The 57,671-nt window shown below is 56.8% G+C and carries 51 protein-coding genes, 1 tRNA gene and 3 pseudogenes (2 of these 55 only partly in view); 29 read left to right on the top strand and 26 right to left on the bottom strand.

All coding sequences use genetic code 11. The annotated features are described in order from the left end of the window. Positions 1–137, top strand: the final stretch of a protein-coding gene (locus KO492_RS05415) for an Lrp/AsnC family transcriptional regulator (protein WP_216044009.1). The gene continues 295 nt to the left of window position 1, outside the view; the window shows 137 of its 432 coding nt (coding positions 296–432); its start codon lies beyond the left edge, outside the window; it ends in the stop codon at positions 135–137. 225 nt (positions 138–362) lie between these two features. Beyond that, positions 363–3,500, top strand: a complete 3,138-nt coding sequence (locus KO492_RS05410; protein WP_216044008.1) for a valine--tRNA ligase — start codon at positions 363–365, stop codon at positions 3,498–3,500. Positions 3,501–3,593: 93 nt separating this feature from the next. Here the strand turns inward: KO492_RS05410 and KO492_RS05405 are convergent, their stop codons facing one another. Next, positions 3,594–4,379, bottom strand: a complete 786-nt coding sequence (locus KO492_RS05405) for a crotonase/enoyl-CoA hydratase family protein (protein ID WP_436835696.1) — start codon at positions 4,377–4,379, stop codon at positions 3,594–3,596. A gap of 99 nt (positions 4,380–4,478) precedes the next feature. Here KO492_RS05405 and KO492_RS05400 point away from each other — a divergent pair, with 99 nt between their 5' ends. Next, a complete protein-coding gene (locus KO492_RS05400; protein WP_216044006.1) occupies positions 4,479–5,582 on the top strand; it encodes a pyridoxal phosphate-dependent aminotransferase in 1,104 nt (367 codons plus the stop codon). Between the two features lie 230 nt (positions 5,583–5,812). On the opposite strand, the gene KO492_RS05395 is transcribed toward KO492_RS05400, so the two are convergent. Then, entirely contained in the window at positions 5,813–7,012 is a 1,200-nt protein-coding gene (locus tag KO492_RS05395) for a pyridoxal-phosphate-dependent aminotransferase family protein (RefSeq protein ID WP_216044005.1), read from the bottom strand. 175 nt (positions 7,013–7,187) lie between these two features. On the opposite strand from KO492_RS05395, the gene KO492_RS05390 reads away from it, so the two are divergent. Both KO492_RS05390 and KO492_RS05385 read left to right on the top strand, forming a co-directional pair. Beyond that, positions 7,188–7,877: a tyrosine-protein phosphatase gene (locus KO492_RS05390; protein ID WP_216044004.1), complete on the top strand. Its 690-nt coding sequence runs from the start codon at positions 7,188–7,190 to the stop codon at positions 7,875–7,877. Continuing rightward, positions 7,874–9,844, top strand: coding sequence for an ABC transporter ATP-binding protein (locus KO492_RS05385; protein ID WP_216044003.1), 1,971 nt, complete (start codon positions 7,874–7,876; stop codon positions 9,842–9,844). The genes KO492_RS05390 and KO492_RS05385 overlap by 4 nt, the downstream gene beginning before the upstream one ends. 232 nt (positions 9,845–10,076) lie before the next feature. On the opposite strand, the pseudogene KO492_RS18930 reads toward KO492_RS05385, so the two are convergent. Next, positions 10,077–10,388, bottom strand: a pseudogene (locus KO492_RS18930) (glycosyltransferase); the annotation flags it as partial. A gap of 79 nt (positions 10,389–10,467) precedes the next feature. On the opposite strand from KO492_RS18930, the gene ygfZ reads away from it, so the two are divergent. After that, on the top strand, positions 10,468–11,211 hold the full coding sequence (gene ygfZ / locus KO492_RS05375; RefSeq protein WP_216044002.1) for a CAF17-like 4Fe-4S cluster assembly/insertion protein YgfZ: 744 nt from the start codon (positions 10,468–10,470) through the stop codon (positions 11,209–11,211). A 67-nt stretch (positions 11,212–11,278) separates the two neighbouring features. On the opposite strand, the gene efp is transcribed toward ygfZ, so the two are convergent. Beyond that, on the bottom strand, positions 11,279–11,842 hold the full coding sequence (gene efp, locus KO492_RS05370; protein WP_066603028.1) for an elongation factor P: 564 nt from the start codon (positions 11,840–11,842) through the stop codon (positions 11,279–11,281). Between the two features lie 225 nt (positions 11,843–12,067). Between efp and KO492_RS05365 the strand changes: the two genes are divergently transcribed. The 3 genes from KO492_RS05365 (at position 12,068) to KO492_RS05355 (ending at position 14,552) form a co-directional block, all read left to right on the top strand. After that, positions 12,068–12,388: a DUF6280 family protein gene (locus KO492_RS05365; protein ID WP_066603020.1), complete on the top strand. Its 321-nt coding sequence runs from the start codon at positions 12,068–12,070 to the stop codon at positions 12,386–12,388. 108 nt (positions 12,389–12,496) lie between these two features. Next, on the top strand, positions 12,497–12,988 hold the full coding sequence (locus KO492_RS05360; protein ID WP_216044001.1) for a cupin domain-containing protein: 492 nt from the start codon (positions 12,497–12,499) through the stop codon (positions 12,986–12,988). 88 nt (positions 12,989–13,076) lie between these two features. Next, the gene (locus KO492_RS05355; protein ID WP_216044000.1) at positions 13,077–14,552 is read left to right on the top strand and encodes a cobyric acid synthase; all 1,476 of its coding nucleotides are present in this window, start codon (positions 13,077–13,079) and stop codon (positions 14,550–14,552) included. On the opposite strand, the gene KO492_RS05350 is transcribed toward KO492_RS05355, so the two are convergent. From KO492_RS05350 to KO492_RS05340, 3 genes are all read right to left on the bottom strand, one after another. After that, positions 14,553–15,704 (bottom strand): hypothetical protein, encoded by a 1,152-nt coding sequence (locus KO492_RS05350; RefSeq protein ID WP_216043999.1) that lies wholly within the window; start codon positions 15,702–15,704, stop codon positions 14,553–14,555. It abuts the gene before it with no gap. Between the two features lie 247 nt (positions 15,705–15,951). Continuing rightward, positions 15,952–17,346 (bottom strand): TolC family outer membrane protein, encoded by a 1,395-nt coding sequence (locus KO492_RS05345; protein ID WP_216043998.1) that lies wholly within the window; start codon positions 17,344–17,346, stop codon positions 15,952–15,954. A gap of 66 nt (positions 17,347–17,412) precedes the next feature. Continuing rightward, entirely contained in the window at positions 17,413–18,066 is a 654-nt protein-coding gene (locus KO492_RS05340; RefSeq protein WP_216043997.1) for a protein-L-isoaspartate O-methyltransferase family protein, read from the bottom strand. A gap of 148 nt (positions 18,067–18,214) precedes the next feature. Between KO492_RS05340 and KO492_RS05335 the strand changes: the two genes are divergently transcribed. Next, positions 18,215–18,288, top strand: a tRNA-Cys gene (locus KO492_RS05335). Positions 18,289–18,359: 71 nt separating this feature from the next. Here the strand turns inward: KO492_RS05335 and KO492_RS05330 are convergent. Further along, on the bottom strand, positions 18,360–19,448 hold the full coding sequence (locus tag KO492_RS05330; protein ID WP_216043996.1) for a tyrosine-type recombinase/integrase: 1,089 nt from the start codon (positions 19,446–19,448) through the stop codon (positions 18,360–18,362). A 544-nt stretch (positions 19,449–19,992) separates the two neighbouring features. Between KO492_RS05330 and KO492_RS05325 the strand changes: the two genes are divergently transcribed. Both KO492_RS05325 and KO492_RS05320 read left to right on the top strand, forming a co-directional pair. Continuing rightward, complete coding sequence (locus tag KO492_RS05325; RefSeq protein ID WP_216043995.1) at positions 19,993–20,424, top strand: helix-turn-helix domain-containing protein; 432 nt, start codon at positions 19,993–19,995, stop codon at positions 20,422–20,424. Further along, the gene (locus KO492_RS05320; protein WP_216043994.1) at positions 20,424–20,690 is read left to right on the top strand and encodes a hypothetical protein; all 267 of its coding nucleotides are present in this window, start codon (positions 20,424–20,426) and stop codon (positions 20,688–20,690) included. The genes KO492_RS05325 and KO492_RS05320 overlap by 1 nt, the downstream gene beginning before the upstream one ends. 476 nt (positions 20,691–21,166) lie before the next feature. Here KO492_RS05320 and KO492_RS05315 read toward each other — a convergent pair whose 3' ends face one another. The 8 genes from KO492_RS05315 to KO492_RS05280 all read right to left on the bottom strand — a co-directional run bounded on the left by KO492_RS05315 (position 21,167) and on the right by KO492_RS05280 (position 29,843). Further along, positions 21,167–21,664 carry a nucleoside deaminase gene (locus KO492_RS05315; protein ID WP_216043993.1) on the bottom strand — a complete coding sequence of 166 codons (498 nt, stop codon included), beginning with the start codon at positions 21,662–21,664 and terminating at the stop codon, positions 21,167–21,169. Continuing rightward, positions 21,657–22,628, bottom strand: coding sequence for an ABC transporter ATP-binding protein (locus tag KO492_RS05310; RefSeq protein ID WP_216043992.1), 972 nt, complete (start codon positions 22,626–22,628; stop codon positions 21,657–21,659). The genes KO492_RS05315 and KO492_RS05310 overlap by 8 nt, the downstream gene beginning before the upstream one ends. Then, positions 22,625–23,617 (bottom strand): ABC transporter ATP-binding protein, encoded by a 993-nt coding sequence (locus KO492_RS05305; protein ID WP_216043991.1) that lies wholly within the window; start codon positions 23,615–23,617, stop codon positions 22,625–22,627. The genes KO492_RS05310 and KO492_RS05305 overlap by 4 nt, the downstream gene beginning before the upstream one ends. Beyond that, on the bottom strand, positions 23,614–25,053 hold the full coding sequence (locus KO492_RS05300) for a chlorohydrolase family protein (protein WP_216043990.1): 1,440 nt from the start codon (positions 25,051–25,053) through the stop codon (positions 23,614–23,616). The genes KO492_RS05305 and KO492_RS05300 overlap by 4 nt, the downstream gene beginning before the upstream one ends. Continuing rightward, on the bottom strand, positions 25,050–26,231 hold the full coding sequence (locus KO492_RS05295; protein WP_216043989.1) for an amidohydrolase family protein: 1,182 nt from the start codon (positions 26,229–26,231) through the stop codon (positions 25,050–25,052). Before KO492_RS05295 ends, KO492_RS05300 begins: the two co-directional genes overlap by 4 nt. Positions 26,232–26,236: 5 nt before the next feature. Continuing rightward, positions 26,237–27,193, bottom strand: a complete 957-nt coding sequence (locus tag KO492_RS05290; RefSeq protein WP_216043988.1) for an ABC transporter permease — start codon at positions 27,191–27,193, stop codon at positions 26,237–26,239. A 13-nt stretch (positions 27,194–27,206) separates the two neighbouring features. Then, the gene (locus tag KO492_RS05285) at positions 27,207–28,190 is read right to left on the bottom strand and encodes an ABC transporter permease (protein ID WP_216043987.1); all 984 of its coding nucleotides are present in this window, start codon (positions 28,188–28,190) and stop codon (positions 27,207–27,209) included. 75 nt (positions 28,191–28,265) lie between these two features. Further along, complete coding sequence (locus KO492_RS05280) at positions 28,266–29,843, bottom strand: ABC transporter substrate-binding protein (RefSeq protein WP_216043986.1); 1,578 nt, start codon at positions 29,841–29,843, stop codon at positions 28,266–28,268. A 164-nt stretch (positions 29,844–30,007) separates the two neighbouring features. Here KO492_RS05280 and KO492_RS05275 point away from each other — a divergent pair, with 164 nt between their 5' ends. After that, positions 30,008–30,697, top strand: coding sequence for a GntR family transcriptional regulator (locus KO492_RS05275; RefSeq protein WP_216043985.1), 690 nt, complete (start codon positions 30,008–30,010; stop codon positions 30,695–30,697). Next, the gene (locus tag KO492_RS05270; RefSeq protein WP_216043984.1) at positions 30,694–31,347 is read left to right on the top strand and encodes a flavin reductase family protein; all 654 of its coding nucleotides are present in this window, start codon (positions 30,694–30,696) and stop codon (positions 31,345–31,347) included. The genes KO492_RS05275 and KO492_RS05270 overlap by 4 nt, the downstream gene beginning before the upstream one ends. A gap of 1,124 nt (positions 31,348–32,471) precedes the next feature. On the opposite strand, the gene mobC is transcribed toward KO492_RS05270, so the two are convergent. Continuing rightward, positions 32,472–33,038, bottom strand: a complete 567-nt coding sequence (gene mobC, locus KO492_RS05265; RefSeq protein WP_216043983.1) for a plasmid mobilization relaxosome protein MobC — start codon at positions 33,036–33,038, stop codon at positions 32,472–32,474. Positions 33,039–34,789: 1,751 nt separating this feature from the next. Here mobC and KO492_RS05260 point away from each other — a divergent pair. The 5 genes and pseudogenes from KO492_RS05260 to KO492_RS05240 form a co-directional block, all read left to right on the top strand. Further along, positions 34,790–35,185 (top strand): MerR family transcriptional regulator, encoded by a 396-nt coding sequence (locus KO492_RS05260; protein ID WP_216043982.1) that lies wholly within the window; start codon positions 34,790–34,792, stop codon positions 35,183–35,185. Further along, positions 35,154–35,564, top strand: a complete 411-nt coding sequence (locus tag KO492_RS05255; protein WP_252735301.1) for a carboxymuconolactone decarboxylase family protein — start codon at positions 35,154–35,156, stop codon at positions 35,562–35,564. Before KO492_RS05260 ends, KO492_RS05255 begins: the two co-directional genes overlap by 32 nt. Then, on the top strand, positions 35,561–36,361 hold the full coding sequence (locus KO492_RS05250; RefSeq protein WP_216043981.1) for a hypothetical protein: 801 nt from the start codon (positions 35,561–35,563) through the stop codon (positions 36,359–36,361). The genes KO492_RS05255 and KO492_RS05250 overlap by 4 nt, the downstream gene beginning before the upstream one ends. A 305-nt stretch (positions 36,362–36,666) precedes the next feature. Then, positions 36,667–37,287 carry a LysE family translocator gene (locus KO492_RS05245; RefSeq protein ID WP_143076332.1) on the top strand — a complete coding sequence of 207 codons (621 nt, stop codon included), beginning with the start codon at positions 36,667–36,669 and terminating at the stop codon, positions 37,285–37,287. 280 nt (positions 37,288–37,567) lie between these two features. After that, positions 37,568–37,942: pseudogene (locus tag KO492_RS05240) on the top strand (DDE-type integrase/transposase/recombinase); the annotation flags it as partial. Here the strand turns inward: KO492_RS05240 and KO492_RS05235 are convergent. After that, positions 37,936–38,931, bottom strand: coding sequence for an HIT family protein (locus KO492_RS05235; protein WP_216043980.1), 996 nt, complete (start codon positions 38,929–38,931; stop codon positions 37,936–37,938). The pseudogene KO492_RS05240 and the gene KO492_RS05235 sit on opposite strands and share 7 nt — an antisense overlap. Before the next feature lie 619 nt (positions 38,932–39,550). Next, positions 39,551–39,742, bottom strand: coding sequence for a transposase (locus KO492_RS18870; protein ID WP_216043979.1), 192 nt, complete (start codon positions 39,740–39,742; stop codon positions 39,551–39,553). A 146-nt stretch (positions 39,743–39,888) separates the two neighbouring features. Here KO492_RS18870 and KO492_RS05225 point away from each other — a divergent pair, with 146 nt between their 5' ends. After that, positions 39,889–40,956: an HNH endonuclease gene (locus tag KO492_RS05225; protein ID WP_216043978.1), complete on the top strand. Its 1,068-nt coding sequence runs from the start codon at positions 39,889–39,891 to the stop codon at positions 40,954–40,956. 7 nt (positions 40,957–40,963) lie between these two features. Continuing rightward, positions 40,964–41,478 (top strand): annotated as a pseudogene (locus tag KO492_RS18925) (alpha/beta family hydrolase). A gap of 68 nt (positions 41,479–41,546) precedes the next feature. Here the strand turns inward: KO492_RS18925 and KO492_RS05220 are convergent. Next, a complete protein-coding gene (locus KO492_RS05220) occupies positions 41,547–42,617 on the bottom strand; it encodes a LacI family DNA-binding transcriptional regulator (RefSeq protein ID WP_216043977.1) in 1,071 nt (356 codons plus the stop codon). Between the two features lie 204 nt (positions 42,618–42,821). Between KO492_RS05220 and KO492_RS05215 the strand changes: the two genes are divergently transcribed. The 4 genes from KO492_RS05215 (at position 42,822) to KO492_RS05200 (ending at position 47,445) form a co-directional block, all read left to right on the top strand. Beyond that, entirely contained in the window at positions 42,822–43,643 is an 822-nt protein-coding gene (locus KO492_RS05215) for an ABC transporter substrate-binding protein (RefSeq protein ID WP_216043976.1), read from the top strand. Between the two features lie 98 nt (positions 43,644–43,741). Continuing rightward, complete coding sequence (locus KO492_RS18765) at positions 43,742–45,256, top strand: amino acid ABC transporter permease/ATP-binding protein (RefSeq protein ID WP_216043975.1); 1,515 nt, start codon at positions 43,742–43,744, stop codon at positions 45,254–45,256. 3 nt (positions 45,257–45,259) lie between these two features. Then, positions 45,260–46,312 (top strand): Gfo/Idh/MocA family protein, encoded by a 1,053-nt coding sequence (locus tag KO492_RS05205; RefSeq protein WP_216043974.1) that lies wholly within the window; start codon positions 45,260–45,262, stop codon positions 46,310–46,312. A gap of 2 nt (positions 46,313–46,314) precedes the next feature. Next, the gene (locus KO492_RS05200; RefSeq protein ID WP_216043973.1) at positions 46,315–47,445 is read left to right on the top strand and encodes an NAD(P)/FAD-dependent oxidoreductase; all 1,131 of its coding nucleotides are present in this window, start codon (positions 46,315–46,317) and stop codon (positions 47,443–47,445) included. 639 nt (positions 47,446–48,084) lie between these two features. Here KO492_RS05200 and KO492_RS05195 read toward each other — a convergent pair. From KO492_RS05195 to KO492_RS05180, 4 genes are all read right to left on the bottom strand, one after another. After that, positions 48,085–48,987: a type IV secretion system protein gene (locus KO492_RS05195; protein ID WP_216043972.1), complete on the bottom strand. Its 903-nt coding sequence runs from the start codon at positions 48,985–48,987 to the stop codon at positions 48,085–48,087. Between the two features lie 2 nt (positions 48,988–48,989). Continuing rightward, positions 48,990–49,250: an EexN family lipoprotein gene (locus tag KO492_RS05190; protein WP_216043971.1), complete on the bottom strand. Its 261-nt coding sequence runs from the start codon at positions 49,248–49,250 to the stop codon at positions 48,990–48,992. A gap of 3 nt (positions 49,251–49,253) precedes the next feature. Continuing rightward, on the bottom strand, positions 49,254–49,964 hold the full coding sequence (locus KO492_RS05185; protein WP_216043970.1) for a type IV secretion system protein: 711 nt from the start codon (positions 49,962–49,964) through the stop codon (positions 49,254–49,256). A gap of 644 nt (positions 49,965–50,608) precedes the next feature. Further along, a complete protein-coding gene (locus KO492_RS05180; RefSeq protein WP_216043969.1) occupies positions 50,609–51,478 on the bottom strand; it encodes a hypothetical protein in 870 nt (289 codons plus the stop codon). A gap of 541 nt (positions 51,479–52,019) precedes the next feature. Between KO492_RS05180 and KO492_RS05175 the strand changes: the two genes are divergently transcribed. The 4 genes from KO492_RS05175 (at position 52,020) to KO492_RS05160 (ending at position 55,674) form a co-directional block, all read left to right on the top strand. Beyond that, positions 52,020–52,919 carry a metal ABC transporter substrate-binding protein gene (locus tag KO492_RS05175; RefSeq protein ID WP_216043968.1) on the top strand — a complete coding sequence of 300 codons (900 nt, stop codon included), beginning with the start codon at positions 52,020–52,022 and terminating at the stop codon, positions 52,917–52,919. 123 nt (positions 52,920–53,042) lie between these two features. Continuing rightward, positions 53,043–53,984 (top strand): manganese/iron ABC transporter ATP-binding protein, encoded by a 942-nt coding sequence (locus KO492_RS05170; protein ID WP_252735300.1) that lies wholly within the window; start codon positions 53,043–53,045, stop codon positions 53,982–53,984. Then, positions 53,981–54,844, top strand: coding sequence for a metal ABC transporter permease (locus tag KO492_RS05165; protein ID WP_216043967.1), 864 nt, complete (start codon positions 53,981–53,983; stop codon positions 54,842–54,844). The genes KO492_RS05170 and KO492_RS05165 overlap by 4 nt, the downstream gene beginning before the upstream one ends. Further along, on the top strand, positions 54,841–55,674 hold the full coding sequence (locus KO492_RS05160) for a metal ABC transporter permease (RefSeq protein WP_066602916.1): 834 nt from the start codon (positions 54,841–54,843) through the stop codon (positions 55,672–55,674). Before KO492_RS05165 ends, KO492_RS05160 begins: the two co-directional genes overlap by 4 nt. Before the next feature lie 57 nt (positions 55,675–55,731). Here KO492_RS05160 and KO492_RS05155 read toward each other — a convergent pair whose 3' ends face one another. Next, positions 55,732–57,132 carry a TRAP transporter large permease gene (locus tag KO492_RS05155; RefSeq protein ID WP_216043966.1) on the bottom strand — a complete coding sequence of 467 codons (1,401 nt, stop codon included), beginning with the start codon at positions 57,130–57,132 and terminating at the stop codon, positions 55,732–55,734. A 10-nt stretch (positions 57,133–57,142) separates the two neighbouring features. Next, positions 57,143–57,671: the 3' portion of a TRAP transporter small permease subunit gene (locus KO492_RS05150; protein WP_216043965.1), read on the bottom strand. It continues 104 nt past the right edge of the window; 529 of the gene's 633 nt are visible here — the last part of the coding sequence; the start codon falls outside the window, past its right edge — the gene reads right to left on this strand; it ends in the stop codon at positions 57,143–57,145.

Here is a 57,671-nt window from a genome sequence, read left to right as displayed (position 1 = left end):
TGGACCTGATTGCGCAGATTGCTTGTGAAACCACCGAAGAGATCGACCGGACGCTGGACCAGATCAATGCAATCACGGGCGTGCAGGACATCGAGAGCCTGATCCACCTCTCGACCAAGTTCGACCGCGCGATCTAGCCGCGTATCCCCCGGCCCGACACAGAACGCGGCAGGCCATGCGCTCGCCTCAATCCCCTGTCGCCATTCGCTTTTTGACAGGCGGAGCGTGAAAGCTGCGCCATGTCGCAAGCTCCGCCTCGCGCGGATCGAAAAACAGTGCTCCGGCTTTCTCCAGAAACGCTTTAACTCGCGCCCTGCACAGGCTACACAAGTCCAAACCGAAAAAAGCGACCGAGACACAAGATGGCTATGGAAAAGACTTTCGACGCAACTGAGGCGGAAGCGCGGATTTACGCGGCTTGGGAAAAGGCGGGGGCTTTCAAAGCCGGGGCCAACAAGCGCCGTGATGAGACCTTCACCATCATGATCCCGCCGCCCAACGTGACCGGCGCTTTGCATGTGGGCCACGCCTTCAACAATACGATTCAGGACATTCTGGTGCGCTGGCACCGGATGCGCGGCTTTGACACGCTCTGGCAGCCGGGTCAGGACCATGCGGGCATTGCCACGCAGCTAATGGTCGAAAAGGAACTGGCCAAGACCGGCCAGCCGTCGCGCGCCGAACTGGGCCGCGAGGCGTTTATCGAGAAGGTCTGGGAATGGAAGGGCAAATACGGCGCCACCATCATCAACCAGCTCAAGCGCCTCGGCTCCTCCTGCGACTGGTCGCGCAATGCCTTCACCATGGCCGGCGCACCGGGAGACCCGCGCATCGGCCACGAGAACAGCCCGAATTTCCATGATGCGGTGATCAAGGTCTTTGTCGATATGTATGACAAGGGTCTGATCTATCGCGGCAAGCGGCTTGTGAACTGGGACCCGCATTTCGAAACCGCGATCTCGGATCTCGAAGTGGAGAATATCGAAGTCGCGGGCCATATGTGGCATTTCAAATACCCGCTGGCCGGTGGCGAGACCTACACCTATGTCGAGAAAGACGAGGACGGGAATGTCGTGTTCGAAGAGGAACGCGATTACATCTCCATCGCCACCACGCGGCCTGAAACCATGCTAGGCGACGGGGCTGTGGCGGTTCATCCCGATGACGAACGCTATGCGCCGATCGTTGGCAAGCTCTGTGAAATCCCTGTCGGACCGAAAGAGCATCGCCGGTTGATCCCGATCATCACGGATGAATATCCGGATATGAACTTCGGCTCCGGTGCGGTGAAGATCACTGGCGCGCATGATTTCAACGACTATCAGGTTGCCAAACGTGCGGGCCTGCCGATGTACCGGTTGATGGACACCAAAGGCGCGATGCGCAGCGACGGGTTGTCCTATGAAGACAGCGCGCTTCTGGCCGCTGAAATTCTCGCGGGCAAGCCCTTTACCGAACAGGAAGTCGACACGATCAACCTCGTGCCGGATCACCTGCGCGGGCTGGACCGTTTCGTGGCCCGCAAAGCCGTGATCGACGAGATCAACGCCGAAGGTCTCGCCGTCATGACCACCGTGACGCGTAAGGTCAAAGACGAGGACGGCAACGAGTCCGACGTGACCGAGACCGTGCCCTATGTCGAAGACAAGCCGATCATGCAGCCCTTTGGCGACCGCTCCAAAGTCGTGATCGAGCCTATGCTGACCGACCAGTGGTATGTGGATGCCGAAAAAGTCGTCGGCCCTGCGCTCGACGCTGTGCGCTCCGGCAAGACCAAGATCATGCCGGAATCGGGCGAGAAGACCTATTACCACTGGCTTGAAAACATCGAACCGTGGTGCATCTCGCGTCAGCTTTGGTGGGGGCACCAGATCCCCGTGTGGTATGGCCTTGACCTCTCCGCGCCGAATTTCAAGGACGACGAGGGCGATGGCGCACTCGACGAGGTGGAGCTGATCCGGCTTCTGACCGAAGGCGGAATGCTGCACGCCGGCTCCGTGCATCACTGCGCGGCGGATTTCGACGCGGTGCATGACAAGTTCTTTGCCGAAATGGCCGACCTGCCCACCCCGCTCAACCATTGCCGCGTGATCGAAGTGGCCGACCGTCAGGCCGGTATCGAAGCCTTTGCCGAAGGGCTTGCCCAATATAACGTCACGCAAGACCCGACCAAACTGGTCTATCCGGTCTGGCGCGACCCCGATGTGCTCGACACTTGGTTCTCCTCGGGCCTGTGGCCGATCGGCACGCTGGGCTGGCCCAACTGGGATGAAAGCACGTCGAAATACTTCCCGACCGATGTTCTGGTCACAGGGTTCGACATCCTGTTCTTCTGGGTCGCACGCATGATGATGATGCAACTTGCGGTCGTGAATGAAGTGCCCTTCCACACCATCTACCTGCACCAGCTCGTCCGCGACGAGAAGGGCAAGAAGATGTCGAAAACCACGGGCAATGTGATCGACCCGCTGGAAATCATCGACGAATACGGTGCCGACGCGCTGCGGTTTACCAATGCCTCGATGGCCTCTATTGGCGGTGTGCTCAAACTCTCTGTGGATCGCATCAAGGGCTACCGGAACTTCACCACGAAAATCTGGAACGCCGCGCGCTTTGCCGAGATGAACGAAGTGTTCGATGCCTATGAGCCCGGTGTGATCCCGACGCCCACGGCGACGGTGAACAAATGGATCGTGGGGGAAACCGTGAAGGTGCTCAAAGAGGTCGATACGGCCTTTGAGGAATACCGGTTCAACGACGCGGCCAATGCACTTTACGCCTTTGTCTGGGGCAAGTTCTGCGACTGGTATGTGGAACTGTCGAAGCCGCTGTTCTACGACGGCGACGATGCGGCCAAGGCCGAGACCCGTCAGACGATGGGCTGGGTTCTGGATCAGGCGCTGGTCATGCTGCACCCGATCATGCCCTTCATCACCGAAGAGCTTTGGGGCACGATCAAACCGGGACGCGGGCTTCTGGCGCTGGCCGACTGGCCGGAGCTTTCCGACGATCTCATCGACCCTGCTGCCGATGCGGAAATGAACTGGGTGATCGACCTGATCGAAGCCATCCGTTCCTCGCGCGCCGAGGTGCATGTGCCTGCGGGGCTGAAAATCCCGATGGTGCAGGTCGAACTGGACGAAGCGGGCAAGACCGCTTGGGCCAATAACGAGGCGATGATCATGAAACTCGCGCGGCTCGACAGCCTCTCCGAGGGTCCGATGCCCAAAGGCGCGATCACGATTTCGGTTGCAGGCGGCACCTTTGCCCTGCCGCTCGAAGGTGTGATCGACATTGCCGAGGAAAAGGCCCGTCTGGAGAAAGCCCTTGGCAAGCTGGCGAAAGAGTTGGGCGGTTTGCGTGGCCGGTTGAACAACCCGAAATTCGTGGCCTCCGCGCCCGAAGAGGTTGTGGCCGAGGCACAGGAAAACCTTGCCGCCCGCGAAGAGGAAGAAGGCAAACTCAAGGCCGCGCTTGCGCGTCTGGCCGAGATCGCCTGAGTTCTCTCCGCCCGTTTGGAGACAGATTGAAAAGGCCCGCAGAGATGCGGGCCTTTTGCTTTGAGTATTTATGGCAGCAAAGGAAACCCGCGCTCAGTCATACACCGCGGCGCGTTTCTGCATCCGTGCCATGACGGTTTCCATCTGGTCCTTTGTGCCAATCAGCGCCCGCTGTTCGCGGCTTTCCGCCATCAGGATATCCGCACGCTCCGTTGTGCTTTCAACCGTTCCGATCAACCGTTTCGCGGCACGGACGGCAGAGGGGGACTTGCCCGCAATATCGGTGGCGATTTCCAGCGCGCGGGCATGGGCGTCTTCGGCCAGTTCCGTGGCCAGACCATAGCCCAGCGCCTTGTCCGCCGGCACAACCTCATGGGTATAGGTGAGATAGCGCAGCACGTCGGAGCGCAGCACGCGCGGGAAAAGCACCATACCGCCCATATCGGGAATGAGGCCCCATTTCATCTCCATGATCGAGAATTGCGCCTCGGGCCCTGCCACCCGAATATCGGCGGCGATGGCCAGTTGCATCCCAGCGCCGAAACATGGCCCCTGAATTGCGGCCACCACTGGCACGGGCAGGTCATGTAGCGCGAGTGAGAAGGCCTGAAACGCATTGCAGTCGCCATGGGTGCGGGTCATCACAAGCTCGTCGAGGTCTTCGCTCAGGAAACGCTGAAAATTCGACGTATCCAGACCGGAGCAAAAGGCCTTGCCCGCGCCGGACAGAAGCACGACGCGCGCCTTGGAAGCAGCGATCTGTTCGACTGCGGCCAGAACATCGGCCAGCAGGGCTTCGGACACGGCGTTCATCTTGTCGGGGCGGTTCAGTGTCAGATGGGCAATGTGGTCTTTGATCTCTAAAGTAACGGTCATAATGGCTCCTCCTGCACCCACCCTATCAGCGCAGGTGCAAATCGGTCATGTCTGACGTTACGGCGCTTGCGCAGGGCGAAAACTTGGGGCAGGAAGCGTCCCATGACAGACCAACGCCAAACCCCGCTCGCCCAGTCCCTTCCCGCCACCGTGCCCTTTGTGGCTCCGGAACGGATGGAAGAGATACGCAGCGCGGCGTTTGAGGCGCGTCTGGGCGCCAACGAACTGTCCTTTGGCCCCTCGCCCAAGGCGCTGGCCGCGATGGCCGACAGTCTTGGCGGCATCTGGAAATATGGCGAGCCGGAAAACCGCGATTTGCGACAGGCTCTGGCGGCGCTTCACGGCATCCAGGCGGAGGAGATCACCGTCGGAGAGGGCATTGACGGGCTGCTTGGCGTTCTGGTGCGGCTTTATGTGAATCCGGGCGATGCGGTTGTGACCTCGGCAGGGTCTTATCCGACATTCAACTACCATGTCGCGGGCTTTGGCGGCGTGTTGCATACGGTGCCCTACAAGACTGACCGCGAAGACCCCGAGGCCCTGATTGCCAAGGCGAAAGAGGTCGGTGCCAAGCTCGTCTATTTGTCCAATCCGAACAATCCGATGGGGACGGTCCATTCGGCAAAGACCGTTCAGTCCATGATTGAGGCCGTGCCCGAAGGCTGTTTGATGGTGCTTGATGAGGCCTATACTGAGTTTGCCCCTGACGAGACCCGCCCGCAGCTCGACACTTCGGACAAGCGCGTGATCCGTTTCCGCACATTTTCAAAGGCTTACGGCATGGCGGGCGCGCGTATCGGCTACGGCATCGCGCATCGGGAGATTGCAACGGGATTTAACAAGATCCGCAACCATTTCGGCGTCAACCGCGTGGCGCAGGCCGGTGCTCTGGCCGCGCTCAAGGATCAGGACTACCTGACGGAAACCTTGTCGAAAGTCGCGGCAGGGCGTGCGCGGCTTGCACAAATCGCACAAGAGGCGGGGTTAACGCCTCTGCCGTCCTCTGCCAATTTCGTGACGATGGATTGTGGCCGTGACGGGGACTATGCCCGCGCACTTGTGAAGGCACTCGACAAACATGGCATCTTTGTCCGGATGCCCGGCGTCGCGCCGCTGGACCGCTGTATCCGCGTCTCCGTCGGCCTCCCCGAAGAGATCGAAATCTTCGCGGAACGGTTGCCGCTGGCTTTGGCGGAACTGGGCTGAACACTCGCTTGCCGGTCCGTTTTCTGCGGGGATCTGGCGCATATGCACGGCGTTAAGGTTGATCTGATTAAGGTTAACGCGAGGGGAAGATGAACCCTTGGGCGGCCCGACCCATCCTCCGCTGACTCAGCGCGGTCATTTCATCCCAGCCATTTCGTCAGGCGCAAAAAAAGGGGGCCGAAAGCCCCCTCTCTGTTTTTTGTGCTCGTCTCTTGCAGACGCCTGCTGTCTTACACGCGGCAGGCCAAAAGTTTCGCCGCCGCGACAGAGCCGCCTTCGCCATGCGGAATATCCAGCGCGGCAAATGCCGTCTCCATCGCTCCGATGATCCCCAGAACCATATGCGCATTGATGTGGCCCATGTGACCGATACGGAAATAATTGTCTGCCTCAACCGAACCGATTGCGCCGAAGCCCAAGGAAATGCCCAAGGTGATTCCCATATGTTCGGTGAGCCAGTTGCGCAGACGCGTTCCGTCGCCCTCGCCGAGACTCAGGGTTGTAACCGCATGAGAACGATGCGCCGGATCGGCAATGTTGAAGCTCAGCTTGCCGCCCTGCCCCCATGCCTCCACCGCCGCCCAATAGGCGCGCGCGAGAGTTTCGTGACGGGCCCAGACATTTTCAAGCCCCTCGTCGAGAATCATCGAGACCGCCTGACGCAGCCCGTAGAGATGGTGCGTCGGCGGGGTGCCGTCGAAATATTCATAGAGATGCACAGGATTGGCGCGGGTTTCCCAATCCCAATAGGGCGTGCGCATGTCATTGCCCTGCCCCGCCTGACGGGCCTTTTCCGAGAACCAGACAAAGCCCATGCCCGGCGGTGTCATCAGACCTTTTTGCGACGCGGCGATCATCACATCGACGCCCCATTTGTCCATTTCAAACCGGTCACAACCCAGAGAGGCAATGCAATCAACCGCAAACACCGCAGGGTGCTCCGCCGCATCAATCGCCTTGCGCATGGCCGCAATGTCATTGCGCACGGAGGTGGCGGTATCCACATGCACGCTCAGAACGGCCTTGATCTCGTGGGACTGATCCGCTTTGAGCGCCGCTTCGAGGCGTTCAGGATCGACCGGAGATTGCTTGCCGAAATCGAGAATCTCGACATTCGCGCCAAGACGGGTGGCGACATCGGCCCAGCCATGGCCGAAATTGCCCGTCACACAGACAAGCACCTTGTCGCCGCGCGAGATCATATTGGTGAGAGAGGCTTCCCAAAGCCCGTGCCCGTTGGTGATATAGAGCGCGACATGACCGGAAGTGCCCGCGATGGTTTTCAGATCGGGGACAAGCGCATGGGTCAGGTCCACCAGTTCACCGGTATAGATATTCGGTGCGGGGCGGTGCATGGCCTGCAACACGGGATCGGGGATCACGGACGGACCGGGAATGGCTAGGTAATGACGACCGTTGGCAAGTGACATGGGAGACCTCAAAATTCATAAGCCCCTTGGATTAACGCCGGTGCATCCCTAGGTCAATTCCTCGCGCTCTCACATCGGACTTGCGCAGATGCGGGGCTAGCGTGCTCTCCCGCCTCGCTTGCCCCGTATTGTAAAGAGGGCTAAAGAGACGCGATCATCCTTGGGAATGGACCATATGTTCAAGCTGCTGAAAAAAGGGTTCAAGAAACTTGAACGCGCAGAGGTCGGCCAATTCGGCAATGACGTCTCGACCCGGCGCACCCGGCATCTGGCCATGTGGCATTTCCACCTGTTCGACCATGCCTTCTTGCGCGGGCTCTGGACCAATCTCTACGAGATCGCCCCCGGTGTCTGGCGCTCGAACCAGCCCTCTCCGAAACGGATTGAACGCTACGCAAACATGGGGATCAAGACAATCCTCTCCCTGCGCGGTGACAAGGACGTGTCCTTTACCCTATTGGAGCGGCAGGCCTGTGAAGCGCATGGCATCAAACTGGTCACGACCAAGAAAGCCGCCGCACGCGGGGCGTTGAGTGGGAAGGATTATGTCGCGCTGATCGACATTCTGGCCTCACTTGAAAAGCCTTTCCTCATCCATTGCAAATCCGGCGCGGACAGGGCGGGGCTGGCCTCCGCGCTCTATCTTCTGCATTGCGAAGGGGCCTCGGTCAAAGAGGCCAAGAAGATGCTCTCGTGGCGTTTCATGCATCTCAAAAGCACGAAGACCGGTATTCTCGACTATATCCTGCGGCTCTATGAACAGGATATCGAGGCCCACGGCCCGATTCCGATCCGCGAGTGGTTCGAGACCCAATATGATCAGAAGCGCGCAAGTCAGTTCAAAAAATTCCGGTCGTTCCCATGACAAACTCAAATCCGCAGAAAGACGCCAAAGGCAAAGGCGACAGTTCAGCCCCCGTCGCAGGCAGGCTACAGGTGATCCCCGACACCCAGTCGCGCGTGCTGATCCGCTGGCTCTGGCGCGACTACCTGCGGGCGCATCTGGGCTATGTCATCATCGCGCTTGTTCTGATGTCACTCGAAGGCGCAATGCTGGGGGCGCTGTCCTATCTCATCAAGCCGATGTTCGACAAGGTTCTGGTTGCGGGACACTCCGATGCGCTCATGTGGGTGGCTCTGGCCGTCTTCGGGGTGTTTTCGCTTCGCGCCATCGCGTCTTTCGGGCAAAGGGTGATCATGTCCCGCGTCGGGCAAAAGGTCTCCGCCAAGCTGCAAGGCGATCTGGTTGCCCATATGCTCACACTGGACGGACGTTTTTTTCAGGACAACCCGCCGGGCACATTGATCGAACGCACACGCGGCGACAGCAGTGCCGCCGCCACGGTCTGGGCCACAGTGCTCTCTGTGGCCGCGCGCGATATGGTTTCGCTGGTCTCGCTTCTGGTCGTGGCCATTTCCGTGGACTGGCGCTGGACCCTGATCGCAGTGGCAGGGGCGCCGCTTCTGGCCTTGCCGATCCATGTGTTGCAAAACATCGTCCGGCGCACATCACGACGGGCGCGCGCAGCCTCGGCCCGCGTCTCCACCCGTCTCGACGAGATCTTCCACGGTGCCACGACGATCAAACTTTCGGGCACGGAACGCCGCGAAGCGGACCGGTTCGAGGGGGAAATCAACGAGTTTGTCGACGAACAGATCAAATCGGTCGCCGGTCAGGCCGGTATTCCGGCGCTTATGGACCTTGTGGCCGGTCTCGGCTTCTTCGGTGTGCTGCTCTATGGCGGCCAACAGATTATCGAGGGCACGAAGACCGTCGGGGAGTTCATGTCGTTCTTCACCGCGATGGCGCTTGTGTTTGAACCGCTGCGCCGCCTCGGCAACGTCTCCGGCGCATGGCAGGCAGCGCGGGCCTCTCTGGAACGGCTCTACGCCATCTTCGCAGAACGTCCCGCCATCACCAGCCCCGCCAAGCCCGCTCCGCTCCCCGTGCCTGCGGCCTCCGCCGACATCCGGTTCGAGAATGTCGAGTTCGCCTATGCGGATGCGCCGGTTCTGCGTGGCACGAGTTTCACCGCAGAAGCCGGCAAGACCACAGCTCTGGTCGGGGCCTCCGGCGCGGGTAAGTCGACGCTGTTTCACCTGATGACCCGACTGGCCGATCCCGTCAAAGGACAGATCACAATCGGCGGTCTGGCCACGACCCGACTGGCGCTCGCCGAGTTGCGCGGCCTCTACTCCGTGGTCTCGCAAGATGCGCTTTTGTTCGACGAAAGCCTGCGCGACAACGTCCTGATGGGGGCCGAAGTGGACGAGGCCCAACTCAAGGCCGCGCTCAAGGCCGCCCATGTCGAGGACTTTATCTCCACGCTTGATCACGGGATGGACACCCCTGTCGGCCCGCGTGGCTCCGGCCTTTCGGGTGGACAGCGCCAACGTGTGGCCATTGCCCGCGCCGTGCTGCGCAACCGTCCGATCCTGTTGCTGGACGAGGCGACCTCCGCCCTTGATGCGCAGTCGGAAAAGATCGTGCAAAACGCGCTGGAATCCCTGTCCAAAGGTCGCACGACACTGGTCATCGCCCACCGGCTCTCGACCATCCGCAACGCCGACAAGATCGTGGTGATGGACAAAGGCCGCGTAGTGGACGAAGGCACCCATGACGAATTGCTGGCCCGTGGCGGTCTCTATGCCGATCTCTACAGGCTCCAGTATTCGGACGGACGCACGGTTATAGACGGGAGTCTTTCGAAATCCGGGCCGCGCCACCCCCAAGGCGAAAGCGGAGAAGATGCCAAAGAGACCGGCCTGCTTGCCGCCACCAGCCGGATGTTTGGAAACATGCTGGGTCTGTTCGGACGCACAAAGGACTAAGGTCAATCCGGCCCCTGAGCCGCCGCGCGATCTCGACATCCTCCATTACGGGCATGTCGGGAAAGCCCCCGATCCTGTCATAAAGCTCGCGCGAGATGAGCAAGGCCTGATTGCCGTAGGGCAGGCCGAACAGCTTCGTGCGCAGGTTGGCCCAGCCCGCGAAGATTTTCGGCGCAATCCCCTTGGCCTCACGGAAGGACAGCGAATAGACCAGAGCACGCTCATAGGACTGCGCGAGATGCTGCACCGTCTCTTCGGCCCATCCCTCCGGCATCCATGTGTCGGCATGAAGAAACAACAGCCAGTCGCCCTGTGCCACCTCTGCCCCGCGCACAAGCTGCCCGCCACGTCCGGCCGGACCGGTGACAAGCTCGGCCCCCACGAAATCCGCCATCTTTTCCACCCCGTCGGTGGAGCCGCCGTCGCTGAGGATCAACTCGCGCACAAGCCCCGCATCCAGCCCCTCCATGAGCGACAGCATCGTGTCGCGCAGCAAAGGCGTCGTGTTCAGCGTCGGTATGATGACGGAAATAGGCGCGCGCATAGGGGCTCCGGCAGGTTTACAGCTTCTCTTGGCTCCTCACCTTCCTATATGAAGGGGGACAAAAGGGGAAAGGGTTCAGATGACCTATGATGCGCGCAAAGTGATCGAAATCTCCGGTGAAGACCGGATGCAGTTCCTGCAAGGGTTGATCACCAATGATGTCAAAGGGCTGGAGACGGGCGCGGTCTATGCCGCGCTTCTGACGCCGCAGGGCAAGTTCATGGTCGATTTCTTTCTCGTCCCCGAGGGGGATGTGATCCTGATGGACCTGCCCGCCTCTCAGGCCGAAACGCTCCTCAAACGCCTCACCATGTATAAGCTGCGCTCGAAAGTCACGCTGGCGCTGACGGAGCGCACGGTCTCGCGCGGACCCGGCCCTGCTCCCGAAGGCGCGTTCCAAGACCCGCGCACGGCGGAGATGGGCTGGCGTGCTTATGACGGGCGGTCTTCCGAGGCGGCGGATTGGGACGCGATCCGTGTCGCGCATTGCGTGCCGGAATTCGGCGTGGAACTGACGCCCGACACCTTCATCCTTGAAGCCGGATTCGAGCGCCTCCACGGGGTCGATTTCAAAAAGGGCTGCTACGTTGGTCAGGAGATCACCGCACGGATGAAACACAAAACCGAGCTGCGCAAAGGCTTGGCGACTGTGAACATTGAAGGCACGGCCCCCGTCGGCACCGAGATTGTCACCGAAGACGGCAAAACCGCAGGCACGCTTTTCACCCAGTCAGGCGATAAGGCCATCGCCTATCTGCGGTTTGATCGTTCCAAAGGACCACTCACCGCCGGAGAAGCCCGCATCCACTTCGCGGCTTCCTGAGCCCGCAGGCAAAGAAAAAGCCGCCCTCTAGAGGACGGCTTTCCAAATTCTGTGCCGAGGCAGACGATCAGGCCCGCTCGGAATATTCCATGGTCTCTGTGTTCACCACGATGTCCTCGTCGGTTCCGACAAACGGCGGCACCATCACGCGCACACCGTTGTCAAGCACGGCAGGCTTGAAAGAGTTGGCCGCCGTCTGGCCTTTGACGACCGGCTCGGTCTCCACAATCTTGCAGATCACCTTCTGCGGCAGGGTCGCGTTCAGCGCCTCTTCTTCGTAGAACTCGACCACGATGGTCATGCCGTCCTGAAGGAAAGGACGACGCTCGCCCAGAATATCCGCCGGAATCGTGACCTGATCGAAGGTCTCCGTGTCCATGATGTTCAACAGGCCGTCGCTCTCGTAGAGAAACTGCATGTCTTTTTGTTCGAGACGCACACGCTCGACCTTGTCGGCAGAGCGGAAACGTTCGTTGAGTTTGCGGCCGTCACGCAGGTTTTTCAGCTCGACCTGAGCAAAAGCGCCCCCCTTGCCGGGTTTGACGTGATCGACTTTCACAGCGGCCCAGAGGCCCCCGTCATGCTCCAGCACATTGCCGGGGCGGATTTCGTTTCCGTTGATTTTGGGCATTTTACTAAACCGTGGCGTTTGGTTGAATTCGTCTTCCAGACCCCTATATCTTGAGAGGTGTGGGCTGGCAAGGCGCTCTGAAGCGGTTGGGAGCAGGACACGCACGCTCCCAGATATGCGCCAGACGCATAAAAGGTATGCGATTGCGTTGTATCCGAATCGTTACAAACCTGCCATAAGGGCCCGCACGCCGAAAAGACAAGAGCAATAATACAAGGATCACCCATGGCTGAGTTCGTGGACGGCACCGCTTTTAATCATGAGCAAGGAACACGTGCCCGCAAGCTGTTTGCGGCTGTTGTGTTGGCGGCTCTTGATGATGCGATCGCCGATGACAAAAAATATGGCAATGGCCCGGAACAGATCGCCCGTTGGGCGCGGTCTCGTGATGGCCGCGAAGTTTTGTCCTGTGCCGGTATCGACCCGTGTGAACGCGTTGTCGACGGCCTGATGGAATTCGTCTCCAAAGGTATTCGTACCTCTGTCGCACTGTCGCGCGAAGAAAGCGAACGCCGTCACGCACAGGAAGCGGCAGAAGCGGCATAACACCCGCCCCTGCTATGCATTGAACAAGACGCGCCAAGCTGCTGGCGCGTCTTTTCTTTTGCGCGAATGCACGATCTCAAGCACAGTTCACAGTGAAGGAGATACGGCATGAGCAAAAAGATCGACACAAACACCGTCCCCGCAAAAATCGGCACGTTGTATCCCCCGCCGCATCACACCGCCACACGCGACCGCATCAAAAAGGCACTGGGAGATCAGGCCGGGCTGACGCAATTCGGCGTGAACCTGACCATCCTGCCACCGGATTGTTCCTCCGCCCTGCCCCACTGGCACGAGAAAGAAGACGAGTTCGTCTATATCATCTCCGGACATCCCACACTGGTCTATGGCGCGACGGAAGAACGCCTTGCCCCGGGTGACTGCGCGGGCTTCAAAGCGGGAGAAGAAATCGGCCACTGCCTGCGCAACGATACGGGTTGCGATGTTGTGCTGCTCGAAATCGGATCGCGCAAAGATGGGGAGCGTGCTTTCTATCTCGGACTGGACCTCATGATAGATACCGCAAAAGCGGACCTCTACTTCCACCTCGACGGCACGCCCTACCCCGATCTTCGCAGACGAGGCCCCGGCGAGGATTGACACGTTCCGATGTGAGTATTTTTGCCATCAGAAAACCCCTTCCCTCTCCTTTGTGCCTCAAATACTCATGACACACAGGAGGATGCGCATGACCAAAGCGATCATGATACAGGGCACAGGGTCCAACGTCGGAAAATCCATGCTGGTCGCCGGTATTTGCCGCGCCTTCACCAAGCAGGGATTGAAAGTTGCGCCTTTCAAGCCGCAGAACATGTCGAACAATGCCGCAGTTACCGAAGATGGTGGCGAGATCGGGCGGGCGCAGGCGCTACAGGCGCGGGCCTGTGGCCTTGCGGCGCATACGGATATGAACCCTGTGCTGCTCAAACCCGAAAGCGATCAAGGTGCGCAGGTCGTGGTGCAGGGCAAGCGCATGGGCACGTTGAAGGCCCGCGATTACGGGCGCGAGAAGCCCAACCTTCTGCCGAAAGTTCTGGAAAGTTTTCATCGCCTCGCGACCCGAGCCGATCTTGTGGTGATCGAGGGCGCGGGCAGTCCTGCGGAGACCAATTTGCGACAGGGCGACATTGCCAATATGGGCTTTGCCGAAGCGGCTGATGTGTCTGTGATCCTTGTCGGGGACATTGACCGCGGCGGCGTGATTGCCCAGATCGTCGGCTCGCACACCGTGTTGTCACCTGCAGATCGCGCGCGCATTCACGGCTTTGCGGTCAACAAGTTTCGCGGTGATCCAAGTCTGTTTACTGAAGGTTCGAAAGAGATCAAAGCACGCACGGGTTGGGCCGATCTGGGCACCTTGCCGTGGTTTTCCCAAGCACATCTCCTACCCGCAGAAGATGTGATGGAAATCGCCTCGCGTGGTTCCGGTGCAATCAAGATCGCCGTGCCGAGACTCTCCCGAATTGCGAATTTCGATGATCTCGACCCTCTGGCCGCAGAACCCGACGTAACCGTTCAAATCATCGAGCCGGGGCAGCCCCTCCCTGGTGACGCCGATCTGGTGCTGATCCCCGGCACGAAATCGACCATTGGCGATCTGGCCTTTTTCCGTGCGCAGGGATGGGACATTGACCTTCACGCCCATGTCCGGCGGGGCGGGCATGTTCTGGGCATTTGCGGCGGGTATCAGATGCTTGGCCAATGGATTGACGACCCGCAAGGGATCGAAGGCCCTGCGGGGCGGCACCGTGGCCTTGGCTATCTGGATGTCGAAACCGTCATGGGCGGCGACAAAAGGCTCGCGGAAGTGCGGGCGACGGATCACGGTTCGGGGCACACAGTCACGGCCTATGAAATCCATATCGGACGCACCGAAGGGCCGGATATGGCGCGGGCATGGTTGAGCGTCGAAGGCCGACCTGAGGGGGCCGCCTCTCCGGACGGGCGCATTATGGGCTGTTACCTGCACGGGTTGTTCTCCGCAGATGCCTTCCGCGCCGCGTATCTGTCACGCTTTGGGGCGGGGCCTTCTACGCTACGTTTCGAGGCCAGCGTTGAGGACACGCTGGACCAGCTTGCGGATCATATCGCGGCCCATCTGGACCTCGACCGCCTCTATGCGCTCTCGTCAGACATATCTGTGGCAGCCCGATCTGCAGGGTGATTACTCGAATTCACGCAGGGTCAGGGCACGCTGCACTTCGCGGCGCACAAGGCGGCGGACATTGCGCGTGATGCGCTGACCTAATTCGCCCTGCAATTCTTCGCGGATCACTTGCGCCACAAGCTCGCGCAGCGCCTCTTCGTCGAGGATGTCCTCTTCGGCATAGCCCGCGAGCGCCAGTTCTTCTTCAAGGCTGGGGGCTGGGTCGGGAGCCACGCCTTCGGCCTCTGTTGCCTCGCTCAGCACGGCGTCATCCGCCTCAGCCACATCAGCATGCGCGGTCACAGTGTCGGTCTCTACATCAGCCGCCGCTGCCTCCTGCGCAGCCTCGAAAGAGGTTTCTTCAATCACTTCGGCATCATCAATCTGATCCGAATTGTCGCGCGCCTGTGTCATCTCAACTCCATCTGCATCAAAGGGGGCTTGCGCGGCCTCTTCACGCGTCTCTTCGGACGTGGCCTCGGGCATCCCCTGAAAATGGAATACACGGGCGCCGGTTTCAGCAAAGGCACGCGGCATGACGCGCGGGATTTCGGCCTCCAGATCTTCCGACCCGTCCGGCTCCCACTCGGCCGCTTGCGCGCCAACGGCAGCTTCAAGTTCGGCGATGCGCTGCTCCAGAGACAGGCGTGCCACATGGGCGGCGGCCACCTCGTCCGGCGTGTCATCAAGTGCCGCGTTCCAGCTCCCGGTCTGCGGGGCCTCCTCCGCAACGTCGCTCTCTTCGGTCACAGCGGCGTGCAGTTCCTCGGAAACCACAGACTCAACGCTGACAGTATCAGCCGTCGCGGGCTCATCTTTCGGCAGATGCACAGCTTGTTCTGGCGACAACACGAGAGGTGGCACGGGAGAGGCGTCCGCACGAGGGGCCTCCGGCTCGGCTTCTTCCGCGACCGTTTCCGGTTTCTCCACCCGAAAATCAGGGGTCAGAACAAGAGCAGCGGGCGCCTCGACTTCGGGTTCGGATTCAAGGGCTGGTGCTGCGGCCTCTTCGGACAAGGCCTCCTTGTTCAGCGGCCATTTGAGTGCCAGCGGTGCTTGCTCGCGACGTGCGCGCACTGGGTCATGCGGCTGAGAATGGGTCTCGGCCACCAAGCGACGGATCGACGCCAATACATCGTCCGCATCAAGATTTGTCATCGGATCAGACATCCCGACTCCCTAAAGCCTTTCGCGAAAAACTTGGGTCCAAGTGGATTGCGAAAGGCCCCCAACTAAATTCTTTGCTCTGCGCTTCCCGCAAACCCGTCATCCGAGTCTCTCACGAAACGCGTTCCTCAACACTCGTGATGGTAGCCAGCTTCCGCCTCACATACAACAAAGTGTTTCATGTAAAATGAAAACCCCGCAGATCGACAAGGCGACCCACGGGGCAAAGACGTCAGGCTGAGGGCGGGCCTCAGTCCTTCATCAAGCCTTTGAGAACGCGGTCAAGCTTCTCGCCTTGCGGGCTGACATAGGTGGTCGGCGCATTTTTTACCGCATTGTAATAGGCGCTCGGATCATAGACCGGCACATCCAGTTTGAGCTGGTCAACAGTCAAGAGCCCCATGGATTGCAGCACGGAGAAGGCTTGAGTCTCGCGGGCGATCCGCGCCTGAATGGCCGACACTTGCGCGTCCAGAAGGTCTTGTTCCGCATCCAGCACATCAAGCGTGGTGGCGGCACCAAGATCGGCTTCTTCCTTCACCCCGTCATAGGCCACTCGTTGCGCTTTCACATAGGCGTTGGAGGCCTCTTCAGACGCCGCATAGACCGACAGCAAGGACCAGTTGGTGCGCACGGATTGCTCGACTTCACGCGTGGTCTGCAAAAGCTCCGCGCGGCTTGCGTCCCGATCCGCGATGGCTTCGCGCACTTGAGACGCAATGCTGCCGCCACCATAGATCGTGCCGGACACACCAACGCTCAGGGAGGTATTGTTATCATAGCTCAGAGCATCCGAGTCATTCAGCGTATGCGTGATCGAAGCATCCACTGTCGGCAAAACGCTGCGCTCGGCCACTTCGACCGTGATATCATGGGCACGCACTTCATGCTGCAAGGCGACAATGCCCGGATGTTTCTGCTTGGCCAAGGTCACAGCCGCTTCCACATCGGACACAGGAAGTTTGATGTTCGGCGGGCTGGAGAGTTTTTCGGGATACTGACCGATCGCAACCTTGTAAGTCTCACGGGCCGCTGCCAGTTCCCCTTGTGCCGCAGCCAGTTCGGCACGCGTAGAGGCCAGTTGCGCCTCGTATTGCGACACTTCAGTGCGGGTGATTTCCCCGACTTCAAACCGGTCTTGCGCCGCACGCAGGTTTTGCTGGTTCAGCCGCACCGCACTCTGGCGCAGGTTGAGAACCGCTTGAGCCTCGCGCACACCCATGTAGGCATCCACGGCATCGGCCAGAACGGTCTGTTCGATATTCACCAGAGCGGCGCGGGTGGCGAGCACGAATTCCTTTTGCACATCAACCGCGAGCTTATTGCGCCCGAAGGTATAAAGGTCCACCGAGGCGACAAGGCTCAGCGCATTGTACCAATCCAGATAAGTATCGCCATCGCGGAAAGTTTTTGTACCGGAATAGCTATAAGACAGGCTCGGACGCAAAGCAGCCATCGCCTGCGACACGCCCTCGTCCGTGGCCCGCAAGGTCGCACGGTTCTGCTCCAGAAGGCCGGAGTTCTTATAGGCGGACGCCAGCGCATCGCCGAGCGTTTCCGCCCAAGACGCCATCGGCACCGCACCGATCCCCAGCGCAGCCACACCGGCGAACAGCGTCTTTCTGATTGATATGCTCTTGCTCATTGGCCGTATGCCCCTTTGTTTTCTTCGAACGCCGGAGCCTGCCCGGCCTGTCTCACGTTCGCGTTCTTACAGCGCGAATTCCGCGCGTTTTTCAAATCCCGGAAGAACTGGCGCGGTCGCGTTGAACACCATACGCCAGGTGATTTCGCCATCTATCTTGTAGCCAATACGCACGATGCCAAGGGCTCCGTCGATAAAAATAGCGCAGATGCGGCCTTTTTCCTTCACTTGCGACAGAATGTCCTCAGGCATTTCCTCAACACCGCCTTGCACGATCACGACATCATAGGGGCCGTGCTGCGGCTCTCCCTTGGCGATCGGGCCTGTTTCGAGGACTACATTGTCCGAACCGTTGGCAACCAGAGCCTTGGCAGCCTCTTCGGCCAGCGCCTCGTCTTCCTCAACCGCCACAACCGCCTGCGCCATGCGCGCGATCACCGCCGAAGAATAGCCAAGCCCGCATCCCAGATCGAGCACAAGCTCGTCATTCTCAATGTTGAGCGCATCCAGCATCTTCGCCAGAATCCTCGGATCCAGCACGACGCGGCCATTGCCGAGATCAACATGATCGCCGACATATGCCACCGCACGCTTTTCTTCCGGCACGAAATTTTCGCGCGGCACGGTCAACATGGCTTCGATAATGGGGAATTTGGTCACATCGGATGGACGAACCTGGGTATCGACCATTGTGGTGCGGAGCTGGGTGAAGTCTGGCATGGGCTGAACTCTTTCGTTCAAGGGCATCTCTCGCGTCGTTTTGCCATAAGCCTGCGGCAGGAGCAATATATCAATGCATCTGCGAATTCGCACAAAAGGCGGGTTGCGCCGCTTTCAAGCTTGGTATAGATAGCGGCACACCATTTCAGGCGAGTTGGCGGAGTGGTGACGCAGCGGATTGCAAATCCGTGAACACCGGTTCGATTCCGGTACTCGCCTCCATTTATTTTCAAACACTTACACATCTCCTCTTCATGTAACGGCCCAGCCGTTTACAGTTGCGTTTACACTTTTCATGTCCCCTGACGCCCCTTCTCAGCGTCCAAACGCGCACTCTCAGCGTCCAAACGCGCAAGAACTTCGTCACTTTCATCAGGGCTAACACGCGCGTAACTCTCAATGACTTGCGCAGCATAGCGGATCGACCAGCCCATGAGTGTCGCAATTTGACGTAGTGAAAGGTCCGCATTTAGCAAACGTGTGGCTGCCGTTCCTCGCGTATCCGCAAGTGTTTTTTCCCGACCATCTTCCCATGGCAAAACTTTAGCCTCACGTCGCCATTTCGTAATTTGGTTCGACGCCCATCGGGCTGTCAGCGGCTTACCTCGCTTGTTAACCAGTAATGTCTCCTGTCCTCTCGGAGTCTCCTCAATCAACTCCGCCAATGCTGCCGTAACCGGAATATAGGCCATCTGCTGACGCTTGTTGGTCTTACATAGAAGCCTCCGGCCATATGGCGTCTCCTCGAACTGATCGAGCCGCACCTTGACCAAGTCGGAAACCCTCAAGCCAGTCTCACAACCAGCGACAAGAATGCGCGAGACCCAATTGGGGGCACAAGCTTTAAACGCTCTCAAATCGTCGGTTGTCCATACAATTTCGCTCCTGTTCGGCTTATAAAGCTTTTTCAACTTATGACAGTGATGCTCCTTAAGCTTGCCCTCTTCGACTGCCCAGTTCAATACTCGCACAGCATGCACTCCAGCCATATCATGTTGTTTGGGAGAATGTTTCCACTTCTTGCGCCACACGTTCAGTTCCCCACGTGACGCTCGCTCCTCGAACATAGCAGCAGAGTCTGGGCCAAACTCATCTCGAAAACGGTTGACCCACAGCTTTACATCGTCCTGGGAACGCTTAGCTTTTGGTAAAGCAGCACTGGACAAAAAGTCGTCGACCAGATTCTCCACAAGATATGACCCGCCGCGTGTAGGCTGCGTCACCTCGCTATAAGCCTGATAAAATTCGGCGCAATTTGGAAAGGCCAAACTATCTTCCCAGAACTTTGGTCCACCTCGCCAAGCATAAAAGTGATACTTAACACCGGAAACAAGCTTACGCCGAACCCGATGAACTCCTTTAGGCAGTTTGTATTTGCGCAAGACGACGTCTCCTCTTCTCGACAAGGCTCATTTCTAGTTGCTCAGACCTACCCTCATGAACTGAAATGCTCTGTGCGCGATCAAGTTGCAGACGCACATGCACCAAATCATAATAATTGGGGCGCCTCCGGATAGGCCTAACCCCAAGCCGATTACAAAAAGCCCGGAACGCCTCATTAGGTGCTGCAAAACCGAATTTCACAGCCAGATCTTGAGCCGAGATCAAGTCAATACTAGGAGGCATCGGCACCTCCCCCCTCCGGAACAAACATATTTCTCCGAACGTAATCAGCCACAGCATCGTCAGGGAGATAGAACGCATTCCCTATCTTGAGATGCTTGATTTCTTTCAACGCGATCAACGAGCGAATTCTTCGCTCAGACCATCCACTCTCTTTGGCTAATTGACGAGGTGTCAAAAGTGCTCTTTCGGTCACAGCACATTCTCCCTTATCCATTGAAATTAGTGCCTTCGAATGATACCAAATACCGATGATATGCATCGAATTGGTAACTAACGTTCACATAGGGAACATTTGATCACGTGTCAACTCCTCAAAGCAATATTGGCGACCGGATGCGCTTAGTTCGCAATGAAACAGGTTTCTCGCAGGCAAAGGTCGCAGCTATGCTCGACCTTTCTGATCGTGCGTACAAAACGTACGAACTCGGCAAACGCGAACCCTCGCTCAGCACGGTCTTAAAGTTCTGTGAAATTTTTGAGGTAGATCTCGTTTGGCTGATCAATGGCGGCCTGCGAACAGAGCAGGATCAAGCAGACCTTGCTACTATAGCGACACGTACAGCCGATGCCGTATACAGACAAATCATGAACGATGACCCTAAAATGACTGCACCCCAATTTCAAAAATTTTTCGCATATGTCCTAGAACAAGCAGTACACAACAAAGCGGTCCCTGAAGAAGAAGCGAAGAAAATTCATCAGATTTTCACAGGCAAAAACGGTGAAACATAATGGTAAAATATCCGCACCCTGAGAGCCGGATTCTCCCATGGCTCAAAAAAGCACGCATGATTTCAGCAATAGCCATGTTCACCTCTGCGATATGGTTCGTTTTGGCGCCCTCATCCAGTGAAGGAATTTCAATCACACAATTTTTGACAGGCTGCACGTTTTCTGGATCACTTGTTGCCACCAGTCTGTGCGAAGTCTTCCGCCGTATGATAATGGGAACAACTAGCGTGACCGAAGATGCCTTTTTTCCTATGAAAAAGAGGTAATGACTTACTCTCATGTATAACGTTTTCTGCCGCAACCTCCATTACGCTTCATCTCTCCCCCTCAAAACCCGGGCCTCGTAATGTCCCGACGCAAAGGAACTCAATTCCAGACGTGCAGCATAAACTTGTGCTGACAACTCGCGCAATTCATCTACGGTCATACTTGCACCGAAATGGATGTGCGCACGGATGAGTTAAAGAACGCTCTAAACTTTGTTGCGCTCAAAATAGAAAAAGGCCCTCAGCTTCGGGCACAGTTTCTTAAAGCAGTAATGATTGAAGATCAGAATGCCAGAAGCTGTGCTGCTCAACAGGTTTTACAGCAGATACAATCATGGGCGGGGCGTTGAGTAACGGCCCTAAGCCGACATTGAACACGCCTCCCGCCGTTGCAGCGCAGCACATCAAACCTGCAGTTCGCCGCGCAAGTCGGTCATTGCCGTGGTAGTATGCGGATTTAGGTAAGCAGACCATACTCAGGCCCGCGACCGTGCAAGGTTTGCCCAATCGCACAAGACTTTTGTGGCCTCAGCGTCAAGATGTTGTTCGCAAGGCATGATCCGCTCTGCAACCGCGTGCCCGCATTCATGGGTCAGGCGATCCACATCAACCGGAAAGCGGGCGGCCTCGGGCAGATCGGTGATGGCATCACCGGCCTGCGCCATATCGGCCGCGTAGTAGAGCGCGGTGATGCCGGCGATATTCATCGCGGCCACGCAAAGCGCGCAGGGTTCGCAGCTGGAATACAGTTCACTGCCACGCAGATTCACGGTTTCGAGGCTGCGGCAGGCATCGCGGATCGCTTCGGTTTCCCCATGCGAGGTTGGATCGTGGTTCATCACCGACCGGTTGATCCCTTCGCCGACAATCTGGCCATCCTTGACGATGACCGCACCAAAAGGTTCCGTGCCGGGTGTATCAATCGCCTGTGCCGAAATTTCGATGGCGCGGCGCAGAAAACGTTCTTCATACATGGGATGTCTCCTCTTCAGCTGCGAAACAGGCGACGCGGCGGTTGTGAATTTCGGGGCGACGCTGCGGTCGTTCGTTTTTGCAGCGCTCGAATGCCAGCGGGCAACGCGGATGAAAGCTGCACCCCGATGGGGGTGAGACTGGCGACGGCACCTCGCCTCCCATCGGGCTGCGATCGCGCTTGGGCGCTTCGAGATCGGGGATCGTGTCTAGCAGCAGCCGAGTGTAGGGGTGCAGCGGATTTGCAAAAAGATCAGCTGTCGGCTGGATCTCCACGATGCGGCCTAGATACATCACCGCGATCACATCGGCCATGTGGCGCACGACGCTTAGATCGTGGCTGATGAAGAGATAGGTCAGATCCATCTCTTTTTGTAGCCGTTTCATCAGGTTCAGCACCTGCGCCTGAACCGAGACATCAAGAGCCGAAGTCGGTTCGTCGCAGACCAAGAACTCCGGCTCACCAGCTAGTGCGCGCGCGATCGAGATGCGCTGCCGCTGACCACCGGAAAATTCATGCGGGAATTTGAGGCCATCGGCGGGGTCCAGCCCCACGGTCCGCAAAAGCTCGTCAACGCGTGCTGAAACCTCGGTTGCAGACGTCTCGGGATTTAGCGTGCGCAGCGGTTCGGCGATGATCCGGGCGACGCGCCAGCGTGGGTTGAGGCTGGCAAAGGGATCCTGAAAGATCATCTGCAACCTGTCGCGGTCTCCATGAAACCGAATGCTACCGCCCGAGGGGGCGTGCAATCCAGTGACCAGCTTGGCGATGGTGCTCTTGCCACAGCCAGACTCTCCCACCAGCGCCAGAGTCTGGCCCCGCTGAATGACGAAATCGACGCCATCAACGGCGTACAAGGTCTTGCGGGGCTTGCGCTCGATCAACCGGTTGAGCCAGGGGGCAGAGACGTCGAAGCGCCGTTCAAGCGCATCGACTTCGAGGATGGCATTGGCGCGGGGGGTCATGCGGCTTCTCCTTGATCTACGGTGCCGGTCTGCGCCAACCAGCAGGCAGCTCCGGTCACTTCGCCACTGGAAATGCGCGGCACTTCATTGCGGCAGCGCGGCCCGGCATGGGCGCAGCGCGGGTTAAAGGCACAGCCTTGCGGGATGGCATTGAGCCGCGGCATGGAGCCGGGGATCATCTGCAATTCTTCTACTTGCTTGCGCAGCGAAGGGATCGATCCCATCAATCCGGCGGTATAGGGATGCTGCGGCCGCCGCACCACGTCATCGACATCGCCCACCTCCGCCAGCCGTCCGGCATACATCACCGCAACCCGGTCGGCCGTTTCGGCGATTACGCCCATATCATGGGTGACCAGCATCACCGCCGTACCTCTTTCGCGACAAAGCCGTTTAAGCAGCGCCGTGATCTGCGCTTGTATCGACACATCAAGCGCGGTCGTCGGCTCGTCCGCTACAATCAGTTCGGGCTCGGCGCAAAGCGCCAACGCGATCACGATGCGTTGGCGCATGCCGCCCGAAAACTGGTGTGGGTAGCTGTCGATTCGCTCTTCCACAGCGGGGATGCCGACTTCACGCATCAAACCCTTGGCGCGCTCGCGAGCGCGGGGCTTGTCGAGATCGGTGTGCAAACGGATCGTTTCTACCAACTGATCGCCGACCCGAAACAATGGGTTAAGCGAGGTTAGAGGGTCTTGGAAAATCGCACCAATGCGACGACCGCGCACGGCTTGCATGGCCCGGTCATCAAGGTTGTCGATACGGTTACCCGACAAGTGGATGGTGCCGGCGGCGATCCGTCCCGGAGGCTCAAGTAGCCCGAGTATTGACATGCCGGTCATGGATTTTCCGGCACCGGATTCACCGACCACGCCGAGGATCTCGCCGCGGCGGATTTGCAGCGAAATATCATCGACAGCGGTCAACACGCCTTTGCGGGTGGGAAATTCGACGCGCAAGTTGCGCACGTCAAGAACGACATCGCTCATGGCTCGGCCCTCTCAAAGCTGGGGGTGAAGATTTTGGTCACCGGCGGGTGGCCTGCAGTCCGGTCTGGGTATTTGGCGATCAACCCGTTGAATTGCGCCTGAGCGCGGGCTGCGTCTGTGATCGCGTCAATCCCTGGGATCACGCCATCGGCCATCACCTGTAGCCCGTCGATCCAGACGTCGCGCACATCGCGGCCACAGGCAGAGGTCATCAGCGTTTGCACCGGGTCTGGCGTTTGCAAGGTACGGCTCAGGTCAATCACCGAGATGTCTGCCTTTGCACCGGAGGCGAGCCGGCCAAGGTCGGGCCGGTTCAGCGCCTCTGCGCCGCCAAGGGTGGCGGCGTCGAACATATCTTCGGAACGTATCGCCTCCATCTCCTCGGCCATCCTTGCGGTCATCATGCCGATCTGCATATTCACGATCATATCGGCCGGATAGGTGTCGGTGCCGAGGCCGATGTTGATACCTTTGGCGCGGGCCTTGGGGAAGCTATTGAGCATCCCACCATGGCGCGCGCTAACCAGCGGGCAATGCACCAGCGTGGCGTCGGTCTCTGCAATAAGGTCAAACTCTGCCACGGTGGCTTGTGTGCCATGTGGCAACAGCCAGTTGCGCTGCAGCGCGCCGATCTGGTGCAGCCATTCAATTGGTGCGCAGCCGTGCTGCTCGCTTACCAGCCGCAGTTCGACTGGCGACTGGCTACAATGCTGGCGCACCGGTGCGCCCATCTCTGTCGCAATCTCTGCGGTGCGTTGTAGCAACGTCTGAGTGCAGGTCTCGATCCGGTCGGGGGCGAACATGGCGCGGATGCGCCCCCCAGCCGTACCGTCAATGTGCCGGGCAAAATCGGCGGCCCCTGCCAGGCCCGCAAGCCCGCGTGCTTCGTCAAAGACGGCGCGGATATTTCCAGCATTATCGGTCACCTGCCCGCCAGTACGATAGGCAGGCCCAAGGTAGACGCGTAACCCAAGCGCTTCGGCGGCAGCGGCGGCGGCTTCGAACTCCGCAACCGTTTCGCCCCAAGCGCGGTAGAACAGCGAGGCGATGGGCAGTGCAGTGGTGATGCCGTTTCGGATTAGCTGGGCAAAGGCATGGTGCTTCTGAAACGCCAGCTCTTCGGGGGAGTACATCTCATAAGGGCCGCGTTTGATATAGCTTTCAGGCCAGACCCGGCCCTTTTTCCATGCCGGTCCGTTGTCATAACCGAGGATCGTCGTGTCGAGATCAGACAACGCATCAAGATCAATGAAGCCCGGCGATATCACCGCCTCGCCATAGTCGATCCGCCGCGCGATCGTACCGTCGAACCCTGCGCCAACGTGCAGCACGTCCGAGCCCTCGATCACGACCACGCCGTTTTCATGCACCACGTGGCGCCCGTCTTGGTGGCCAATAACCCAGCGCGCCGAAAGAAGCGTCCTACCCTGCATCATGGCGCCTCGATTACGCAGGTGCCGTCGCGGGCGATAACGTCGCCGCCCTTAAGCACCAGTTTGCGCGGCGCGTGGGTTACGACAGCTTCGGTCAGTGTCTCGCCTTCGACCAACAGGCAATCGGCTCGGCAGCCCACCTTTAGGCCGTAGGCTTCCACTCCCATAATCGCAGCACCACCAAAAGTGCAGATATCCAGCGCCAGTTCGACCTCGTCATCACGGCGCAGGTTGTTGCGCATGCCGATCTGCATCGCCTTTTCCAGCATGTCTGAGTTGCCATAGGGGCCCCATGTATCGCGGATGCCATCACATCCAGCGCCGGTCAGAATGCCGAGTGCCTTCAACTCCTTGACCATTGGCACCGGCGCCGAGGCTGGCGCGGTTGTCAAGATATGGATGCGGTTTTCAGCCAGCTTCTCCTGCAGACCCGCCACGTAGGCGCGCTCCATCGCGCCAAGACAGAAGGCATGGGAAATCGATACCTTCCCTTGCATTCCCAATGCTACAGTGCGGTCGATGATTTCCTCCATCGAGAACCAGCCAAGTGCGTCGCGTTCGTGCAAGTGAATGTCGATGGGTTTGCCATGTTTCTCGGCTAGGCCGAAGACTGTGTCGAGGTGTCCTTTGGGGTCATGCTCCATCCCGCAGGGGTCGATACCACCCACCAAATCCGCGCCCAAAGCCAGTGCTGCATTCATTAACTCGGCAGTGCCGGGGCGGGTCATCATACCGGACTGTGGGAAGGCGACTATCTCAATGTCGACCATGCCAGCCAGCTTCTCACGCGTGGCCATGACACCCTCGATTCCGACCAACCCGTGGTGCGTGTCCACGTCTACATGGCTGCGGATATGGGTGCAGCCATGCGACATGGCAAGAATGGCGTGCCGCTCGCTCTGGATCTGCGGATCAAGGCCAAGTGAGACTTTCACCTCGCGCTCGTTGTTGATCTTGTCGATCAGGCGCGGGCCGACTTCGTTTCGATACCACGGCAGGCCAAGCAGCGACTTGTCGAGATGAGTATGCGCCTCTACCAGACCGGGTATCACGATGCGTCCGCCGCCATCAATTACCTGGGCCTCATCGGGAGCCTCGGCCACGAAGACACCCTTCGCGATATGCAGGTCGGTGTTCGGGCCGCCCATTGGGCGAACATTTTTTAAGGTTTTGTAGGTCATATTTGTTACCGCAGCTTGGGGTTGAGAGCATCGCGGAGCCAGTCACCGATCATGTTGACCGACAACACGATCAGGCAAAGCTGGATCGACGGGAACACCACGATCCACCATAGGCCCGAAAACAGATACTGATTGCCTATGCGAATGAGTGTGCCGAGCGAGGGCTGGTCTGGGGGCATGCCGACACCTAGAAATGACAAGGTTGCCTCAGACAGGATCGCAAGGCCGAAGTTCAGCGTGGCCGCGACCATGATCGGCGTCATGCAATTGGGTAAGATGTGGTGCAACATCACGCGCCAAGATTTCACCCGGATCAGCTTGGCCGCTTGTACATATTCTTTTTTGGCCTCCACCATCGCGGAGGCGCGCACCGTGCGGGCATATTGCACCCATGATGGCACCGCGATGGCAAAAATCAGGATCGGCGCAGCCAGCACGTCCTTGAGCCCCGACGGTAAAGAAGCTGTAGCAATGGCGGTGATCAGGATAGCGATCAGGATGAAGGGCATCGATAACAGCACGTCACCTACTCGCATGATCACGTTGTCGATCCAGCCGCCGAAATAGCCAGCGATCAGTCCCAGTGCGAGCCCTACTGCCAGCGCCAGCAAGACCGATGCAAAGCCGATTATCAGTGAAATGCGAGAGCCGTAAAGCACAGCCGAAAGGATGTCGCGCCCCTGCGTGTCGGTGCCCAGCAGATAGGGCCATTGGCCGTCCGCCTCCCAGATCGGTGGGATCTCGGAGTTCCAAAGTTCCAGAGCTGCTAGATCGTAGGGGTTCTGGGGGGTGATCCAAGGGGCAAGAAAGGCAGTCAGTGCCACCAAAGCCAAGAGCGAAGCGGCAAAGATCGCGGAAGGATGCGCGCAAAAGGAAAACCACAGGTCACTTTCGCGCAAGCGGGTCAGCCGTGAAGGGCGTTGCAGTGCGGGGGACGGGTTTTGGGGGAGTAATTTGTCCATGGGGGTCTCCGGTTCAGCCATTGTCACGGGCGCTGTCGTCGCGCAAACGCGGATCGACCCAGGCGTAAGTGATATCGACCAGCGTATTCAGGGCGACGAAAATCAAGGAAACGATCAGCAGGTAAGCGGCCATCACCGGCAGGTCGACAAAGGTCACCGCTTGGATGAAGAGCATCCCCATGCCGGGCCACTGAAACACTGTCTCGGTGACCAGCGCAAAGGCAATCAGGTTGCCGATTTGCATGCCGGTCAGGGTAATTACAGGCATCAGGCAATTGCGTAGCGCGTGGCGCCATTGCACGCGTCTGGTCGGCACGCCGCGGGCGCGGGCGAACTTGATGTAATCCGCGCGTAGGGTCTCGAGCATCTCGGCACGCACCAGTCGCATTACCAATGTCACCTGAAAGGTCGAGAGCGATATCGCCGGCAGCACCAGCGCGGCGCGGCCTGAAGGCGTCAGTAGGCCGGTCGACCACCAGCCGATATCCACCGTCTCGCCTCGGCCAAAAGCGGGCAGCCAGCCAAGCGAAACGGAAAAGGCCAATATCAACAAGATGCCCACGACGAAACTTGGCAAGGACACGCCGACGATAGACCCAAGTTGCAACATGTTGGCCAATCGGCTGTCACGATAAACTGCGGTAACAACCCCAGCCGGAATGCCTACCACTAGCGAGATCACCGTGGCCACCAAAACCAGCTCGAATGTTGCTGGAAAACGCTCTTTAATCAGCACCATAACGTCCTGCTGATTGCGATAGGATATGCCAAAATCCCCCTGCACCGCATTGGTCACAAAACGAGTGTACTGGGTCACGAAACTATCGTTCAGGCCGAGCCGTTCACGCAATTCAATACGGTCCTGCTGCGTTGCCTGTTCGTTCACCATCATTTCAACAGGATCACCAAAGAAACGAAAGATCACGAAGGCCAGCAGCGCAACCGCCAGCATGACGAAGGCCGCATTGGCTGTGCGTTTAATAAGAAAGGCTATCATTCCGTTTTCCATTTTGATGTTGCGGTGATCAAATGTGCCGGGCCAACCAAAGCGTCGCCAGCCCGGCGCGGAGCGTTAGGAGCCAGTGTCCATCCGCGCAAACCAAAGCCGCGGTTTGGCATCCGGGAACAACGGCATTTCGGCCACTTCATCGGTCACGGCCCAGGCCATTGGCTGCTGATGCAGCGGAATCATGATCATCTCGTCCTTGACCATCTGCAGCGCCTCGGTCTGCAGCGCCAGACGCGCGTCAAGATCGAGTTCCTGCCCGGCAGCGTCAATCAGAGTGTCCAGCTCGGGGTAGGACCAACCGCCCCAGTTGAAGACGCCAGCATTACCGTCCTTGGAGTGGAAGATCTGTAACAGCGGCGAATAACTGTCGAGCAGTGGCAGCGTCGCCCAGCCCAGCGTATAGATGTCGGTCTTGCCATTGGTCCGCTTGGGCGATTGCACCGCACGTGGCGCCACGTCCAGCTTGGGGGACAGACCGATGCGCGACCACATCGAAGCGATGGCCTGGCAAAACTGCTCTTCGTTGACCAACCCGTCGCTGAGACAATTGAATTCGAATTCCAGCCCTTCGGGCACGCCGGCCTCGGCCAGTAGTGCCTTTGCTGCGTCGGGATCGTAGTCTGGCACCGTATCCAATGCTTCGGTGTAGCCCGGGATCGGGGGGGCAATGGTCGCACCAGCAGTACGCGACTTGCCGCGCATCACTTTTTGATGGATGAGATCAAGGTCAATCGCCTTGTAAAGCGCCTCGCGCACGGATTTTTTCTTGAAGGGGTTGGCCTCTCCGGTGGTCAGCGTATCGCGGAAGGGAAAGCCGATCATTACAGTGCGCAGGTCGACGCCTTCCAGCACCTCGACATTCGGTGCGGCGGCCAGTCGCGGCAAATCCTGCACCGGCGCGTCATTGGTAAAGCTGATTTCACCCGACAACAGCGCCGCGACGCGGGTCGCGGCCGAGTTTACGGGCGTTAGTTCGATCTTGTCGAGGTTATGCTGCGGCTCGTCCCACCAATCGGGATTGGTGACAAAGACAGTTTTGGCATCAGGCTGGCGGCTTTCGACAATGAACGGGCCGGTCCCATTTGCGTGGTAAGTGGCGTATCCTTCGACGCCAGCGCCAACATCGGTGGGCATCAAAGCGTCATGTTCAGTCATCCATTCTCTGTCGAAGATATGGATGTTGGTCAGATCATTCAGCAACAGCGGGTAGGTGCCGTTCAAGGTGATGTCGACTGTCAGGTCATCAACCACCTTAGAGCTAACATAAGCCGGCAGGTTTCCTTTAAGCGGCGACGTGTCTTGGCTTACCCGCGTGAGTGAGGCAACGACATCTTCAGCTGTGAAAGGATTGCCATTGTGAAAGGTCACGCCTTCGCGCAGTTTGAAGCGCCAGGTGGTCTGATCGTCGAGGATTTCCCAGCTTTCCGCCAGTGCTGGCTCAATCTTGAGGTCCTTGTTGTAGCGCACGAGACCTTCGTAAACGTGGTTAAGCACGTTGATCGTAAAACTGTCACCAAAGGAATAGGGGTCGAGTGAACCGATGTCGCGGTTGGCCCCCCATTTCAGCACATTTTCGGCCTGCGCAGCGCCTGACAAAGCGGCAACTGCCGCCGTAGCGAGCATGAGATGTCGAATCTTCATGTTTTTATCCCTTTTTACGTAGATTGTCTTATGGAGAGGCTAAAATTGGATACGATATATTTTGGGTGACACGCCAAGCACGTAAAATCAAGAGCATTGTATCCAATTGACTAACAAATTTGTATCCGATACACATTGTGCGAAATTAACAGGCAGAGCAGACCATGACTGAGAACAAAACGACGCTAACTGACGCCGTGCATGACCTGCTGCGCAAGGCGATTATCGAGCAGGCATTGAAGCCGGGGATGCGCTTACCCGAAGATACAGTGGGTGAGCAATTTGGTGTCTCGCGCACCATTGTTCGCCATGCGCTGGTGCGGCTTGAGCACGAGGGGCTGGTGGTTACGCGTCGCAATCGCGGCGCCTTTGTGGCGGAACCCACCAGAGATGAGGCGCAACATGTCTTTGAGGTGCGGCGTTGCTTGGAAAACGACGTGATTCGTCTTCTTTGCCAACGCATGCCCGTCAGCGGCTATGATCGACTGGAAGCACATGTGCGCCAAGAACAAGCGGTGAAAGGTAAAGATGGCCCAGTATCGATTCGCTTGGCCGGTGAGTTCCACATGTTGTTGGCCGATCTGACGGGTAACCCGGTGCTGTCCCGCTATGTCTCGGAGGTCGTGCTGCGGTGTTCGCTGATCATGTCACTCTATGCGCGCGCCCATTCCTCGGATTGCGCCGTTGATGAACATTCCCAGATCATCGATGCGATCCGCACTGGAGAGGCCCAACGCGCCATCGAGATCATGGAGCATCACTTGGGCGCCGTCGCCGATCGAGCCGAGCTTTCTGCCCAGCCAGATAGTATCCAATCAATTCTCTCACATTACGGCAAGGAACTGGCCCAATGACTCTTCACAACGGCTACCATGCTTTTGACTTCGCTGATCTCTCTGCCCGTGAGGCCTATAAGGTAATGATCGGCACCATCGTGCCTCGCCCGATTGCCTGGGTCACCACGATCTCGCCCGATGGGGTGGTCAATGCGGCACCCTACTCCTTTTTCAATTGCCTGTCTGCCGATCCGCCGATTCTTGCTTTGGGTGTCGAAAATAAGCCAGACCGGAGCTTTAAAGACACGGCTTATAATATCCGGATGACCGAATGCTTCACGGTCAATATCGTCGATCGTGCCAATGTAGAAGCAATGTCGGCGACGGCAGCGGGGTTTGCGCCCGAAGTAAACGAGTTGGAAATGGCAGGCCTAACAGCAATTGCCGGTGACCGAGTTGCATGCCCGCGTATTGCGGAGGCTCCTGTAGCTTTTGAATGCGAACGCTACCTTGGCATCGCTGTCAGTTCCGCTCGCGAAATCATCCTCGGGCGCATCGTTCGCGCACATATCCGTCAGGACATCATTGATCCGGTCACCTTCTACTCCGATCACAAGCAACTCGACGCTTTGGGGCGGATGGGGGGAAACGGCTATTCTGGGACATTTGACTACTTTGATCTACCAACGCCTTCGGCTGAGGAAGTTGCACAGCGCAAGCGTGGATAAAGTACGCTTCTAAAATAGCCGAAGCAAACAGCAGGTGTCACCCATTTCATCAAAGTGTGTTCGCTGAAATACCTTTTGTAGTGGTAAAGCTATGCATCTAAAGCGCAGTAAAGCAAACAAGTTCCCCCTTAATAGATTCTAAAAACTTTCAAAAGAGCTGTAATGACACGAGGTGCCACGACATCTCAAACCTTGCCCAAAGTGCGGAATGGATCGGGGCTGACCATGGCAAATTCCGCTAAGGGTCATCCTTACCGCAGCACGCCTCTCAGGCGGGAGACTTTGCAAAGATTGCTATCTGCGTATTGCTGCCCTTGGTGCATGGCGCGGCAAGAGCTACCGCGCAGGCAGTGGTGTGAATGTCGGCTTTTCACATTACGAACCAATGATCGCGCACCCGCAGAGAATGTCTGCAAACCGCCCGCACTTCGGAATGCCTCAGACGCTGCGGCGGCACAGGTCATGTCCGCTTCGGGGCCGGGACCAGTTATGCGGTTGGTCGCGCCGAAGCCTGCAAGGTTAAGCTTTGCGTGCCGCATCGCGGCAAGTCCGCTTTGAGTCCATTTCGACCGATGCTGCGCGTTGGACGAACGCCCGCAATCTAAGTCTTGGTACTTTAGCGGCGCGTGTTCTGCGAGCTTAGGCTTCCCTCTAAACCACAGACAACAGGCAAATTGTCGTTTTTTGAACAGAGGATCGCCGCACAGCATCAAATGGCAACAAGCCCGTTCTCGTCCGTCGCTGCGCGAGTAGCCCCCTCTTCCAACTTCCCTCTGGCGCTCAACGGCAGGCGCACAGTCACCTTTCCTTCGCGCCGCTACTGTGAAGGGAACATGAAAGGCTCAGGCGTATCGTCAACTACCACATTAAGAATCACCAGCCGCAGCACGCCGGAAACGGTCAAACCCGCCACCCTCGCGACACCTTCTAGCTTGGCACGGTCTTCAGGAGAAACACGGGTTTGAACAAGGGAAGTTTTCTGCGGTATTTCAACCAATATGTGTCACATTCTCAGCAGTTAATCTATGATCTGCCCCATTTTCTAATGTCGTTTCATAGGCTGATAATGTTCGCCGTTATTCGGCAGAACAAAAAAAATGGGAAAGTTAAACTCGGACTTGTAGTCACTCATACTCATACTCATACTCATCCTCCGCCTTTAACACCTGATAGTCGTAAACACCCGAAGCAACATTGCGCACATCACGCCGCACCCCCTTAAGCACGTCAGAAAGCGCCCGCAATTCCGCCGCGTTCAGATCAAACTCGGAACTGGTCAACACGGCCTTGTTCATGGCTCGCGCTATCTGGTTCGCGTTCACAGCTACACCACTAATTTTTCGGAAAACTCGCATGAACTTGCGGCGCTCAGATGGTAACGGCTGCATGGAGCGTCGATAACGAGCCTTCAACATCGTAGCCACCCACGTTGAAACAGGAACCCCCTGAGCCTTCGCTTCTTCTTCCAACTTCCCTCTGACGCCCAACGGCAGGCGCACAGTCACCTTTCCTTCGCGCCGCGACTGAGAGGGAAACTTGAAGGGCTCGGGCGTATCGTCACCCACCACATTATCAATCATCAGTCGCAGCAAACCGGAAACGGTTAAGCCCGCCTCCCCCGCGACAGCTTCTAGCTTGGCACGGACTTCGGGAGAAACACGGGTTTGAACGAGGGAAGTTTTTTGCGTCATAAGAGTATTTGTAATACATTGTCGGCGGCTTGCCTATCCTGCATTAGTCCTTACCGCGAGCGCATGTGTGGCGGGCCGCCACGTTCGTTCAAAATCTGCGTTGCGGAGACTGCCTGTGATCTGCCCCGCGCTTTTCCTGATGCTCTCGTGGGGGAATTTTGAAAAATGGAGCCAAGGCTTCCAGCCCCTACCGGAGCTTTAAAAACTGAGCTTCCAAAGCAACTGGGGCGCCCGCTGCATATGGCAGAAGGCTCTCAACAGACTTTGGAGTCATCCCTTTAATGTTGTCGGCGGTTAGCCTATCCTGCATTAGTCCTAGTTGAGAGTACAAATGTGGCGGGCCGCCACGTTTGTCTAAAAATCAGCGTTTCAGGAAGTCTCTCGGCCTACACCTTCCCGATCCGCTATCTTGCAAAACGCAGGATCGGGATAGCGATAACAAATTTCCGATACAGAAGGGGTTATTCACTCCACCTCTTCTCTTCCAAGCAAATCATCAATCAATAGTCGGACAACAAACGAAGCTGAAAGCCCTTCCCCCGCTCAAAAGGCCGCAAAGCGGTCAGCTTGATGCGGCGGGAAATAGGCTTTCACAAGCAGCTTCTTTTCCTTCGACATAATCAATATGGTCCCATTTGTCGGCGGCTAGCCTATCCTGCATTAGTCCTTGCTAAGAGCACAAGTGTGGCGGCCCGCCACATTCTCAAAAATCAGTGTTCCTCCGGCCTGCTCGGCAGCTTTTGCCGTGCCCTGCATCAAGGGCAGCAATGCGCAGGTAGTTGTCGTACCGCGTGGGGCGTCATGACCAGCGCCTCCGTCAATTCTGACCCCATTCCGAAAATTTCACCTATGCATGGGTCATGACCGGTCCCAGCCTCCAGATATTCTTCGTGCTCGGAGCCCTTTGTTGATGCCTTCTGAAACACCACAGTGGCACATTACGATGCCGGTTGGTCGGGGGCATCCACGCCATCAACAAAGGAGATTGACTATGGGACTGAAACGGACAGACGAATTCCGCAAGGGTGCGGTGCGTATCGCGCTGACCAGCGGGCTTAAACGAGCACTTGGGGCGGCACTAAAGCGCGACAGGTCCACTCTGCCGCAGCAACAGCTTCTAGCTGGGCGTGGCGCTCAGAGGGCAAATATGTCATGGCGGCTTTCTTGTTTGTCGGCATAACAATCAAAAAGTAATTTACTTGTCGGCGGCTAGCCTATCCTGCATTAGCCCTTACCGCGAGCACATGTGTGGCGGGCCGCCACGTTCGTTCAAAATCTGCGTTGCGGAAACTGCCTGTGACCTGCCCCGCGCTTTTCCTGATGCTCTCTTGGGGAAATTTTGAAAAATGGCGCCAAGGCTTCGATAGTAAGACATATTCTTGTCCAGAAATACCTCCCAGAGATGATTGTTAGACCAAATCCAATCTTGGGTTACCCGAATACCCTAGAAAGGATAAACGAAATCTACGCAAGATATGGAATGGAGTACATTCCACCCTCTGGATTTGACTTTTCTGTTCTATGTTCTTCCGAGAAATAGAGTGATTTCGGAGCTTGTACCATGTCTGCTCTGGGCTGGGACCGGTCATCCGGTTGGTCGCGCTGAAGCCCGCAAGGTCAAGATTTGCGTGCCGCAGCGCCGCAAGTCCGCTTCGAGCCCATTCTACCAATCGCGATGTCAGAAACGACCTTGACTTAGAGTGTGCTCAAACCCCTATCCTTAGATGCGTCTGGATGAGAATCAGAGTGCCATGAAGATCAGCGAACTCGCAAAACGGACGGGGCTATCGGCTCATACGATCCGCTACTACGAGCGGATCGGGCTTTTGCCCTTTGCTGATCGTGATACTGGCGGACAGCGCGATTATGACGAAACCGTCCTCGTTTGGATTGGCTTCCTCAAACGCCTGAAAACCACCGGAATGCCGATACGCAAAATGCTGCAATATGCTGAGCTTCGCGCGCAGGGAGATCAAACTGGTCCTGAGCGGCGTGCGTTGTTAGAACAGCATCGCGAGCGGGTGCGTGCGCATTTGGCTGAATTGGAAGACTCCCTTCTCGTCCTCGACACCAAAATCGACAGCTATGTCGAAGCCGAGAAAAGGACGCAAAACCATGACAATTCAAATCAAATCCGAAGAAACTAGATTGGAGCGCGGGCAACGTGCTCTTGAAACCATCGACGGTCAAGCCGGACAGAACGTGATCGACGCGTTGGCCGATATCGCACCGGATTTCGCCACCTACCTGTTCGAATTCCCTTTCGGTGATATCTATTCCCGGCCAGGGCTTTCGCTGCGCGACCGGGAGGTTGCAACCATCTCCGCGCTGGCCGCTATGGGAACTGCCCAGCCACAGCTCAAAGTGCATATCGAAGCGGGCCTGAATGTGGGGATTTCGCAGGAAGAGATCACCGAAATCCTGATGCAGATGGCGGTTTATGCTGGCTTTCCGGCCGCGTTGAACGGGCTGTTCGCGGCGAAAGAGGTGTTTGCCGCGCGTGCGCAGGCGGAGGGCCGGACATGAAACCGAACCGCCGCACCGTTCTTGCACAAGCGATGGTGCTGCCCTGCGCCTTGTCCGGCAGGGTCAGCGCCGCGCCCCCACAACCTCTGTTCGACGAGGTGAACTCCGCCGTCGGCATGGGCTTCGACGTGCGAGGAAACCTGTTCGTGGCCGAGTGGGGAGCGGGACGCATCAGCCGTTTTGCGCCAGATGGTGCGCGCACAACCTTTGCAGAGGGCCTTTCGGGCCCGTCCGGCCTCGCCATCGCGCCTGACGGGACGATCTTTGTCGCCTCCTATTCGAGTGATCTGATCTGGCGGTTCACGCCTGATGGCCGTCGCAGAACCTATGTAAGCGGGCTGGCAACGCCTGCAGGTCTGAGTTTTGACCGTGCGGGGCGGCTAATGGTGGCGAACCGACGAACCAATGAGATTCTGGCGGTCGAGAACGGCGCGTTTACGTCTGTCATCAAGGGCTTGAACACGCCCGTAGGTGCTGTTCAAACACCTGATGGCGGCTTTGTTGTTTCAAATATCGGCGGTGGAGTCACGATCCAGCGCCCGGATGGAACCAGGGTCGAAGCAGGTGGGGCGTTCAATACTCCGGGACCGGGAATCACGATAACACAGACCGGTCGCGTTTTTGTTGTCGACTATGGCGGAACGACTGTGCGTGAAATCCTGATGGATGGTGGTTCAAGGGCTGTTGCGGACGGATTTTCAAGCCCTGTCGGCCTTGTCGTCACGCCGGATCAGAGCGCCCTGCTGACAGCGACCTGGGGTGAGAGAGCCGTATTTCGTATTCCGCTTCCCTCATGATGGACTGATCAATTCCGAGAAGCGCTCTTCAAATTTCGAATGGCTGCTCAGTCCCGCTCAGCAGACCTTGCGACCCCGCCAGGGTTCGAAAGCGCGGCGAACGGCAGCTTTGCGGGACTTTGCCGTCATTGAAACGTCCCAGACAAATGGCCGGTTCCGTCAGATCGCGACAGCTTCCCGATATTAAACGCTATTCATCTACCGACGTGTGGGACTCGGGGCTTGGAGCCACATCAACCGCCCAACATTGACAACATTGTGGTCAACTGACAGCGTTCTCGGATCAATAATGGAAAGGTCTGCACGTGAGTTTCGAGATTTGGATGACGTTTGTTTTGGCAAGCTCGGCATTGATGCTCGTGCCGGGGCCTGCGATGTTGTTTATGATCGGGATCGCTTTGACCGATGGTTTGAACAAAGCTTTCACCGCCCTTCCTGGTCTTGCACTTGGGTTGGTGGTCTCGATCACAATTTCACTGTTGGGAGCTGGTGCTGTCTTGCTTGCCTCAGCACAACTATTCACTGTGCTAAAGTTGGCTGGCGCGGGATATTTGATCTTTCTTGGAGTGCGTTTGTGGATGTCCAAGCCCGGTGATCCATCAGCTACAAATGATGATGCAAAACCTCAGAAGAGCCTCTTTTGGCCCGCCTTTTTTGTTGCGGTCCTAAACCCGAAGGCGTTGATTTTCTATATCGCCTTCCTGCCACAGTTTGTAGATGGAACGGCGGCTACATTACCTCAGTTTACTATCTTGGGTGCTACATTCTGTGTCGTTGCTTTGATAGCGGCGATTGTGAGTGCCTTTGCCGGTAGTGGCTTACGCCGCGGTGCAAAGAGCAACAAAACGCTTGTTATCATGAACCGATGCGGAGCAGGTGCAATGGTCGCGTCGGGTGTGCTAACGGCTTCCTCTGCACGCAATTAATTCTGCACGCAATTAATACGGCATATTGGATGTGTCTTTTTGGTCGGCTCTGCGCGACTAGGGGTCATCTATGCCGAGTGCAGCATCGGTCTTATTGGGCTCAAACTGGACTTGCGGCGCTGCGGCCCCCGTTTCAGTAGCAAACGCCCCTTGGAGGTTGTTCTGATGACCACTATCAGCCCTTCCAAGACATTCGTGCCAGGACAGACAACAAGGCGAAGGCCCGGAATGGACCGTCTATGACGACGGCCCATTGGTTTAGATTTCGATAACCGACTAATTGCGCAGCTATATCAAGCTGATCAAAACACAGGCTCCGAACGCTTACCACCGGGCCCACAAAGGCCTAAACAACGCAATAGAAGTTTCGCATCGGCCAACCCGCAAACGAGAGAAAATAATGGGTCGGTTCAAGTCTCACCGACAGGCACAGAGGTTTCTATCCGCGCACGACCAGATCAACCTCATTTTCCGCCCTCGGCGCTATCAATTCACAGCATCCTCATACCGCCACGCCCGCAACGATGCGTTCAGCCTCTGGGCCGATTACACCGCTGAGATGACCGCGCAATCCACGCCTTTCACAGGGAAGCACAGTCTGCTGTCAACAACTTGGCAATACCCTTGGTCACCATCACGGATATCTCTTCAATAAGATTGCTTCGCGGGGATGACGCCCCGAACGCCTCCACGAGGATTGGGGACGTCGCCGTCTCGGCGAGGGATTAAATGTAGATGACAGTGAAAGATCGTCTGTCCGGCTGACGCCCCGGCGTTCACACCAACGTTGAACCCAGAAACGTTCGGTTCTTCGTCTTGAATACTCGAACGCAGCTCATCCAGCATCCGGCGGATTGCATTCAGTTCGGGTTGGAACAGATCGAAATAGTCGGACACGTGCCGCTTCGGGATGACGAGAGTGTGCAGCGGCGTCACCGGGAACCCATCCCTGATCGCGTAGCAAAGTTCGTTCTCAGCGATCACGCGATCCGCAGGAACCTCGCAGAAGATGCAGCCTGCTTCGCGATGACCGTAACTATCCGCTACTCCGCGAAAGTCCGCGTCGTCCTGGTCGCGCTTGTTGGTGTTGCACGTAATGCAGAGTGCCTGAAAGTTGCTCAAGTCATCCTGACCGCCCCTGTTACGCGGGATGATGTGATCCACGTGAAGAGCAACGTCCTCAGCAGACGCGCCGCAGAGTTCACAGCGATACTTAGCGCGTTTGAAAACCGCGTAACGAACCGATCCAGGAACGTAACCTTTGGCGTTGAAGCGGTGCTGCCAGATGTTGCCGCCCCGTCGCTCGATGTAATCGGCGATCTTTTCTTCGCACTCAGCAATTAGGCGGTCTCTTACTTCGGCATCCACATCGCCGAAGCCTGTCAAGCGATACCCAACGATGCGGTTTCCATCTTTGACCGGTGCAGCAACACCGTTGTTAGTGAGAACCTTGCCGACCATGTTCTTGGTTCGGATCTCATAATACTCGACCTGTGACCGATCGTGCGACAGCAGCGCCTTAGCGATCTGTTCGACGGTCGCCTCGCCGTCGGACTTCAGCAGTTCACGCAGCATCACCGGTTGATACACATGCGACATCCGCATGCGTTCGGTGATGTATCGGTGCAAATCATCAGGTCTCATGTTGCTTCCGCCGAAAACGGCAATCTGTTGATCTATAGTCGAGATTCGTCGGCAGGTTGGCACCTTCGCAGTTTGGTTTCCAGTGTTCGTTCGTTTCAGAGATGAAAAGTTGTTCGACATGGTTGCCATTTCGCGCGTCCGACGCTCGGTCCTGATCGCGAACATCACTCACATCAGAAGACCACATGAACGTTCGGATGAAGATCCAGGCGCCGGTCATCCGGCAGCGTTGCGCCTTGCACAGATCGTCTAACGGGGCGGGCTCGACTGGAGCCAAGCCAAACCCCAACTTCCGCGCGGCAACTGGCGCGCAGAAGTCGATGAAAACCGGCCTGGGCTGACTGCTCAAGGCCTTTGCGCGTCTGGGACACCGTTGTTTAGGGGCACCTCAACGCAAACTACATCAACTAGGCAGCGGACTCATAAAATTCGATCCACAGCCTGACGGATGCCAGTTTAATCATCGACATGAAATTTCGTGATGTCTTCTCGTATCAGGTTACGATGCAGCAAAACGAGTATCCGTCTTGATCGAGCCCCTTTTGGCTCCCAGTTTCGATTTGCTTTGATGAGGGCGTTGGCGAGTTCGATGAGTTTCCGCATTAAATTCCGCAGGCAGTTAGCGGTTACTCTTGGGAGGTATCACGTCGATAGCGCCTTGCTCCCAGATCATGTTTCTGATCCAGTCAGCGTCATATGCCTTGTCCACCAGCACAATTTGGCCGGGCCGCAGCTTGTCGAGCAGCGTCTTGCACGGCGGTGCATCATGGGCCTGGCCTCGATTTACAGAATTTGTCGCCGCCAGTGCCACTGGCTCAACAGTTATTCAAAAGGGACCCCATGCTTCGGTGCGTACCGCGTGGCGCTTAAAGGCGACCTTATTCGGGACTTTACCTGATCCTGGCCGAAGGGCATGGTCAGAACCATAAACGTGTTGGGGTTTTGAAAAGGTCACTCATGTCTGTCTCTGAAGCCATCGAATTTGTCTGCGAAGTCTTCTTCGATCCAACAATCGAGCACCCAGATTGCGGCGATAAAGTACGAAACATTGCAAAGAACTACAGAACCTGGGCGCGTGTATTCACGCACACGGGGAATTTGTATGACTTTCTCAAATTTCTGGAAGGAGCTCCAGACACGGAAGTGATTTCCAACCAATCGCGCCTAGGACTTAAGAAAATTACTGAACTGATTCCTCAATTCGAGATGCAATTTCAGAATGAATTAGATGAACGCCTCGATACAGATGGCCTTCAAGTTGGTCAGACTTACCCAACGCATATGATTCACGCAATATGTGGTAGCTATGACCTTAGAAGTGGCGGGATTCTTCCTGTACTCCGGCACAACGGGAAACCAGAGTTCGTTGCGATAAAGGCTACGCTCAGCGGCGGAACTTATCCCAATGAATGGCTCGATCGGGGCCGACGCCTGAAATACTTCATGAAGGCCATTAGTGGGACATTTAAAGAGACCTACCAAGACAACGCTGCGATCATCAATAATCCCCAAAGCCCAGTTCTCGTATTTGTGCGAAATACAGATAAGGAAAAGTTCACCTACTGGGGCCGGTTCTTCCCGTTTGCTATCCATACAGAAAATGACGGCTCGAAATGGTTCGAGCTGGTCGAATGGTCAAACGGCTTGGGTGCCCTTCCGGCGGCCACTGCAGCGCAGACATCCCTGGATGAACAAGTTCAACAGTCTATCAAACTTGACCCAGAAGCGCGCCGACGGCGCCTCGCTGAAGCTCCGCAGCAGCCGGAGAAGCAAAAGGCTACAACAACAATATTCAAGAGAAACCCAGACGTTATCGCAGAGGTGCTATTCCGTGCTAATGGCATCTGTGAAGCATGTCATGCGCCAGCCCCATTTGAACGCCTGTCAGATGGGACGCCCTATCTCGAAGTGCACCACAAGATACCACTAGCAAAGGACGGCCCTGACACGGTTGAGAACGCCGTTGCACTTTGCCCAAATTGCCATCGTCGCGAGCACTCCGGACCGGCCGTTTGGTCTCATTGAGCCATTGATGGGAAACCCTATGCCGACCGAATTCTTGAAGTTCAGACCAAAACCAGCAAGCGCAACCATCCTGTTTGCGCATAGTGCCGATGCGCAGAGGGATTCACCTACAATGAAAGCAATTGCTGACGCATTGGCTGAACAGGGTCTTAGAATTGTTTGGTTTGAATTCTCCTACATGGCCAAACGTAGAACTGAGGGCACCAGGAAGCCCCGCCACGCGCCGAAAAACTGAACTCAGAGTACCTGGCCGCAATCGATGCGCTCCATGTCGACGGCCCATTGATCATAGGCGGGAAGTCCATGGGCGGCCGTGTCGCCAGCATGATTGCGGATGAATTGTTTGAAGCGAATCGCATCGCCGGGTTGCTCTGCGTGGGCTACCCATTTCATCCAATTGGGAAACCCGAGAGGCTAACTTGCAATCATGGAATTTTGTCCCGGATACATCTGCCCCTGTCCAGTTCGTCAGAGACAGATTATATGCCGAAAATCGGGCGTCAGATATCTGCGCATTGCTGACCTTGGTGCATGGCGCGGCAAAAGCTACCGTGTAAGTCCGACCCACTTCATCCTGAGAGACAACACAATCAGTCGCCACGCGTTTCCCGTGGCCCAATTGATCCCCGCGTGATCAAGGGAGTCGAGATTATCATATGTTCAATATTCGATCTATCTCCATTGATCCGACCGATGAGACATTGCATTGCCTTCTGCCCGAACTCGTAGGTTGGCTGATCCACGACCGAAATTTGTGGTGTCGTCACCTTTGTCCAATCCGCGTCAAACCATGAGACAAAGGAAAGGTCGGACGGGAAACGAACGCCGCGTTCTTTAAAAGCCTTGTAAAGTGAGGCACCGATCAGACTGTCAGAAGCCAACACGGCTGTGATCGACGGCTCATGCGCAAGGATGGTCGCAACGATGTCCTGCGCACTTTCCTCTCCGATGACATTTTGAAAAACAAGACCCATCCGGTCTTCTGATTCTGCACGTTCTGACGCCGTTAGAAATGCTTGAATCCGGTTGCGCACAGCCGTAATTCCAATTTCGTCGAGATCAAAGAGGCGCCCACCCTGAAATCCTACCGCGGTCACATAGGCGACATTCTGGTGTCCGAGGTCATGAAGATGACGCATTACCCGGTCCGTTGCAGCGGCGTCATCGCCACAGACAGAATCAGCTTCCAGATGATCGGCCACACGGTCGAAGGTCACGACAGGTATACCAGAAGAAATCGCTGCCTCCAGATGGGCCGTGTCACGGACATCAGTTGGCGCGACAATCATCCCTGCCACGCGTTGTCGCATCAGAACCGCAACCATTTCACGCTCCTGTTCGAGGTCTTCGTTCGAATTCGTGATGATAAGATTTAAACCCGCCGCATTCGCAGCATCGCTAATCCCACGCACGGCGCGGCTGAAAAACGCGTTTTCTATGTCTCCGACCACAACACCGATGAGTCCTGTGCGCCCGGTGCTCATGGACCGCGCCAGTTCATTCGAGCGATACCCCAGTTTCTCTGCCGCCTCTGTGACCGCATTACGTGTCTTTTCGCTTGCCACGCCATAGCCACCTAATACCCGCGCAGCGGTCGCTTTCGACACTTTAGCCGCGCGCGCCACATCGGCAACCGTGATCGACGTCTTCTTGCTGCTCATTTTCACCGTTCCGATGTCCCTTTTTACAAATTCTTTAGCAAAATGGTTGACGCGAATCAAAATATTCAGAAACAGTATACATATTGAGACCGGTCTCAATCTATAAAATCATCAATTAATACCGGTCTCAAATTCAAAACGCCGCAACGGCCAAAATTCTTAAGCCAAAACAATACGGCACTCACAACAGTGGAGAAAACGCACATGATCACCCTTCCCCTCTCAAAAATCGCCGCAACTGCCGCCAGCATTCTGTGCGCGGCCACAACGATGACAAGCGCGGCGCAGGCCGAGGAAAACCCCTACAATCTCATCACGCCCGGCACAGTGAGCGTTGGCACGCTCGGAGATGCAAAACCCTATGCTTTCACATCCGCAGCCGGTGAGTTTTCGGGGTTCGATGTCGAATTTCTGAAAAACGTGCTTGGTCGTCTTGGCTTCGAAGAGGATCAGATTCTTTTCACAGGTCAGGATTTCGCAGCCCTCCTTCCTTCGGTGTCCAACGGACGTTTTGACATAGCCGCGGGGGCCATCGGGATTACCGAACAGCGCGCTAAGGTTGTCGACTTCTCCGACGGCTATCTTGCCGGATATCTCACCGTGCTCTCCGGCGATGAGACAATTTCCGAAGACGTAAGCACTTTGGCCGGGAAACGATTGGGCGTCGTGCAAGGCACGTTGCAGGAAAACTATGCAAAAAAGACATTTACAGACACGGATATCGTCCAGTTCCCCGACAACAACACAGGGGTTGCGGCGCTCAACAATGGTACGATTGATGCGCACTTCCTCGATTTCGAAGCCGCAAAAAGTTATGGCGAACGTTACGGACTAGATCTGAAGGTCAATATCCCCTCTTTCAACGCCCCCGCAGGGTTTGCCGTCAAACCGGGCAATGAAACATTGCGCGACGCCCTGAACGAGGCGCTGCATTCCGCGATGGAAGATGGCACTTGGCGCGATCTCTATCAGAAATGGTTCCCCGGCTCGCCTATGCCAGAACAATACTTGCCGTCCAACGGTTGATCCTGCCTTGCGTCCCGGCCGCCGGCATCCGTCGGCGGCCCTTTTGCTTCCTATAATACAGGCGATGCCCCTCGCGTCACCCTCTGGAGATCTCTCAAATGTGGTTAGAAAACCTGCGCCGGACATTCCTTGATTGGGATGCCATGGCCGAAATCTTGCCGATTATGCTCACCACCGGCCTCAAGAACACCCTGATCCTCGCATTCGCATCAACAATCATCGGCATATTCATTGGAATCGTCCTCGCCGTCATGGGCATTTCGCGTTCCAAATGGCTGCGCGTTCCGGCACGAGTTTACACCGATATCTTTCGTGGTCTGCCCGCCATCGTCACCATCCTTTTGATCGGTCAGGGTTTTGCGGGATTGGGGCGCGAACTCTTCGGGCCGTCCCCTTATCCCCTTGGAATCTTTGCGCTCAGTCTGATTGCGGGTTCTTATATAGCCGAGATTTTCCGTGCCGGCATCCAAAGTGTGCCGACCGGTCAAATGGAAGCCTGTCGCGCGCTGTCCATGAGCTACGGTCAAGGGATGCGCCTTATCGTCGTGCCACAGGGCATCCGCCGTGTCCTCCCGGCTCTGGTCAACCAATTCATTTCCAACGTCAAAGATTCAAGCCTTATCTATTTCCTGGGCCTCCTTGCGTCAGAACGCGAGATCTTCCGTGTCGGCCAAGATGCCGCCGTGGTGACGGGCAATCTGTCCCCCTTGCTTCTGGCGGGTATTTTCTACCTTGTTATCACTGTTCCGCTGACGCATCTGGTCAACTACTTCGATCACCGCCTCCGCACCGGAAAACGTCTGTCGAACCTGCAAACTGCCAGTGGGCTTGAAGAGGTCGATGAACTCAATGACGTGCCTCGTAACACCTCGGAGGCAACGAATTTCAACGGCGGTAGCCTGTCGATCGAAGGCCTCCGAGTGAAGTACGGCGAAATGGAAGTCCTGCGCGGTATTGATCTCGAGGTTCCGAAAGGCTCCGTAACCTGCGTCATCGGCCCGTCGGGCTCCGGCAAATCCACACTGTTGCGCAGCCTCAACCGATTGGTCGAAATGAATGCGGGCAAGGTCTATCTAGACGGTTCCGACATCCGCAGCATGAAGCCAGAAACTCTTCGCGCACGGGTCGGCATGGTGTTCCAGCATTTCAACCTGTTTCCCGACCATTCGGCGCGCGAGAACATCATGCTCTCACTCACAAAGATCAAAGGCATGAGTCGCGACGAGGCCCGTAGCATTGCCGATGCACGGCTTGCGGATGTGGGTCTACAGGGGCGTGGGGACCATCGTCCTGCAAATCTTTCGGGCGGGCAGCAACAGCGCGTCGCCATTGCCCGCGCTTTGGCTATGGACCCGGAAGTGGTTCTGTTCGACGAGGTGACCAGCGCCCTTGATCCCGAGTTGGTGAAAGGTGTGCTGAATCTAATGGCCGATCTGGGACGGCGCGGAATGACCATGGTTGTCGTTACGCACGAGATGGGGTTTGCTCGTCAGGTAGCCGACCAGATCGTGTTCATGGATGAGGGGAAAATCGTCGAATCCGGCACCCCAGATGAGATGTTCAACGCACCGCAAACCGACCGTCTCAAGAAATTCTTTGCGGAGGTTCTCTAAAACATGTCCGATCAAAATACCGATATTGTGCCCCTGCGCTGGGGAATCCTCAGCACCGCCAGCATCGCGCGAAAAGCCATGCTGCCTGCACTTCGGGCGGCGCAAGGCTGTACCCTCGCCGCCATCGCCTCTCGCGATGCGGCACGGGCAAGCGAGGTTGCGCAGCGTTTTGATATTCGCCGCACATATAACAGTTACGAGGCGCTGCTCGCGGATCCAGATATCGATGCAGTTTATAATCCTTTGCCTAATCACCTGCATGTGCCGATGACGCTCAAGGCGCTTGAGGCGGGCAAACATGTGTTGTGCGAAAAGCCTCTTGCTCTGACCTTCGCTGAGGCGGTTCGGTTGACCGACGCCGCGCGCCGGTGTGGGAAAGTCGTGGCCGAGGCCTACATGACGCGCCACCACCCGCAATGGAAACGCGCGAAAGCACTTGTCCAGGCGGGACGGATCGGGCGTCTCACCGGAATTCAGGCCCTGTTCAGCTATTACAACACCGACCCAGCCAATGTCCGGAACCAAACGGACATCGGCGGTGGCGGCCTCAATGACATCGGGTGCTACGCGATAGATACAGCACGGTTCTTTTTCGACAGCGACCCCGAAGCCCTCACAGCCACAATGGATCGGGATCCGGCGTTCGGAACCGATCGTTTAACCACCGGTGCGGCCCGCTTCTCGGGCGGGGGGCACCTCGGGTTCACCGTGGCGACACAATCGGCGCTTGTACAGCAGCTGACCCTGTTGGGAACCGAAGGCTATATTACCCTCGAGGCGCCGTTCAATTGTCCGCCGGACCATTCCGCGCATCTGGTCATCGATATGGGAGCGGACCTGCTCGGCGGCGGGCGTGAGATTGAGACGATCGCCCCCGCGGATCAATACCGCGCACAGGCGGAAAGTTTTGCCGATCACGTCCTGACAGGCGCTCCAATGCCATCCTCCTCGGCTGACATTTGTCGCAATGCTGCGGCGCTTGAAACACTTGCTCGTGCGGCCGAAACCGGTCGCTGGGAGTCCTTGCACTATAACGAAACCCTCAGAGGAGTCTAACCATGCCATACCCAACCCCACTTATCGACAGCGCCGTTATCATCGGCGGTGGCATTTTCGGTGTTTCGACAGCGGCGCAACTCACACGCATGGGCGTAGCCGTTACCCTCATCAATGACGGGCCTCTGGCAAATGGGGCGTCCGGCAGGTCGCTGGCATGGCTAAACACCGCACGGCGGCGCTCCCTCCCGTATCATCGACTTCGGCAAGCAGGTATGGAACGGTATCGCGTTCTATCTGATACTTATTCTGATGCCGACTGGCTGTGTTTCGGAGGCGGTCTCACATGGGATTTGGAGGGGCCGAAGAATGAAATTCCCGAAGTCTATCGCTATGAACGCAACCTTGGCTATGAAGCGCATCTGCTGTCCGGCGAAGAAGTTACACACAAAGTGCCCGGCGTGAACGGTGCGGCTGTCACCAAAACAGGGGCGATCCTGAACCCGAACGAAGGCTGGGTCGATTTACCCGCGCTCATCGCTATCCTCGCAGAAGAGATCAACTCTGCTGGAGGCAAAATCATTACGGATGCGGGTAAAGCCACGCCTGTCGTAACGGAAGGGCGAGCAACAGGAGCGCGGTGCGATGATGGGCGGGATTTCGGGGGCGATGTCGTCCTGTTGGCCACCGGCCCCGCAGTACCCGCCATGGCTGCGACCCATGGGATTAAAATCGGAGATGGCACGCCAATTGCCGTTCTGGTCGAAACCCAACCCGTCGATCATCCCCTCCGCGCCGTCTTGAACACACCTTTTGTGGCAGTGCGTCGGACCATAAACGGAGCATTCTACCTCGACTCCGACTGGCCCGAGGAGGAGGTAACTCAACGTGCCGACGGGGGGTATGATCTGCCGGACTGGGTAGCAGAGAAATTGATTGATGAAGCCCGCAAAGTGCTCAATCCTGCACCCGACTTGAGCGTCATTGACGTGCATTTCGGACCGAAGCCTATCCCTAGTGACGGTGACCCGGTGTTCGGCGAACTGGCAGAACTCCCCGGATGTTTTGTAGCCTTTTCCCATAGCGGCGCGACACTCGGCCTGATAACGGGCGAACTTCTGGCTGAAGAAATGGCTTTGGGCATCCGTCATTCTATGCTCAAACCGTTCCGACCGGAACGGTTTGCGGACTGAAATACAAACAATCTTGCATACCACGTCTCTGTTAATTCCAGTGGAGACGTGGTTCATTCGCAGTTTAACCCAAAATCAGCGTGCCTTCCGCACCCTGTTTTACAATGAACACCTTTTGTGCGTCCGTGAATTTTGATGCTTTCATCGTTTGCGAAGATTATGTTTATGTGAGCTGTGTTTGGCCCATGATCCGACCTCTGTTTCACCAGACACCTAAGCGGTTTCGACTTTAGCCTCAATGAACACGCCAGCACACGAACAACAATATGCAGTCGTCTATTGACTTTGACATCGAACAAAACAAAGGGAAATCAACATGACAGGTGTGTAGAAATTAAGAGCCTCCTCACTACCAACGTCACTCTCTCCGTTCCTTGCACTCCAAATTCAGGAAAATACACACCCCGCTCAGGCGTTCATATTCGGTAGCGCTCACAAGCACGAAGCTCAAAACTCCATAGCGCGTGATCCCGACTGGTTCTTCGCTGGCGCATGACAATACCTCCAGCCTATGTCTGGCTAAGTATGTGGAAGAAAAGGTTTTCATGGACGTTTCCTTTGCCCTGAGAACTTTAATTTGATTTAGAATTTCTCGACCCGAGCCTTCAGCACAGAGCCACAAATGAAACTTCAGAAGCGCTATCTTCTCGACGCACTCCCTGCACTAGTTCCACTGGGACCCCCGCCTCCATTTTTATTGGATAGAAGGCCAAGCTTTCGTTCAGTCCAGCGCTGCGCCATACCCGTAGACGCTTGTGCGCCGGCAGAAAGGGCGGCGGCAATAGACGGCAGCAAGAAGAACATCACAAACGAAGCAGCCAGCATACCAAAGAAAAAGAACATTCTCAGCCGGGCAGATAGCGTCGCGGTTTCCGATATCGCCTCTTGCAGCATTGCGATCAGGACAAGGCCCAGAACATAGGTTAACAACTTCAAAACACCGAAGTTCAGGATTTGCGCCAGCCATGAAAAGAACCACCCTCTCGAAAAATCAAATAGCGCGAACGCAATGAACAAAGGACCAACAGCCGCCATCATGGTCAAACCCAGGGTGATAAGGAGCGAAACTGCAAACACAATCGCAGCGACCACACCGCCAGTCACCATCATGATTGCATAGTAAAGCGCGCCCGTGATTTTTCCGCTCACACCCTGAGAAACATAGAACTTTTGTATTTCGTCGGCGATACGAGCTGTTTCGCGAAAGATGGCATCCGCAGGAAGCGTATTGCCTGCCTCCCCGCCAGCCAACTGATCAATAAACTCAGGAACGCCAGAGGTAATCGTGCTACCGGCCCATGAAGTATAGTCCCCCGCTTTCACGACGAGGGTCCAAATCACAAGCAATTTCATGGCTCTGAATGTAAAATCCATCACAGGCTCTTGGATCGAGCCCCTCATGACGGCCCAGCCATAGAGGATGATGTAAAGGGTCATGGCCGCAGACAGCGGTGCGGCTAGTGTTCCAGACATTGAGCTAGCGATTTCTGCGGCTACCTCTGTCGTGTTGTCAATGAAGCCGCTATAGATGCTTTGCCACATGCTCAATCCTCGCTGGATGTGTCGCCAAAATATTTATCCAAGTTTTCAAGATCCTTTGCGCTGGTCGCCTGTGACAGGGCGTCTCTGGCGTTGATGCAGTCTGCATCGAGATCCGATCCGTTTTTCACTTCACATTCATCGAGCATCGCTTGCCGCGCTTCTGGATGTTCGATGTAATACTGAACAGTCTGAGGGGATTTCACATCGTCTTTGCAGGCGCTTAGAGTGACCATAGCAGCCAATATAATGCTGATTTGTTTCATGAATTAGTCTCCGAAATAGGTATCGAGGTCTGAGATGTCTTTTTCACTGACTTGGAGTAAGGCTTCTGTGGCCCGTCGCTCCTCGGCTTCAAGCTGGGCCTCCTGAAGCATCGCCATACCCTGAATGCGCACGACATCGTTCTGAAGCATGGCTTGCTCCACCGCGATGCGAGCGTTCAGAGCGTCAATTTCTTTCTGGGTCGAAGCTGATCCGATTTGCTGGCGCAGCTTGTCCAGTCCTTCAAGGCGCTGATCAGAAACGGCAACAATACGTTCCGCTACAGCGCCTTTACGGCTGGTGCTGTTGCGTATGCGGGCAACTTCCTGCGCATAGAAATCCTCTGCTGAAATGTCGTCGTCAGCCATAGTGGAGAAGTCTTCAAATTTTTGAGCCGTTGCGGATAGGTCGCCCGTGAGATCATTCAGTTTGAGGTCAAACGCGGTTGCGACCTCTTGGGCGTCTGTGCCGAGAATTTCTCTCACTTCACTATCGTTCAAAAGGCTTACGATATCGTCCATATCGGTCATGCCATTGATTGATTCATAGAGCTGAACAGCCTGCTCATATTCTTTGACAAGCTGGGCAATCTCTTGGGCGAACTGCTGCTTCTGGTTCGCGAGACTTGTGGCATCAATGACGGGAACGCCTTGAGCAAACCCGGAATGAGCCATGAAACATCCGAAGACGACAGATGCTGATAGTAGGTTTCTCATGCTTTTCTCCTTAAGTAGCTTATTTGCGTGGTGAGGGGCTGACCGAATGTACCCGCCATAAGCGGGCCTGAGCCCCTGCACCCTCTCGCGCGTAGAGGTCAGCAACCACGAGTGCCGCCGTTCCCGCTGACTGGCGCGCATGTGCTGTTAATTCGTGGGAAATACTCAACGTGTCCGCGAAAGGCTTCAGCAGTACAGCGACACACTGGCTCCACAGCACTCCCGCGATCCCCACACCAATCAGCACACGGGGTAACGCCGACTGCGAAAGGCAAAGGTCTGATGGGGAACCGCAACTCAGCATGTCCCGCCAGAGAAGCATCAGCCAGACGCACACAATGAGAACGGTTATCAGCATCACCAAAACTACTATTCGCATCAGGCAATTGAATCCGTTTCTCGGTCCAAATCCGCCAAACCACAGACACACACGATAGGTTTGAATTTTCATTCGAGTGTTCAGCGATACTGATGGTCCTTCATGAGAATTTTGAGGCTTGATCATCACACAGCACCCCACATGAGAGAACTGGTGAGGTCGAGTCGAAAGGGCTTGTCCATTCTCTCGCACGGCCTCGGCTCTACGACAGAAAGCCAGGAACCGAGAAGCGTTGCTCTTTGGGTCGGCTGTTCAGCGTTCGAGATCACAATGCCACCTCTGCGCCACTGAGTTCTTCTTCGGAAACCAATCCGCGCGATAGCAATTCAGCGGCCTGACTTCGAGAGATGTGCTGGCACATCCAATAACGCCCACGGACCCATCCGGCGAGTTGCTGAAAATACTCGTCCTCGCGCTTCACTACCTCAATCAGTTCCGCTCGCATTTCTCCGATATGTCGCTGCCAGCGGCTCTCACGGAACCAGTTATCGGAGAAACAAATCTTCGAACGCGTATATCCTTCGGTCTCGACCGCATAGGCTTTGACCGCACTTGCGATCTCCTCCACCGTTACCCCCTTCTCGATGGCATGTTTGAAATGCTTGTGGCAGGTGGCCTTATCCCGCCGCCGATCCTCTGGGTAAGCACACCAAACTTTCTCGAAATTCGGATCAATGGCCTCGCGCGCGCCTGGGCGCGTAGGTGGTTTCTGGATGGTTTTAGGATGGTTTGGGGCCCGCTCTGGACCCCGTACCCCATCCGCTGTGAACCCCGTTCCGGGGTCATGCGGAACCCCGTCCGCTGTGGACCCCGTATAAAAATCGGACCCATCGTCCGGCTCGAAGATCGTTTCCAGACCACTCACCACGCTCAAAACAATACGATAGATAACCGTATAGCCGTTCTTGCAGGGACGTCGTCCGGTCTCGACCAGAATACCCTCACGCAGAAATTCAGTGATAGTTCGCTTGACTGTGGACTCACCAAGTTCAGTATGACGCTGGACGGTGCCTTTCGAACACCAGATCCCCGATCCATCGTCGCTCGCCTTATCAGCCAAGAACATGATGATCTGCTTACGTACGGGGCTGCCGAATTTCCTCTCGGCACAGAGGTTTGCGATCTTCCAACTCATGCCTGCCCCCCTGAAAGGCTTGAGTTAAAAGTGCATTTAAAATAGGTTGTCTGTGAGAAGACCGTGATAATGCCGTTGAGGTGGGTGGCCGCCCCCTCAACGGTTTTTCTTTGCCCTAGAAATAGCTGTAAACGGTTTACACTTGTGCCGTAAGTCCTTGATGTTTCACTAAGAACAAAAAGGGTTCGTTTACAATAAAATCTAATAAATTCAATGCATATATACGGATTGCAAATCCGTGTACACCGGTTCGATTCCGGTACTCGCCTCCATTTACTTTCAATGTGATGGCATCTTCTTTCCTCTCCGGCTCCATGTCCGTTCTCGGGCACAATTATTGTTATTCTTCTTATTGCCCGTCACGCACGGCAACCACCCTGCTCGCATATAGCCTCCCTCTCCACGACGCCGCACAGTTTATAAGCACACACGGCCAATCGGCTCCAGTTGCGAATAATTCTCAATATTTCATTTGACAGTTGAGAATGATTATCATTTACATAATGACAACAGAGACAATCATAACCCTGAAGGACGACCCATGAGTTTGAAGCGAAGCATATTTCTCGGCAGCATTGCCGCGCTGACCCTTTCCGGTGCCGCGCAGGCGGATGATAAGATGAAAGTTGTGACGACATTTACCGTGCTTGCCGATATGGCCCGCCATGTCGCCGGTGACGCCGCAGAGGTGGTGTCGGTGACCAAACCGGGTGCGGAGATTCACGGTTATGAGCCGACCCCGCGTGACATTGTACGCGCGCAGGACGCGGATTTGATCTTGTGGAACGGGTTGAACCTTGAACTGTGGTTCGAACAATTCCTGTCCAACCTGAAAAATGTGCCTTCTGTGACGCTGACCGAGGGGATTGACCCGATCTCGATTTCGGGCGGCGCCTATGAGGGGAAACCGAACCCCCACGCATGGATGGGGCTCGACAATGCCTTGATCTACATTGACAATATCGAAAAAGCCTTTGTCGAACACGACCCCGACAATGCGGAAGTTTACGCCGCGAATGCGGCCGCCTACAAAGAGGAACTGCGCGAAACGCTGGAACCTTTGCGGGCGGAGATTGCCGAAGTGCCCGAAGACAAGCGCTGGCTTGTGACTTGCGAGGGGGCGTTTTCCTATCTGGCTCGGGATTTCGACATGAAAGAGCTTTACCTCTGGCCGATGAACTCGGACCAGATGGGCTCCCCCAAACAGGTGCGCAACGTGATTGACGGGGTGCGGGAGAATGACATTCCCGTAGTGTTCTGCGAAAGCACGGTCAACACCGCCCCTGCCGAACAGGTCGCCCGCGAAACCGGCGCGGAATATGGCGGAGTGCTTTATGTCGACAGCCTCTCCGAGCCGGACGGTCCGGTGCCGACATATCTCGATTTGTTGCGCGTCACCTCGGAGACAGTGGCCAATGGGCTTGAAGCCGGCTTGAACTAGGCGCAGTTTACATACGACAGTATCCTGTCACGCGGGCTTGTGCGGTCCGCGTGACACGGTTTTTTTTGTCACAGAGCTTTTGTGGCGATCCTCGCACTCCAACAGATAGATAGAAAGACGCATATGAGACAGGACAGTTCGAAGCCCCAGACCCAAGGCCCTCAGTCAGAGGCGGGTGGCGGCATTTGGGCGCAAGATGTCACGGTCACCTATCGCAACGGCCATACCGCGTTACGTCACGCCAGTTTTGAAATTCCGCGCGGCACGGTGACCGCGCTTGTCGGTGTCAACGGGTCCGGCAAATCCACCCTGTTCAAGGCCATCATGGGGTTTGTTCCCGTGGCGCAAGGCGACATCCGCCTTTTGGGCATGTCCGTGAACGACGCCCTGCGCAAGAACCTTGTGGCCTATGTGCCGCAGGCCGAAGAGGTTGACTGGTCCTTCCCCGTCCTCGTCGAGGATGTGGTGATGATGGGGCGCTATGGCCATATGGGCTTTCTGCGCCGCCCGTCCAAGGCCGACCATGCCGCTGTCGAAGAGGCTTTGGGGCGGGTCAATATGCTCGACTTCCGGCACAGGCAGATCGGCGAGCTGTCCGGCGGGCAAAAGAAACGCGTGTTCCTCGCCCGCGCACTGGCCCAAGAGGGTCAGGTGATCCTTCTGGACGAACCGTTCACTGGCGTGGATGTAAAAACCGAAGACCAGATCATCGCCCTGTTGCGGGATCTGCGGGACGAGGGGCGCGTGATGCTGGTCTCCACCCACAACCTCGGATCGGTGCCGGAGTTCTGTGACCGCACGGTGCTCATCAAAGGCACGGTTCTGGGCTATGGTCCGACAGAGACGACATTCACCCGCGACAATCTCGAAGAAGCCTTCGGCGGGGTGCTGCGGCAGTTCACACTGGGCGGGGCCGATCTTCACGACGACGACGATCCGCGCCATGTCACCATCCTCACGGATGACGAGCGGCCTCTGGTCCATTATGGCGACAAGACCCACATTCTGGGCGAACCGCCACAGCCCGAAACCGCGCCCGACAAAGCACGGGAGGGCGATGCATGAACGTCCTACTCGAACCGTTTTCCTACAATTACATGACCAACGCCATGTGGGTCTCGGCCCTTGTGGGCGGGGTCTGTGCCTTTCTGTCCTCCTACCTGATGCTCAAGGGCTGGTCGCTCATTGGCGATGCGCTCTCGCATTCGGTCGTGCCCGGTGTGGCGGGAGCCTATATGCTGGGCCTGCCCTTCGCGCTTGGTGCGTTCATATCGGGCGGGCTGGCGGCGGCGGCGATGCTGTTTCTCTCGGAACGCTCCGGCCTCAAGATCGACGTAATCATCGGGTTGATCTTCACCTCTTTCTTCGGCCTCGGCCTTTTCATGGTCTCGCTCAACCCGATGGCCATTTCGGTCCAGACCATCACTATGGGCAATATTCTCGCCATCACGCCCGAAGACACGCTGCAACTGGTGCTGATCGGGGTCGTGTCACTCGTTGTGCTTTTGTTGAAATGGAAAGACCTGATGGTGGTGTTTTTCGATGAAAGCCACGCCCGCTCCATCGGCCTCAAACCCCGACTTTTGAAAGCGGTGTTCTTTGTGCTGCTCTCGGCCTCTGTCGTCGCGGCGATGCAGACCGTGGGGGCGTTTCTCGTGATCGCCATGGTGGTGACACCGGGGGCAACGGCCTATCTCTTGTGCGACCGCTTCCCGCGCCTGATCATAACCTCTGTGCTGATCGGCACGGTGACAAGTTTCACCGGCGCTTACATCAGCTATTTCCTTGACGGTGCAACCGGCGGGATCATCGTCTGCCTGCAAACGCTGATCTTCCTTGTGACCTTTGTCTGGGCCCCGAAACACGGGCTTCTGGCCGCCCGCGCCAAGGCGCGCGCCGCTCTCACAGAAGGAGCGCAGGAATGATCGACACGATTTTGATGCCCTTCCAGTTCGGCTTTATGCAGAACGCCTTTCTGATCTCGGCCATTGTGGCGGTGCCTACGGCCATTCTGTCCTGTTTTCTGGTGCTCAAGGGCTGGGCGCTCATGGGCGATGCAATCAGCCATGCAATCCTGCCCGGCGTGGTGCTGGCCTATATTCTCGGTCTGCCGCTCATTTTCGGGGCCTTCGTCGCGGGCATGGTCACCGCACTGGCCACCGGCTACCTGTCGGAAAACAGCCGGATCAAACAGGACACCATCATGGGGGTGGTCTTCTCCGGCATGTTCGGCCTCGGCATCGTGATGTTCGTGGCGACCCCTTCGGATGTCCATCTCGACCACATCCTCTACGGCAATATGCTGGGTGTGGAGCCGCATGACCTCTGGACCGCGGGCTCCATCGCGCTCATTGTCTCTGCCGCCTTGCTGCTCAAGTGGAAAGACCTGATGCTCCACGCCTTCGATCCGGCGCAGGCGCGGGCCTCCGGTCTGCCGGTTCAGGTCTTGCACTACGGGCTTTTAACGGTGCTCTCGCTCACCATCGTGTCGACCCTGACCGCAACGGGGCTCATCCTTGCCGTCGCGCTTCTGATCGCACCGGGTGCAATCGCCTTTCTTCTGGTCCGGCGGTTCTCAAAGATGCTGGTGGTCGCTGTGATCATCAATTTCTGTGCTATGATCACGGGTGTTTACCTCAGCTTCTGGCTCGACAGCGCCCCAGCGCCTACCATCGTGCTGTTGCAGACCGCGATTTTCCTCGTGGCCTTTGTGCGCCGGATGCGGCAGGTCAAGCGCCAAAGCCAGACGATCTGACGACAAAAGGCGGCGCAGTGTTTCCACTCGCCGCCTTTTTCATGTTCGGAGATCTGATCAAGCCTGCATTGGCAGCCAGAGCACGATCATCGGGAAACTCACCAGAAGCGCGATGGTGATCGCATCCGCGATGAAGAACGGCGTCACGCCTTTGAACACATCCTGCACGGACAGATCGTCACGCACGCCCGCAACCACGAAACAGTTGAGACCGATCGGCGGGGTGATCAGACAGAACTCTGCCATTTTCACCACAAGAATACCGAACCAGATCGCACACATCGGCCCTGACATGCCAAAGGCCGCATCCGCCGCCGCAACGGTTTCGCCGCCATTGAGCGCCATCACCGCCGGATAGACCACAGGCAAGGTCAAAAGCAGCATCCCGATGGCATCCATGAACATGCCCAGCACGGCATAGGCCAACAGGATGCACACAAGGATCAGCATGGGCGACATGGTCAGCGAGGTCAGCCAGTCCGCAAATGCACCCGGCAAATCGGCAAAGCCCAGAAACCGCACATAGATCAATACGCCCCAGATGATGGTGAAAATCATCACCGAAAGCTTCGCCGTCTCCAAAAGCGCGTCACGGAACTGGCCCCAACGCATGCCTTTATAGACCGCCATCAGGAAGACCACGAAAGCGCCAATCGCGCCGCCTTCGGTCGGCGTTCCCCAAGCCTCTCCGCCGAACGGGTTGTAGACGAACAGCACGATGGTCAGCACAACGATCATGATCGGCGCAGCCGGCGGCAGGGACTGAAAGCGTTCCTTCCATGTAAAGCCGCCAACCGCCGGACCAAAGCCCTTGATCGCCACGGACATACCCACAATCAGCGCGGCATAGACAAAGGCAGAAAACATGCCCGGCAGGAAGCCCGCCAGCAAGAGCTTGCCCACGTCCTGCTCCACGATGATGGCGTAGATCACCAAGATCGTCGATGGCGGGATCAGCGAGGCCAATGTGCCCCCTGCGGCAACAACACCTGCGGCGAATTTCTTGTTATAGCCGGCTTCGATCATCTCGGGGATGGCGATACGGGCAAACACGGCAGAGGTCGCAATCGACGCGCCCGACACGGCGGAAAAGCCCGCTGTCGCAAACACGGTCGCCACAGCCAGACCACCCGGAACCCACGCGATCCACCGCTTGGCCGCCGTGAACAGCGCTTTGGTCAGCCCTGCGTAATAAGCGAGATAACCGATCAGGATAAATGTCGGGATGAGCGAGAGCGCCTGAGACGACACTTTCGAATGGGGCACCTGCCCCGCCGTCTTGGCAGCCACCGTCAAGGCCCAGCCGAAGGCCTCGGGATCGTAGCCTTTCTTCGACCAGAAAATCCAGATGAGGCCCACCATCCCCGCAAGACCGGCGGCAAAAGCCACCCGCATGCCGAGAACCACCATAACAAGAAGACCGCCGGAGACGATCAGACCGATTTCAATAGGATCCATATCCATTCCCTCAATCGTCTTTGCCGGAGACGTGTTCAGCCTCCATCGCGGCCTGTGTGGCCATATCAAGCACCAGCGGCACTGCCACCGGATGTTCTGTACCCAGAATGATCGCCCGAATATAGGCCGCGATCTGAAGCACCAGACGCACCGTCAGCACCCCGAAAGCCACAGGGGCCAGAAGCTTGGCGGGCCAGAGCGGCAGGCTGATATCCATCGAGCTGTCACGGCTCCACATCGGCATGGAAAAATCAAAGCTGCGCTGGAAATGTGCCCATGTGCCCCAGACCATCAGCACCATGAAGACGAACATGGCAAAGGTGGTGATCAGTTCAGCGATATAGAGAGGTCGGCCTTTCAGCGCGCCCACCAGCATATCCATCCGCACATGGCCGCCGTTGCGCTGGGTGTAGGAAATCCCCATAAAGGCGATGAGCGGCATGGCCTGTTGAATCCAGTCCACATAGCCCGGCAACGGCTGATTGAAGAAATTGCGCCCGCCGACGGAAAACACCGCCAGAAGCATCAGCGCAAAGACC

This window comes from Celeribacter halophilus, assembly GCF_018860305.1.
GTDB lineage: Bacteria > Pseudomonadota > Alphaproteobacteria > Rhodobacterales > Rhodobacteraceae > Celeribacter > Celeribacter halophilus_A.
The sequence above is the reverse complement of the archived record's forward strand: the minus strand, read 5'-3'. Positions and strand labels throughout refer to the sequence as shown.

What these genes read in the sequence shown, in the direction of transcription:
- KO492_RS05310 (WP_216043992.1), bottom strand. Translation starts at nt 22,628, where the DNA reads ATGACCCCCCGCGCCAATGCCATCCTCGAAGTCGATGCGCTTGAACGG.
- KO492_RS05235 (WP_216043980.1), bottom strand. Translation starts at nt 38,931, where the DNA reads ATGAGACCTGATGATTTGCACCGATACATCACCGAACGCATGCGGATG.
- KO492_RS05185 (WP_216043970.1), bottom strand. Translation starts at nt 49,964, where the DNA reads ATGAGAAACCTACTATCAGCATCTGTCGTCTTCGGATGTTTCATGGCT.
- KO492_RS05195 (WP_216043972.1), bottom strand. Translation starts at nt 48,987, where the DNA reads ATGTGGCAAAGCATCTATAGCGGCTTCATTGACAACACGACAGAGGTA.
- KO492_RS05355 (WP_216044000.1), top strand. Translation starts at nt 13,077, where the DNA reads ATGACCAAAGCGATCATGATACAGGGCACAGGGTCCAACGTCGGAAAA.
- KO492_RS05340 (WP_216043997.1), bottom strand. Translation starts at nt 18,066, where the DNA reads ATGCCAGACTTCACCCAGCTCCGCACCACAATGGTCGATACCCAGGTT.
- ygfZ (WP_216044002.1), top strand. Translation starts at nt 10,468, where the DNA reads ATGACCTATGATGCGCGCAAAGTGATCGAAATCTCCGGTGAAGACCGG.
- KO492_RS05220 (WP_216043977.1), bottom strand. Translation starts at nt 42,617, where the DNA reads ATGAGCAGCAAGAAGACGTCGATCACGGTTGCCGATGTGGCGCGCGCG.
- KO492_RS05180 (WP_216043969.1), bottom strand. Translation starts at nt 51,478, where the DNA reads ATGAGTTGGAAGATCGCAAACCTCTGTGCCGAGAGGAAATTCGGCAGC.
- KO492_RS05285 (WP_216043987.1), bottom strand. Translation starts at nt 28,190, where the DNA reads ATGATAGCCTTTCTTATTAAACGCACAGCCAATGCGGCCTTCGTCATG.
- efp (WP_066603028.1), bottom strand. Translation starts at nt 11,842, where the DNA reads ATGCCCAAAATCAACGGAAACGAAATCCGCCCCGGCAATGTGCTGGAG.
- KO492_RS05200 (WP_216043973.1), top strand. Translation starts at nt 46,315, where the DNA reads ATGCCATACCCAACCCCACTTATCGACAGCGCCGTTATCATCGGCGGT.
- KO492_RS05215 (WP_216043976.1), top strand. Translation starts at nt 42,822, where the DNA reads ATGATCACCCTTCCCCTCTCAAAAATCGCCGCAACTGCCGCCAGCATT.
- KO492_RS05345 (WP_216043998.1), bottom strand. Translation starts at nt 17,346, where the DNA reads ATGAGCAAGAGCATATCAATCAGAAAGACGCTGTTCGCCGGTGTGGCT.
- mobC (WP_216043983.1), bottom strand. Translation starts at nt 33,038, where the DNA reads ATGACGCAAAAAACTTCCCTCGTTCAAACCCGTGTTTCTCCCGAAGTC.
- KO492_RS05270 (WP_216043984.1), top strand. Translation starts at nt 30,694, where the DNA reads ATGACTCTTCACAACGGCTACCATGCTTTTGACTTCGCTGATCTCTCT.
- KO492_RS05290 (WP_216043988.1), bottom strand. Translation starts at nt 27,193, where the DNA reads ATGGACAAATTACTCCCCCAAAACCCGTCCCCCGCACTGCAACGCCCT.
- KO492_RS05350 (WP_216043999.1), bottom strand. Translation starts at nt 15,704, where the DNA reads ATGTCTGATCCGATGACAAATCTTGATGCGGACGATGTATTGGCGTCG.
- KO492_RS05300 (WP_216043990.1), bottom strand. Translation starts at nt 25,053, where the DNA reads ATGATGCAGGGTAGGACGCTTCTTTCGGCGCGCTGGGTTATTGGCCAC.
- KO492_RS18765 (WP_216043975.1), top strand. Translation starts at nt 43,742, where the DNA reads ATGTGGTTAGAAAACCTGCGCCGGACATTCCTTGATTGGGATGCCATG.
- KO492_RS05385 (WP_216044003.1), top strand. Translation starts at nt 7,874, where the DNA reads ATGACAAACTCAAATCCGCAGAAAGACGCCAAAGGCAAAGGCGACAGT.
- KO492_RS05205 (WP_216043974.1), top strand. Translation starts at nt 45,260, where the DNA reads ATGTCCGATCAAAATACCGATATTGTGCCCCTGCGCTGGGGAATCCTC.
- KO492_RS05390 (WP_216044004.1), top strand. Translation starts at nt 7,188, where the DNA reads ATGTTCAAGCTGCTGAAAAAAGGGTTCAAGAAACTTGAACGCGCAGAG.
- KO492_RS05320 (WP_216043994.1), top strand. Translation starts at nt 20,424, where the DNA reads ATGGTAAAATATCCGCACCCTGAGAGCCGGATTCTCCCATGGCTCAAA.
- KO492_RS05280 (WP_216043986.1), bottom strand. Translation starts at nt 29,843, where the DNA reads ATGAAGATTCGACATCTCATGCTCGCTACGGCGGCAGTTGCCGCTTTG.
- KO492_RS05250 (WP_216043981.1), top strand. Translation starts at nt 35,561, where the DNA reads ATGAAACCGAACCGCCGCACCGTTCTTGCACAAGCGATGGTGCTGCCC.
- KO492_RS05190 (WP_216043971.1), bottom strand. Translation starts at nt 49,250, where the DNA reads ATGAAACAAATCAGCATTATATTGGCTGCTATGGTCACTCTAAGCGCC.
- KO492_RS05260 (WP_216043982.1), top strand. Translation starts at nt 34,790, where the DNA reads ATGAAGATCAGCGAACTCGCAAAACGGACGGGGCTATCGGCTCATACG.
- KO492_RS05410 (WP_216044008.1), top strand. Translation starts at nt 363, where the DNA reads ATGGCTATGGAAAAGACTTTCGACGCAACTGAGGCGGAAGCGCGGATT.
- KO492_RS05160 (WP_066602916.1), top strand. Translation starts at nt 54,841, where the DNA reads ATGATCGACACGATTTTGATGCCCTTCCAGTTCGGCTTTATGCAGAAC.
- KO492_RS05165 (WP_216043967.1), top strand. Translation starts at nt 53,981, where the DNA reads ATGAACGTCCTACTCGAACCGTTTTCCTACAATTACATGACCAACGCC.
- KO492_RS05225 (WP_216043978.1), top strand. Translation starts at nt 39,889, where the DNA reads ATGTCTGTCTCTGAAGCCATCGAATTTGTCTGCGAAGTCTTCTTCGAT.
- KO492_RS05275 (WP_216043985.1), top strand. Translation starts at nt 30,008, where the DNA reads ATGACTGAGAACAAAACGACGCTAACTGACGCCGTGCATGACCTGCTG.
- KO492_RS05360 (WP_216044001.1), top strand. Translation starts at nt 12,497, where the DNA reads ATGAGCAAAAAGATCGACACAAACACCGTCCCCGCAAAAATCGGCACG.
- KO492_RS05255 (WP_252735301.1), top strand. Translation starts at nt 35,154, where the DNA reads ATGACAATTCAAATCAAATCCGAAGAAACTAGATTGGAGCGCGGGCAA.
- KO492_RS05155 (WP_216043966.1), bottom strand. Translation starts at nt 57,132, where the DNA reads ATGGATCCTATTGAAATCGGTCTGATCGTCTCCGGCGGTCTTCTTGTT.
- KO492_RS05170 (WP_252735300.1), top strand. Translation starts at nt 53,043, where the DNA reads ATGAGACAGGACAGTTCGAAGCCCCAGACCCAAGGCCCTCAGTCAGAG.
- KO492_RS05315 (WP_216043993.1), bottom strand. Translation starts at nt 21,664, where the DNA reads ATGTATGAAGAACGTTTTCTGCGCCGCGCCATCGAAATTTCGGCACAG.
- KO492_RS05305 (WP_216043991.1), bottom strand. Translation starts at nt 23,617, where the DNA reads ATGAGCGATGTCGTTCTTGACGTGCGCAACTTGCGCGTCGAATTTCCC.
- KO492_RS05175 (WP_216043968.1), top strand. Translation starts at nt 52,020, where the DNA reads ATGAGTTTGAAGCGAAGCATATTTCTCGGCAGCATTGCCGCGCTGACC.
- KO492_RS05400 (WP_216044006.1), top strand. Translation starts at nt 4,479, where the DNA reads ATGACAGACCAACGCCAAACCCCGCTCGCCCAGTCCCTTCCCGCCACC.
- KO492_RS05295 (WP_216043989.1), bottom strand. Translation starts at nt 26,231, where the DNA reads ATGACCTACAAAACCTTAAAAAATGTTCGCCCAATGGGCGGCCCGAAC.
- KO492_RS05365 (WP_066603020.1), top strand. Translation starts at nt 12,068, where the DNA reads ATGGCTGAGTTCGTGGACGGCACCGCTTTTAATCATGAGCAAGGAACA.
- KO492_RS05395 (WP_216044005.1), bottom strand. Translation starts at nt 7,012, where the DNA reads ATGTCACTTGCCAACGGTCGTCATTACCTAGCCATTCCCGGTCCGTCC.